Origin of the sequence: Flavobacterium sp. NLM (assembly GCF_002210235.1) — a bacterium.
Classification (GTDB): domain Bacteria; phylum Bacteroidota; class Bacteroidia; order Flavobacteriales; family Flavobacteriaceae; genus Flavobacterium; species Flavobacterium panici.
In genome coordinates, this window is sequence record NZ_LIAC01000023.1 from 1 (window position 1) to 57,671 (window position 57,671).

Annotated in this window: 42 protein-coding genes and 1 other RNA gene; 26 read left to right on the plus strand and 17 right to left on the minus strand. The window is 33.0% G+C overall.

Features of this window, described 5'->3' with window-relative positions; all coding sequences use genetic code 11:
• The first annotated feature begins 802 nt into the window (after positions 1-802).
• Positions 803-1,939 carry an N-acetyl-alpha-D-glucosaminyl L-malate synthase BshA gene (gene bshA / locus APR43_RS22265; RefSeq protein WP_053470179.1) on the plus strand — a complete coding sequence of 379 codons (1,137 nt, stop codon included), beginning with the start codon at positions 803-805 and terminating at the stop codon, positions 1,937-1,939.
• Positions 1,940-1,967: 28 nt separating this feature from the next.
• The gene (locus tag APR43_RS22270) at positions 1,968-2,390 is read left to right on the plus strand and encodes a protease complex subunit PrcB family protein (protein WP_053470178.1); all 423 of its coding nucleotides are present in this window, start codon (positions 1,968-1,970) and stop codon (positions 2,388-2,390) included.
• Between the two features lie 180 nt (positions 2,391-2,570).
• Here the strand turns inward: APR43_RS22270 and APR43_RS22275 are convergent, their stop codons facing one another.
• Together APR43_RS22275 and APR43_RS22280 are read right to left on the minus strand one after the other, a co-directional pair.
• Positions 2,571-3,068, minus strand: coding sequence for a hypothetical protein (locus APR43_RS22275; RefSeq protein ID WP_053470177.1), 498 nt, complete (start codon positions 3,066-3,068; stop codon positions 2,571-2,573).
• A gap of 157 nt (positions 3,069-3,225) precedes the next feature.
• Positions 3,226-4,050: a UDP-2,3-diacylglucosamine diphosphatase gene (locus APR43_RS22280; protein WP_053470176.1), complete on the minus strand. Its 825-nt coding sequence runs from the start codon at positions 4,048-4,050 to the stop codon at positions 3,226-3,228.
• Positions 4,051-4,238: 188 nt separating this feature from the next.
• On the opposite strand from APR43_RS22280, the gene aroC reads away from it, so the two are divergent.
• The 3 genes from aroC (at position 4,239) to APR43_RS22295 (ending at position 9,057) form a co-directional block, all read left to right on the plus strand.
• Entirely contained in the window at positions 4,239-5,297 is a 1,059-nt protein-coding gene (gene aroC / locus APR43_RS22285; RefSeq protein WP_053470175.1) for a chorismate synthase, read from the plus strand.
• Between the two features lie 51 nt (positions 5,298-5,348).
• Positions 5,349-6,635 carry a dicarboxylate/amino acid:cation symporter gene (locus APR43_RS22290; RefSeq protein WP_053470174.1) on the plus strand — a complete coding sequence of 429 codons (1,287 nt, stop codon included), beginning with the start codon at positions 5,349-5,351 and terminating at the stop codon, positions 6,633-6,635.
• A gap of 235 nt (positions 6,636-6,870) precedes the next feature.
• Positions 6,871-9,057: a response regulator gene (locus APR43_RS22295; protein WP_053470173.1), complete on the plus strand. Its 2,187-nt coding sequence runs from the start codon at positions 6,871-6,873 to the stop codon at positions 9,055-9,057.
• Here APR43_RS22295 and APR43_RS22300 read toward each other — a convergent pair.
• Both APR43_RS22300 and APR43_RS22305 read right to left on the minus strand, forming a co-directional pair.
• The gene (locus APR43_RS22300) at positions 9,054-10,301 is read right to left on the minus strand and encodes a DEAD/DEAH box helicase (protein ID WP_053470172.1); all 1,248 of its coding nucleotides are present in this window, start codon (positions 10,299-10,301) and stop codon (positions 9,054-9,056) included. The two genes, APR43_RS22295 and APR43_RS22300, sit on opposite strands and share 4 nt — an antisense overlap.
• Positions 10,302-10,425: 124 nt before the next feature.
• Positions 10,426-11,472, minus strand: a complete 1,047-nt coding sequence (locus APR43_RS22305) for a formimidoylglutamase (RefSeq protein WP_053470171.1) — start codon at positions 11,470-11,472, stop codon at positions 10,426-10,428.
• A 97-nt stretch (positions 11,473-11,569) separates the two neighbouring features.
• Here APR43_RS22305 and APR43_RS22310 point away from each other — a divergent pair, with 97 nt between their 5' ends.
• The gene (locus tag APR43_RS22310; protein WP_053470170.1) at positions 11,570-12,451 is read left to right on the plus strand and encodes a hypothetical protein; all 882 of its coding nucleotides are present in this window, start codon (positions 11,570-11,572) and stop codon (positions 12,449-12,451) included.
• A gap of 154 nt (positions 12,452-12,605) precedes the next feature.
• Here APR43_RS22310 and hutI read toward each other — a convergent pair whose 3' ends face one another.
• Both hutI and APR43_RS22320 read right to left on the minus strand, forming a co-directional pair.
• Positions 12,606-13,841 (minus strand): imidazolonepropionase, encoded by a 1,236-nt coding sequence (gene hutI / locus APR43_RS22315; RefSeq protein WP_053470169.1) that lies wholly within the window; start codon positions 13,839-13,841, stop codon positions 12,606-12,608.
• A 120-nt stretch (positions 13,842-13,961) separates the two neighbouring features.
• Positions 13,962-15,011, minus strand: coding sequence for a glutaminyl-peptide cyclotransferase (locus APR43_RS22320; RefSeq protein WP_053470168.1), 1,050 nt, complete (start codon positions 15,009-15,011; stop codon positions 13,962-13,964).
• A gap of 88 nt (positions 15,012-15,099) precedes the next feature.
• On the opposite strand from APR43_RS22320, the gene ffs reads away from it, so the two are divergent.
• The 4 genes from ffs (at position 15,100) to APR43_RS22340 (ending at position 17,569) form a co-directional block, all read left to right on the plus strand.
• Positions 15,100-15,197: signal recognition particle sRNA small type (gene ffs / locus APR43_RS22325), an RNA gene on the plus strand.
• A 151-nt stretch (positions 15,198-15,348) separates the two neighbouring features.
• Positions 15,349-16,152 carry an SDR family oxidoreductase gene (locus APR43_RS22330; RefSeq protein ID WP_053470167.1) on the plus strand — a complete coding sequence of 268 codons (804 nt, stop codon included), beginning with the start codon at positions 15,349-15,351 and terminating at the stop codon, positions 16,150-16,152.
• 172 nt (positions 16,153-16,324) lie between these two features.
• Entirely contained in the window at positions 16,325-16,981 is a 657-nt protein-coding gene (gene fsa, locus APR43_RS22335) for a fructose-6-phosphate aldolase (protein ID WP_053470166.1), read from the plus strand.
• 90 nt (positions 16,982-17,071) lie between these two features.
• On the plus strand, positions 17,072-17,569 hold the full coding sequence (locus tag APR43_RS22340) for a hypothetical protein (protein ID WP_053470297.1): 498 nt from the start codon (positions 17,072-17,074) through the stop codon (positions 17,567-17,569).
• 95 nt (positions 17,570-17,664) lie between these two features.
• Here APR43_RS22340 and APR43_RS22345 read toward each other — a convergent pair whose 3' ends face one another.
• The 3 genes from APR43_RS22345 to APR43_RS22355 form a co-directional block, all read right to left on the minus strand.
• Positions 17,665-19,101 (minus strand): MFS transporter, encoded by a 1,437-nt coding sequence (locus APR43_RS22345; RefSeq protein ID WP_053470165.1) that lies wholly within the window; start codon positions 19,099-19,101, stop codon positions 17,665-17,667.
• Positions 19,102-19,270: 169 nt separating this feature from the next.
• Entirely contained in the window at positions 19,271-19,972 is a 702-nt protein-coding gene (locus APR43_RS22350; protein WP_053470164.1) for a LytR/AlgR family response regulator transcription factor, read from the minus strand.
• On the minus strand, positions 19,962-21,014 hold the full coding sequence (locus APR43_RS22355; RefSeq protein ID WP_053470163.1) for a sensor histidine kinase: 1,053 nt from the start codon (positions 21,012-21,014) through the stop codon (positions 19,962-19,964). The genes APR43_RS22350 and APR43_RS22355 overlap by 11 nt, the downstream gene beginning before the upstream one ends.
• A 270-nt stretch (positions 21,015-21,284) precedes the next feature.
• On the opposite strand from APR43_RS22355, the gene APR43_RS22360 reads away from it, so the two are divergent.
• The 10 genes from APR43_RS22360 (at position 21,285) to APR43_RS22405 (ending at position 44,738) form a co-directional block, all read left to right on the plus strand.
• Positions 21,285-24,482: a SusC/RagA family TonB-linked outer membrane protein gene (locus APR43_RS22360; RefSeq protein ID WP_108422145.1), complete on the plus strand. Its 3,198-nt coding sequence runs from the start codon at positions 21,285-21,287 to the stop codon at positions 24,480-24,482.
• An 11-nt stretch (positions 24,483-24,493) separates the two neighbouring features.
• Positions 24,494-26,017 carry a SusD/RagB family nutrient-binding outer membrane lipoprotein gene (locus APR43_RS22365; RefSeq protein ID WP_053470161.1) on the plus strand — a complete coding sequence of 508 codons (1,524 nt, stop codon included), beginning with the start codon at positions 24,494-24,496 and terminating at the stop codon, positions 26,015-26,017.
• A gap of 70 nt (positions 26,018-26,087) precedes the next feature.
• A complete protein-coding gene (locus APR43_RS22370; RefSeq protein ID WP_053470160.1) occupies positions 26,088-27,113 on the plus strand; it encodes a glycosyl hydrolase family 18 protein in 1,026 nt (341 codons plus the stop codon).
• 329 nt (positions 27,114-27,442) lie between these two features.
• Positions 27,443-30,475 carry a SusC/RagA family TonB-linked outer membrane protein gene (locus APR43_RS22375; RefSeq protein WP_053470159.1) on the plus strand — a complete coding sequence of 1,011 codons (3,033 nt, stop codon included), beginning with the start codon at positions 27,443-27,445 and terminating at the stop codon, positions 30,473-30,475.
• Between the two features lie 10 nt (positions 30,476-30,485).
• Complete coding sequence (locus APR43_RS22380; RefSeq protein ID WP_053470158.1) at positions 30,486-32,066, plus strand: RagB/SusD family nutrient uptake outer membrane protein; 1,581 nt, start codon at positions 30,486-30,488, stop codon at positions 32,064-32,066.
• A 110-nt stretch (positions 32,067-32,176) separates the two neighbouring features.
• Positions 32,177-34,117, plus strand: coding sequence for a glucosamine-6-phosphate deaminase (gene nagB, locus APR43_RS22385; RefSeq protein WP_053470296.1), 1,941 nt, complete (start codon positions 32,177-32,179; stop codon positions 34,115-34,117).
• Between the two features lie 158 nt (positions 34,118-34,275).
• On the plus strand, positions 34,276-36,342 hold the full coding sequence (locus tag APR43_RS22390; RefSeq protein WP_053470157.1) for a beta-N-acetylhexosaminidase: 2,067 nt from the start codon (positions 34,276-34,278) through the stop codon (positions 36,340-36,342).
• Positions 36,343-36,819: 477 nt separating this feature from the next.
• Positions 36,820-41,553: a T9SS-translocated chitinase ChiA gene (gene chiA, locus APR43_RS22395; RefSeq protein ID WP_053470156.1), complete on the plus strand. Its 4,734-nt coding sequence runs from the start codon at positions 36,820-36,822 to the stop codon at positions 41,551-41,553.
• 504 nt (positions 41,554-42,057) lie between these two features.
• Complete coding sequence (locus APR43_RS22400; protein WP_053470155.1) at positions 42,058-42,831, plus strand: TlpA family protein disulfide reductase; 774 nt, start codon at positions 42,058-42,060, stop codon at positions 42,829-42,831.
• A gap of 287 nt (positions 42,832-43,118) precedes the next feature.
• Positions 43,119-44,738, plus strand: coding sequence for an ABC-F family ATP-binding cassette domain-containing protein (locus APR43_RS22405; RefSeq protein ID WP_053470154.1), 1,620 nt, complete (start codon positions 43,119-43,121; stop codon positions 44,736-44,738).
• Positions 44,739-44,903: 165 nt separating this feature from the next.
• On the opposite strand, the gene APR43_RS24550 is transcribed toward APR43_RS22405, so the two are convergent.
• The 6 genes from APR43_RS24550 to APR43_RS22435 form a co-directional block, all read right to left on the minus strand.
• Positions 44,904-45,077, minus strand: coding sequence for a hypothetical protein (locus tag APR43_RS24550; protein ID WP_165590656.1), 174 nt, complete (start codon positions 45,075-45,077; stop codon positions 44,904-44,906).
• A gap of 98 nt (positions 45,078-45,175) precedes the next feature.
• Positions 45,176-45,475, minus strand: a complete 300-nt coding sequence (locus APR43_RS22410) for a type II toxin-antitoxin system RelE/ParE family toxin (protein WP_053470153.1) — start codon at positions 45,473-45,475, stop codon at positions 45,176-45,178.
• Positions 45,465-45,719 (minus strand): type II toxin-antitoxin system ParD family antitoxin, encoded by a 255-nt coding sequence (locus APR43_RS22415; RefSeq protein ID WP_053470152.1) that lies wholly within the window; start codon positions 45,717-45,719, stop codon positions 45,465-45,467. Before APR43_RS22415 ends, APR43_RS22410 begins: the two co-directional genes overlap by 11 nt.
• Positions 45,720-46,455: 736 nt before the next feature.
• Complete coding sequence (locus tag APR43_RS22425; RefSeq protein WP_053470150.1) at positions 46,456-47,088, minus strand: class I SAM-dependent methyltransferase; 633 nt, start codon at positions 47,086-47,088, stop codon at positions 46,456-46,458.
• Entirely contained in the window at positions 47,081-47,626 is a 546-nt protein-coding gene (locus APR43_RS22430) for a hypothetical protein (RefSeq protein ID WP_053470149.1), read from the minus strand. Before APR43_RS22430 ends, APR43_RS22425 begins: the two co-directional genes overlap by 8 nt.
• A gap of 169 nt (positions 47,627-47,795) precedes the next feature.
• Complete coding sequence (locus tag APR43_RS22435; protein ID WP_053470148.1) at positions 47,796-49,742, minus strand: AAA family ATPase; 1,947 nt, start codon at positions 49,740-49,742, stop codon at positions 47,796-47,798.
• A 221-nt stretch (positions 49,743-49,963) separates the two neighbouring features.
• On the opposite strand from APR43_RS22435, the gene pyrR reads away from it, so the two are divergent.
• The 6 genes from pyrR (at position 49,964) to APR43_RS22465 (ending at position 54,602) form a co-directional block, all read left to right on the plus strand.
• A complete protein-coding gene (gene pyrR, locus APR43_RS22440; protein WP_053470147.1) occupies positions 49,964-50,503 on the plus strand; it encodes a bifunctional pyr operon transcriptional regulator/uracil phosphoribosyltransferase PyrR in 540 nt (179 codons plus the stop codon).
• Positions 50,504-50,599: 96 nt separating this feature from the next.
• Complete coding sequence (locus tag APR43_RS22445) at positions 50,600-51,526, plus strand: aspartate carbamoyltransferase catalytic subunit (protein WP_029273654.1); 927 nt, start codon at positions 50,600-50,602, stop codon at positions 51,524-51,526.
• A 229-nt stretch (positions 51,527-51,755) separates the two neighbouring features.
• Positions 51,756-52,088, plus strand: coding sequence for a hypothetical protein (locus APR43_RS22450; protein ID WP_053470146.1), 333 nt, complete (start codon positions 51,756-51,758; stop codon positions 52,086-52,088).
• Positions 52,089-52,186: 98 nt separating this feature from the next.
• On the plus strand, positions 52,187-53,092 hold the full coding sequence (locus APR43_RS22455; protein WP_053470145.1) for a ribonuclease Z: 906 nt from the start codon (positions 52,187-52,189) through the stop codon (positions 53,090-53,092).
• A gap of 191 nt (positions 53,093-53,283) precedes the next feature.
• Positions 53,284-53,928 carry a pyridoxamine 5'-phosphate oxidase gene (gene pdxH, locus APR43_RS22460; RefSeq protein ID WP_053470144.1) on the plus strand — a complete coding sequence of 215 codons (645 nt, stop codon included), beginning with the start codon at positions 53,284-53,286 and terminating at the stop codon, positions 53,926-53,928.
• Positions 53,929-54,101: 173 nt separating this feature from the next.
• Complete coding sequence (locus APR43_RS22465; protein WP_053470143.1) at positions 54,102-54,602, plus strand: CAP domain-containing protein; 501 nt, start codon at positions 54,102-54,104, stop codon at positions 54,600-54,602.
• 128 nt (positions 54,603-54,730) lie between these two features.
• Here APR43_RS22465 and APR43_RS22470 read toward each other — a convergent pair whose 3' ends face one another.
• Both APR43_RS22470 and APR43_RS22475 read right to left on the minus strand, forming a co-directional pair.
• On the minus strand, positions 54,731-56,665 hold the full coding sequence (locus APR43_RS22470) for an OmpA family protein (protein ID WP_053470142.1): 1,935 nt from the start codon (positions 56,663-56,665) through the stop codon (positions 54,731-54,733).
• Positions 56,666-56,677: 12 nt separating this feature from the next.
• The gene (locus tag APR43_RS22475) at positions 56,678-57,595 is read right to left on the minus strand and encodes a type IX secretion system membrane protein PorP/SprF (protein ID WP_053470141.1); all 918 of its coding nucleotides are present in this window, start codon (positions 57,593-57,595) and stop codon (positions 56,678-56,680) included.
• Between the last annotated feature and the right edge of the window lie 76 nt (positions 57,596-57,671).

A 57,671-nucleotide genomic window follows, 5' to 3' on the forward strand; every position in this document is an offset into this window, starting at 1 on the left:
CATTCCGAGGAACGAGGAATCGCACTAGAGAATCGACAAAGATTGACAATTATGTTTGCGAAGATGGATTAAAATCCATCCCTACAATATAATTTGTTCCTACGGAACGCTGCATATAAAATTCCGAAGGAATGATTATTTTGGAGTAATGGATTTTAATCCGTTGAAGACATAGTAAACCCAATTATCATTCCGAGTAACTAGGAATGACAAGAATATCTAATTTTAATAATTTAATATTAAACATGAGGAAAGTTTTGAGTATTTGTAGCGTTTTGTATTTTATTTGGACTTCAATAATACTAACCTTAATTTTTAATGGAAAAATAGTTTTCGGACAAGGAATTGGAGACATGTTTTATGTAATATTATTAGTCATTTTGCAAATTATATTCGGGTATATTTTTTTTCTAAACATTAAAAAGAAAGTTACTTTACCTTTAATAGTGACAATTTTATTAATCGTATGTGTCTTGCTGTTTACCTTGAAAATGACAATTTATAGAGGAATAGAGTATCCTTGGAACGGTAGTGTTTTTTTTGAATAGAAATTATTTAAATTATTTTCTTATAAAAACAAAACCATCTAATCTAGCCCCGATGGAAGCGGTATCCTTTTTCTGGCTTTTTAGACAGAAAAAGATATAGCAAACAGCGGGACTACTGGTCTTTTTTGCAGATATTGTGCTGCTTCTAAAAATATTTATCAACCAGATTTAATCTAATTTTGTCGAAAATCTAACAATTTAAAAGCCTAATTAAAGGTGATTTTTGAGTACTTTCGTAGAATTAAATTTAATACATGAAAATAGCAATAGTTTGTTATCCAACATTTGGCGGTAGTGGTGTAGTTGCTACAGAACTAGGTCTCGAATTAGCCAGACGCGGACACGAAATACATTTTATAACTTACAGTCAGCCAGTAAGATTAGCACTTTTAAATCCAAATGTTCATTATCACGAAGTAAACGTTCCTGAATATCCTTTGTTCCATTATCAGCCTTATGAGTTGGCTTTGTCAAGCAAATTGGTCGATATGGTGAAATTATATAAAATAGAAGTTTTACATGTGCATTACGCTATTCCGCACGCTTATGCGGGTTATATGGCGAAACAAATGCTTAAGAATGAAGGAATTAATCTTCCGATGATTACGACGCTTCACGGAACTGATATAACGCTTGTTGGAAACCATCCGTTTTATAAACCTGCGGTAACTTTTAGCATCAATAAGTCTGATTATGTGACTTCGGTTTCACAGAGTTTGAAAGATGATACGCTGAAATTGTTCAAAATCAAGAATAAAATTAAGGTAATCCCGAATTTTATTGAATTGGATAAAGTTAGAAAAGATCCAACTGAACCTTGCCACAGATATGTAATGGCAAAGGAAAATGAGCGAATCGTAACGCACATTAGTAACTTTAGAAAGGTAAAACGTATTCCGGATATTATCAAGATTTTTTATAATATCCAAAAAGTAATGCCGGCTAAATTAATGATGGTGGGTGATGGTCCTGAAAAAGAAAGAGCAGAGGTTTTATGTATGGAACTGGGAATCTACGATAAAGTAATTTTCTTTGGGAACAGTAATGAAATCGATAAGATTTTATGCATGACTGATTTGTTTTTACTTCCGTCAGAAACTGAAAGTTTTGGTCTAGCAGCATTAGAAGCAATGGCTTGCGGAGTTCCTGTAATTTCAAGTAATTCAGGAGGTTTACCGGAAGTTAACTTTGATGGTGTTTCAGGATATTTAAGTGATGTTGGAAATGTCGATGAAATGGCGGCAAATGCAATCAAAATCTTAAAAGACGATAAAACCTTGAATGAATTTAAAATCAATGCATTGGAAGTTGCCAGAAAATTTGATATCAAAAACATTCTGCCTAAATATGAAGCTTTGTATCAAAGAGCCATTGACGATTATAAAGAATAGAAACATTAATTTTAAAAATTTGAACGTAATGAAAAAAGTAATTTCGGTTTTAGTAATTTTTGTTTTAATTTCCTGCGGAGCTAAAAAAACGACAAGTTCAACGGCTTTATACGAAGTTTTAACTGAACAGTCTGACGGTGGGGGAAATATTAAATTTTTCGAAATTTTGACAGAACCTAACGAGATCAAAATGCTTGAAAATGATCCGCTTTTAGCTGCTAAAATGAAGCAGACTGATATTGCCAATTCTAATTATGTTATTCTCAACATGGGTGAAAAAAACACAGGAGGATATTCTATTGGAATTGAAAAGGTTGAAGAAACGGATAAGAACATTATCATTACCGTAAAAGAAAAAAATCCTGCTCCGGATGCAATGGTGACGCAGGCTATTACTTATCCTTATACTGTTGTAAAAATACATTCTAAAAAGGAGATTATTATTAAGTAAATAGTTATTAGTTACAGGTCAAATGTAAGGCTGAGCGAAGTCGCAGCCCTTTTACCTCGAAAGCCCTTCTCCCGAAGCCTCGGGATCGCTCTGGGTGACACTAAGCTTTAATCAAAACATAAAAAAAACCTGTCGCATTACAACGACAGGTTTCTTCTTACAATTATTTTTTATTTTTAATTAGAATCTGAATTTGACACCTAAACCAACGTCAAATCCAAAATTGTCATCGTCATAGTATCCAGAACCAATTTCAGGTCTTGCATCTAATGACAGTGTGATAGGCACTTCTTTAAATCTATATTCTATACCAATATCTCCGGCTGCAAAAACATAAGTTCCGCTGTCGTTATATCTGTAATTATTGTTGTAATAATCGTGATCCCAGGCAGCAATTCCTCCACCTACACCAGCGTACCAGTTAAAACCTCCATCGATGTTCCAAACCCATTGGTAAAGAGCAACCCCTTTTATAGCGTCTACATCACTGCTGTTTCTCCAGCCTAAATCAAACTCAAGTCTGTTTTTTTGGTTCAATCCCAACTGATATGATACTTCACCTCCAAATCCGTTATTGTCTCCTAAACGTAATCCTAAAGCGTGTTTTGAAATTTCTTGTGATTGAGCCGTAAATGCTAGCCCTAAGAGCATAATGGCAGATAAAATAATCTTTTTCATAAAATGGTTAATTAATTTTTTTCAAATGTATAATCGTTCTCAATTTAAGAACGTATAACATTTTTAGAAATTGTTATATAATTCACATTTTGTAAATGTAAATTACAAAAATTAAAAATAGTTAACCTTTGTAAAAGCTTGTAAATAAAGGTGTGTTTTACTTTTTTAGAATAATATTAGATAACATTTGAGAGGTTAAAATATCTTCCATTTCAAAAAGATTTTCTTCTTCTGTAAAGTTCGTATGAGTGTAAGAGTATAATTTCCAACGCTTTTTATGATACTCAAGAGCTGTTAGGTTTTCGACCCAGTCGCCGGAATTTAAGTATAAAGTAGAACCGTGTTTGTTTTCTTTAGTAAGGATTTTGGGTTCATGAATATGTCCGCAGATTACATAATCGTAATTTTTTTCGATAGCCAGATCAGTTGCTGTAGTTTCAAAATCCGAAATAAATTTTACAGCTTTTTTTACGCTGGCTTTTATTTTTTTAGAAAAAGAGTAAGGTTCGCGGCCTAATTTTGCCAGACACCAGTTAGCAAAACGATTCATCAAAATTAAATAATCATAACCTAATCCGCCTAGTTTTGCAATCCATTTAGAATGCTGTACAGAAGCATCAAATACGTCTCCGTGAAAAATCCAGGCTTTTTTGTCGTCTAATTCTAAAACTAATTTATCGACCAAAGAAAAATTTCCCATGTTCATGTCGCTGAATTTTCGAAGAATCTCGTCATGATTTCCGGTAATGTAATACACTTTTGTGCCTTTAGAAGCCATCCCGATAATGCGCTGAATGACTCTTAAATGCGCTTTAGGAAAATAAGATTTTCTAAACTGCCATGCATCAATTATATCACCATTTAAAACTAAAGTTTTAGGTTTAATGCTTGATAAATAATTGTTTAGTTCTTTAGCGTGACTTCCGTAAGTTCCCAAATGGACATCAGAAATAATGACCAGTTCGACATTTCGTTTTTTCAATTTTTCTTAATTTGAAGTTCCACAAATAAAAGAAAATCCTACTCCATTTATTTTATCAAAAGGTTACTAATTCAAAGGCAATTTTAATAAATTGTGATTTTTAAAGTGTTTAATCTTTAATTAATATTACCAATTTTTAATTTTTTAATTTAATTCATAAAACTTACATTTGCTCAAAACAATTTACAATGGCAGGAAATAGCTACGGCACCCTATATAAAGTTACAACATTTGGAGAATCTCATGGTGAAGCTTTAGGCGGAATTATAGACGGTTGCCCATCAGGAATACAACTTGATTTTGAAGCGATTGAAGTTGAAATGTCTCGCAGAAAACCGGGGCAGTCGGCTATCGTAACACAAAGAAAAGAACCAGATGCGGTTCAGTTTTTATCGGGAATATTTGAAGGAAAAACGACCGGAACCCCAATTGGTTTTATTATTCCAAATACCAATCAAAAATCAGACGATTACTCGCATATTAAAGATAATTACAGACCAAGTCATGCTGATTATGTGTATGACCAAAAATATGGTTTTCGTGATTACCGCGGCGGCGGAAGAAGTTCTGCGCGTGAAACAGCGAGCAGAGTAGTAGCAGGAGCAATTGCAAAACAAGTGTTGCCTGAAATTAAAATTAATGCTTACGTTTCTTCTGTTGGTCCAATTCATTTAGATACTCCTTATCAGGAATTAGATTTCTCTAAAATCGAAAGCAATCCTGTCCGCTGTCCAGATGAAAAATCGGCAGCTGTTATGGAAGAATATATTCGTGATATCCGCAAGCAGGGAGATACTGTCGGCGGTGTAGTTTCATGTGTAATTCAAAACGTTCCGGTTGGTTTAGGCGAACCTGTTTTTGATAAATTGCATGCTGAATTAGGAAAAGCAATGCTTTCCATCAATGCCGTAAAAGGTTTTGAGTACGGAAGTGGTTTCTCTGGTTCTGAAATGAAAGGAAGCGAACACAACGATTTATATAATCCAGACGGAACTACAAAAACAAATCTTTCTGGCGGAATCCAGGGTGGAATAAGCAACGGAATGGATATTTATTTCAGAGTAGCTTTTAAACCAGTTGCGACTATCATGCAGACTCAGGATTCTCTGGATAATAAAGGAAATATTACACCAATGACCGGAAAAGGACGTCATGATCCGTGTGTGGTGCCTCGTGCAGTGCCAATCGTTGAGGCGATGGCTGCGATTGTTTTGGCTGATTTTTATTTAATCAACAAAACATATTAATAAAAGTAAGGCAGTGAGGGTCTTATATTTTAATAATTTAAAAGTAAATTAATGCAAATTACAGAAACTAAAAAGAAATCATTTTTTTCGGGATTAACAGGGCAAATTATAATTGCAATGGTGCTTGGGGCAGCTTTGGGAATTATTATCCATAATTCAATTTCTCAGGAAGCGGCAGTATCGTTTAGCAATAAAATAAAAATGCTGGCTACGATCTTCATCAGATTAGTGCAAATGATTATTGCTCCTTTAGTTTTTACCACTTTAGTAGTAGGAATTGCAAAGCTAGGTGATATTAAAACTGTTGGAAGAATTGGAGGGAAAGCACTTGGCTGGTTTTTTACTGCTTCTTTTATATCCTTATTAATCGGATTATTTTTTGTAAATATTTTAGAACCGGGTGTAGGCTTAAAACTAGACCACGTTGATATGGCTGCTGCTAGTGAAGTTACAGCTAAAACAAAAATATTATCTGTAGAGAATTTTGTTGAGCATATTGTTCCTAAAAGTATTTTTGAAGCAATGGCAACTAATGAAATTTTGCAGATTGTAATATTTTCTATCTTTTTTGGATTAGCTGCTGCTTCTTTAGGAAGTACTGTAAAGCCAATTATAAATGCTTTTGATAAAGCTTCGCATATTGTTTTAAAAATGGTGAACTATGTAATGAACTTTGCTCCAATTGGGGTTTTTGGTGCCATTGCAGGAGTTTTTGCTATTAGAGATGCAGAAGAATTAATTATTACTTATTTTAAATTCTTCGGATCATTTTTAGTAGGTATCGGAACTTTATGGGTGGTTTTGGTTGTAGTAGGTTATATTTTCTTAAAAGGAAGAATGACCGAATTATTAAAACGTATTACAGGGCCATTAGCGATTGCTTTTGGAACTACGAGCAGTGAGGCTGTTTTTCCTAAATTAACTGAAGAATTAGAAGATTTTGGGGTTAAAAATAAAATTGTAGCCTTCATGTTACCGCTTGGTTATTCGTTTAATCTTGACGGAAGTATGATGTACATGACTTTTGCCAGTATCTTTATCGCTCAGTTTTATGGAGTTCATTTAGATTTAGGGACACAAATGGCTATGCTTTTGGTTTTAATGTTAACCAGTAAAGGTATTGCAGGTGTACCAAGAGCAAGTTTGGTAATTGTTGCAGCTACTTGCGGAATGTTTAAAATTCCGGTTGAAGGTATTGCCCTGATTTTGCCAATTGACCATTTCTGTGATATGTTTAGAAGTGCAACAAATGTACTTGGAAACGCATTGGCAACTTCTGTTGTTGGAAAATGGGAAGATGGTAAGGAACAGAATTTAGATATTACTGAAGATAATTAATTATATTCTTTCAAACATATAAAAACCGTAACAGATTTTGTTTGTTACGGTTTCTTTATTTTATAATAGTGTATCAAAAAGTATAACTTTAAGTTTCCTAAATGTTTAAATGCTTTTTTTTATATTTTATAAGTGTAAAATATTAGAATGATTATTGAATCTTTAGGTTATTAAGATAATACTTTTATTGTGTATTATGATAATAATGTATATTTGAATAAACATATCCCAAATTATGCTTCATTATAGATTTTGTTTTTTAATTTTTACTTTTTTAAACATACTTTGTCTTGAGTCGCCAGCTCAAAACCATGCTGTATCTCTTACAAAAGTTAAAGAACTAACTCAGGAAGCTTGTGATTATTTAGATGAAACTAATTACGAAAAATCCTTAAAGAAATCCGGAATTGCCCTTCAGTATGCATTTGATATAAAAAATGATACGTTGATTTCGAGGAATTACAACATAATCGGAATTAATTTTCACGATTTGGGAGAAATTAATAAAGCTGTATTTTTTTACAAGAAGGCATTATTCTATGCAGAACGATCTAATATTGTTAGTTTAAGAATGATGATAACCAGTAATTTGGGCAACTTGTATTTTTTTGAAAAAAAAATGTACAGCGACGGAATTACGTATTATAAAGAGTCATTAAAATTTGGAAGGCAACAAAAATATCTCAAAGAAGTTGCTATAACCAATCTTAATATTGTCTGGTCCTATTTTAAGATTGGAAACTATAAAGAAGGACTGCCCTATTTGCAATATATCAATGAACATCAAAATGATTTAAAAGGAAAGGCAAATGACATTGCTTTAAATTTCTTAAACGGAATGTATTGGGCCAGCGAAAATCAAAATGATAAAGCAAATAACTATTTTATAAAAGCAATCTCTTATAGCAATTCTCAAGATGAGAAACCAGATTTGGCCTATGCACATTTAGAGTATTCAAAATTTTTAAGCAAAATAGGAAAACACAAAGAAGCGTATAATAATCTGGTTATATACAATAAAATTACGGGCGAACTTTATAGCCAGGAAAAACTTAAAAAAGCTTCTATAGCCGGTTTAAACTTAGAACTGGATGAATACAAAAGACAGATTGAGAAAATTGAAAATGAAAAAACATCTCAATTACAAAGTCTTAAAAAATCCCGGATTATTGTAATCCTGTTTATTCTTATTTCGTTGATTCTTCTTTTCTTAATTGTAACCTTAATTAAGAATATCGGACTTAAGAAAAAACACAATTTAGAGCTTCTAAAAGCAAAAGAAATGGCAGAAGAAGCCTCTGTACTTAAAACGCAATTTATTTCGACTATAAGTCACGAATTGCGTACTCCGTTATATGGAGTTGTCGGGATTACCAATATGCTTTTAGAAGAACACAAAGAGTTATCTCAAAGCGAACACTTAAGCGCTTTAAAATTTTCTGCCAGATATTTGTTGTCTCTTGTAAATGACATTCTGCAAATCAATAAAATTGAAGAGAATAAAGTTGTTCTGGAAAGTTTAACTTTTAATATTTCAGATGAGATAACGGTGATTAAAAATTCACTTTCTTTTTTATCTCAAAAAAACAACAACAAAATTAATGTTGAAATTGATCACGCAATTCCCGAATACTTAATTGGAGATAAACTACGGTTGGCGCAAATTCTAATGAACCTCGTGAGTAACGCTTTAAAATTTACTAAAGATGGAGAAGTTGAAATTAGAGTTAAACTGGAAAGAATAGAAGGAAAGTTTTATTATTTAGGTTTTCTGATAAAAGATAATGGTGTTGGGATTGCTGCTGTCGATCAAAATAAAATATTCGAAAAATTTGTTCAGGTAGGAAGAAAAGAAGAAGATTATCAGGGAACAGGATTAGGTTTAAGCATTGTAAAACGCTTATTAGGGCTTTTTGGAAGCTCAATTAGTCTGGAAAGCGATCTTGGCGCAGGAACTTCATTTTCATTTTCTATTCCTTTTGAACATGACCCACTTAAAACAAAGAAAATTATTGAAAATATAGAAGTCGATTTAACTTCAAGCGATATCTACAAAATTCTTATTGTCGAAGATAACCTGATTAATCAATTAGTAACCAAGAAAATTATCGAAAAAAATAATTTTATCTGCAAAGTCGTTGATGATGGTTTTAGTGCTCTTTCTATATTAGAAAAAGAAGAATTTGATCTTATTTTAATGGATATTAATATGCCGTTAATGAATGGATTTGAAACCACAAAAAGAATTCGCCAGCTTGGTATAAAAACTCCGGTTGTAGCTTTAACCGCTTTTGATAAAGATGAAATTACAGATGAAGCAGTTTCGTCAGGAATGAATGATATTATCGTGAAACCTTTCGAGCCTGTTAAACTGTTTAAGATTTTAAATTATCTCATAAATGAATCAAAAAACGCTGGTTAATACCAGCGTTTTTTATTTTGTTTTGAAGCACTCGATTTTCTCGATTTATGAGCACCTCCGCTTCGGTTTGAATTTTTAGGTTTTTCGCCCGCTTCAGGACTTCCTGCATGCCATGGATAAGGATGATCTGTAATGATTTTCACATCTACTTTTATTAATTTCTTAATATCCTTCCAGTAAGGCTCTTCATCTTTACCGCAAAATGAAATCGCAATTCCGCCATTTCCTGCACGTCCGGTACGGCCAATTCTATGCACATATGTTTCCGGAATATTTGGTAAATCAAAGTTGATCACATACGGTAACTGGTCAATATCAATTCCTCTTGCTGCAATATCTGTAGCAACCAGAACACCAACTTCTTTGTTTTTAAAAGCATCCAAAACGCGTTGTCTTGCATTTTGCGATTTATCCCCGTGAATTGCTTCTGCCGGAATATCTTTTTTACGAAGTGCTTTTACAACATTATCCGCACCATGCTTCGTTCTTGAAAAAACCAGCACATTTGATAAATTTTCATTTTTAATCAAATGATATAATAAGTTTCTTTTTTCTGTTTTGTCAACAAAATAAATACGCTGCTCTACATTTTCAGCTGTTGATGAAACAGGAGAAACTTCCACTTTTTCAGGATCTTGTAAAAACATTTCTGCCAGTTCGCGAATCGCAAGAGGCATAGTAGCAGAAAAAAGTAAAGTTTGTCTGTTTTTAGGTGTCAGTTTTACAATCTTTTTTACATCGTTTATAAAACCCATATCCAGCATTTGATCGGCCTCATCTAAAACTAAAGTGTGTAAATGATTCAAATCAAGGAAACCTTGTTTTTGTAAATCTAATAAACGACCCGGAGTCGCAACTAGAATATCGATACCATTTTTTAAGGTATCAACCTGCGGATTTTGAGAAACGCCGCCAAAAATAGTCAACTGTGTTAAATTGGTATATTTTGCATAAGTGTCAAAACTTTGTCCAATTTGAACCGCTAATTCACGGGTTGGAGTAACTATAAGTGCACGAATTACTTTGGCTTTTTTTGTTGAACCTACAATTCTATGCAGTTGATGTATAATTGGAATAGCAAATGCGGCAGTTTTTCCCGTACCCGTTTGAGCACAGCCAATTAAATCCCTTCCGGCTAAAACAATCGGAATTGATTTTTCCTGAATTGGAGTGGGGTTTAGGTAGCCTTCTTCAAATACGGCTTTTTGTATACTTTTTGAAAGTGATAAATCTTCGAATAACATATCTTACTAATTAAGAACTTTAGTTTTAAGTACTAAATTCTTTGCAAAGATAGGTTTATTCGGTTAACCGTTGATTTGAATCTGCTATTATTTGGGAAATATGTGGCTGTAGACCGCTTGTTCTTCAGTTAATTTTATCTTTTTCGTTATTCGCTTTTATAAAATCAGTTACTAAATAACCAATTAATTTTCCAATTAAATTATTATTAGGAGAATCGGCAAGATCTGGCGCACCTTCGCAAATATGCAAATAGGTCGCATTTCTGTGCTGTGCAAAAAACGAAATAAATCGTCGTAATTCTTCTACCGAAAAACCGCTTATGGTCATAGCGCTGCTGGCGATATTAGGAATTGCGTCTAAATCAATTTCAATTCCAAATGAATCTGTTTTGATAAATTCAAGCGCCAGGGCCATTTCTCTCTCGAAATCTTTTTCTTTGCGAATATTTACGCTGTCATATGTATTATAACGAACACGATCTTCGAGTTTTTTAATAATATCTAAAACGCTTTTTGAAGTATAATTTTCGTGAAGTCCGAAAATGAAGTATTTTTTAAGAAAACCTTCTTCATACGCATAAGAAAAACCATTTCCGCTATGACGGCCTTCCAAAATTCTAAAATCAGAATGCGCATCAAAATTAATGGCATTAATAGGTTTTCCTTTGGCTAAAGCCGAACCTTTAATATTTCCGTAAGCATTATTATGACCGCCGCCAATAATAATTGGCGTTTTTCCCGCTTTAATTATAGTAAATATGATATGCGAAACTTCTTTATCGATTTTTTCTACTAACTGACTTAGTTTAGAACGATCGTCGATGTCATTAAAATCTAATTTTTCGACATCGCGCATTTCTTCAGAAACATCTAAATGTCCTAAAATTATAATCTGACTTCCTTTAGAAAATCTGTTATGCTGAATATTTGCAATACTTTTAATAGCACTTTCCCAGGCAGATGCCGCTCCGGGTCTTCCGTAATTCGCTCTTACACCAATATCTTCAGGAATTCCTAACAACACATACTTCGCCTCCGATTCTTGCAAAAACTTGATTTTATCTGCTCCTTTAGGAAGCACAATCATTTTTTCTCCGAATTTTATTTCACCACTACGATGATTTGTGACTTTTGCCAAATCATTGACAGTAAAAGGAACTAATTTCTCCATGAAAAAAATTTATTTTCCAAAAATAATATAATTGTTACAACTTACGTTATTAAGATATATTAATTCTTAAATTTGTTATTAAAGAAAATTATTCAATATGGAAAACCCAACGAACAACAACAATTCAAGTCTAAAAGCGGTTATAGCGGTTTTAGCAGTCCTACTAATTGGTAGCTTAGTGTATATCTTTAAACTTTCTTCTGATACTGAAGTGGTTAAAACAGAATTGACAACGTCAATGACAGAAAAAGAATCTGTTATGAAAGATTTACAGGAATTAAAAGCAACTTACGATGCTGCAATTGCTGAAAATACGTCAATGTCTGATGAATTAATTCAGGAAAGAGATAAAGTTGTCGCTTTAATGGCAGATTTAAATAAATCTAAAGGTGACGTTTCTAAATACAGATCTCAAGTTCAGGCAATGCAGGGCAAAATGAAAACGCTTGTTGCTGAAAATGACGAATTGAAAAAACAAAATGGTGTTTTAACAGTTCAAAGAGATAGTACAATTACAGTTTTAGGGGAGTCTAAAAAATATAACGAAGTACTTGTAGGTCAAAATGAAGAGCTTGCAAAAACAGTTGAAAGAGGTTCTAAATTATCTATTACGAACACTAAAACTGCAGCTTATAAATTAAGAAGCTCTGGAAAACAAATTGAAACAGACAAAGCAAGCCGTGCTGATGTTTTAAAAATAAGTTTTACAATTGCTGAAAACCAAATTGCAAAATCTGGAGATAAAACATATTATGTTCAGGTTATCGATGCAAAAAACAACGTTTTAGGCGAGAAAAAAACTGAAAGTTTCGGTGACAACTCTTTAACATACAGCTTTAAAACTACTGTAAAGTATGAAAACAAAACTGTAAACGTTACTGAAGATTTACCAGGAAAAGATTTTGCTAAAGGAACTTACTTTATCAATGTTTTTGATAATGATGAATTAGTTTCTAAAACTAGTTTCAGCTTGAGATAAATTCTTATCGTCGCTTAGGTAAAATACCACTAAAATATTAAAGGTCTGTGATTTTCTTCGCAGACCTTTTTTTATGTTTTCTAAATGTTTGGTTGAAAACGTATTTAATGATACGTTTCCCGTGGTTGAAACCACGGGCTATATTTGATTTTATTTATATAATTTCACCTTCAATAATAACATCTTCGATTAAATTGCTTCCAAAGGCATAAGGAATTTGGTAGTAAGATGAAATTGGTTTCGTTACAATTAAATTAGCTTTTTTGCCTTTTGTGATGCTTCCGTGCGTATCAGAAAGTCCCATTGCGTAGGCACCGTTTATTGTAGCGGCATTTATGGCTTCTTCCGGAGTCATTTTCATTTTAATGCATGCCGTTGCCACAACAAAATTCATGTTTCCGGATGGAGTAGAACCAGGGTTAAAATCTGTTGCTAATGCCAGAGGTAAACCTGCTTTTATCATTTCACGAGCTGGCGTATACGGAATGCTTAAAAAATAAGAACAAGACGGTAAAGCAACCGGCATCGTTTCTGTGCCTTTTAAAGCTTCAATATCTTCCGGATTCATTATTTCCAGATGATCGACAGAAAGTGCGTTAAATTTAACACCAGCCTGAATTCCGCCAATAGAATTAAACTGATTCACGTGAATTTTTGGCTTTAAGCCGAATTCAATTCCGGCCTGCATAATTTTTTCGGTTTCTTCAACAGAGAAATAACCGCTTTCGCAGAAAACATCCACATAATCTGCCAGTTTGTTCTGAGCAATTTCAGGAAGCATTTTAGTTATAATTTCATCAATATAACCTGCTTTGTTTTCTTTATAATGTGTTGGAAAAGCGTGTGCGCCAAGAAAAGTTGCTTTTATGGAAATAGGATAATTTTCTGCCAGTTTTTTAATCACGTGAAGCATTTTTAATTCACCTTCAATAGTTAATCCGTAACCGGATTTTATTTCTACGGCTCCAGTTCCTAAACGCATAACTTCTTCAAGACGAAGTTTAGACTGCTCATAAATTTCTTCTTCTGAAGTTTCGTTTAATTTCTTGGCAGAATTTAAAATACCGCCGCCGCGATTGGCGATTTCTTCATAAGTAAATCCGTTAATTCGGTCTACAAATTCTTGTTCGCGGTTTCCTGCATATACAATATGAGTATGGCTGTCACACCAAGACGGAAGAACAATGCGACCTTCCGCATTAATAACTTTATCAACTTTGATTTCGGGTAAATTTTCCATCAAACCAAAATCAGCAATTAGATTGTCTTTTATAATTAAGAAAGCATTTTTAATCGTAGGAAGTTCTGCCATCTCAGCTCCCGAAACTTTAGAAACAGAAGTTTCACGGACTTGAAGCAGTTCTTTTATATTTTTTATTAATGTTGTCATTGTGGATATTGTTATAAAACACAAATTTCACGAATTTTCACTAATGAATTGTGAAAACTCGTGAAATTTGTATTGTATTATTGGAATTTGGAATTTAAAAATTTGAATATTGTTTCACTATTATTCTGAAACTGTGATTTCAAACATTTTCTCCCAGTATTTACCGGTTACAAAAATGGTTTTAGTTTGAGGATTATATGCAATTCCGTTTAAAACTTCTGCTTTTGGAGCTTTAATAAATTTACGTAAATCAGAAAGGTTTAATATTCCTTCAACTGCGCCAGATGCTGGGTTTACCACTGCAATTGCATCTTTCTGCCAAACGTTTACATAAAATTTTCCATCAATTAATTCTAATTCGTTAATAGCTTTAATTTTTGAAGAACCAGAATACACATTGATATAATCAATTAATTTTTGCGTATTTGGATCCATTTTCCAGATTTTTTCAGTTCCGTCAGAGTGATAAATATATTTATCATCATGCGTCATTCCCCAGCCTTCAATATCTTTATCATAGGTGAATTTTTTTTCAAGTTTTAATGTGTTAGCATCATAAATAAAGCCTGTTTTTTCCTGCCAGCTTAATTGAAATAATTTGCCATTGATAAAAGTGATTCCTTCTCCAAAATATTCTTTTGGAAGATCAACCTGCTTGATTACTTTTCCGGTTTTATAATCGACAGATCTAAAGTATGAATCTTCTTTTTGACCTGTGCTTTCAAATAAAACACCGTCATGAAATTCTAAACCTTCAGTAAAAGCTTCTGGATCGTGTGGAAAAGTATTTACTATTTTAAATTTTAATGCTTTCGGCTGAACGTCTGAAACAACTTCAATTCTTTTTGTTGCATCAGATGAATCACTTCCAAAATAAGCAGTAGCTTTTAAGTATTGGTAACCTAATTTTTGATTTTTTAACTCAAATTTAAATTTCTCAGCTCCTTTTGTACTTCCTACTTTTTTGTCGTTAACAAAGTATACAATGCTGTCGATTTCTTTCGAATTTGGGTTTAAAATTCCGATTGAAACCGCTTCTTTTGGCAGAAAATGCGCTGGAAAAGCAGAATCATCGATAGTAAATAAAGAATTTTCACCTTTTTTTGTGCCGTTACATCCAATTAATGTAATTCCTAATAAAATGACAGTTAGGAAGTTATAATTTTTCATAGTTTAAAATTTGAATAAGCCAATATACAACGATATTTTTATAGCAGCAAAGCTCTTGCAAAAATATAAAAAGATTGTATATTTGCACCGGCAAGTCCTACACGACCAGCTCCTGCAGACTCCCCCAGGATGGGAACATAGCAAGGGTACGTGGTTGAGCGGTGCGATGTAGGTCGCTTGCCACTTTTTATTTTTTAGAATTTGTATAAAAGTAGTCTTCCTTCGGGAGGATTTTTTTATTTTTGGACCTTTCGTAATGTTAGAAGTTAAATGTTAGAAGTAAAAAGATTTCTCTGCATCAAACTCATAACTCATAATTTATAACTCATAACTCAAAATGAATAAAGTCGTTTTAATTACAGGAGGATCATCGGGAATAGGTAAATCTATTGGAGAATTTTTACATGCAAAAGGTTTTGTTGTTTACGGAACAAGCAGAAATCCTGAAAAATTTTTAAATTCAGTTTTTCCATTAGTTGCTTTAGATGTTCGAAATGCTGATTCAATTAAAACAGCTGTTGCAAAAATCATTGAAACTACCGGAAGATTAGATATTGTAATTAATAATGCCGGAGTTGGAATTACGGGACCTTTGGAAGAAATTCCGATGGAAGAAATCAAAAACAATTTCGAAACAAATTTCTTTGGACCAATTGAAGTAATGAAAGCTGTTTTGCCACAAATGCGTGAGCAAAAATCAGGTTTAATTATAAATATTACGTCAATCGCCGCTTATATGGGATTACCATACAGAAGTGTTTATTCAGCATCAAAAGGAGCTTTAGAATTAATTACCGAAGCTTTAAGAATGGAAGTAAAGCAATTTGGAATTGAAATTACCAATGTTGCTCCGGGTGATTTTGCGACAAATATTGCTTCTGGACGTTATCATGCTCCAGTTTTAAAAGGTTCTGCTTACGAAAAAGTATATGGAGATACGCTTGCAACCATGAACGAACATGTTGATGCGGGAAGTAATCCAAATGAAATGGCGGAAGCTATTTTTAAAATCTTACAAAAAGACAAACCAAAAGTGCATTACAAAGTGGGTGTTTTTATGCAAAAGTTTTCAATTGTATTGAAACGTGCGCTTCCGGATAAAGTATATGAAAAAATGCTAATGAATCATTATAAGCTCTAAAAGACAAATATTTTTTTATTTATAACATATAATTTCAAATTGGTTTTGATTTTGAAATCGTTATTGATATTGATTTTGTAATTTTGCAGCTGCATTTGCTTAAGATTCCTGATTTAAAAATTTTAAGCAGACCACGAAAAACAAATCAACACAATTTAAACTTAAATAAATTATGAAATTTTTTATTGACACAGCTAACCTAGATCAAATTAAAGAAGCACAAGCTTTAGGTGTTTTGGATGGTGTAACGACAAATCCGTCATTAATGGCGAAAGAAGGAATTACAGGAAAAAATAACATTTTAAAGCATTATGTTGACATCTGCAATCTTGTAGAAGGTGATGTAAGTGCTGAAGTAAACGCTCTTGATTATGATGGAATGATCAAAGAAGGTGAAGAGTTAGCTGAATTACATGACCAAATCGTTGTAAAACTGCCTATGACCAAAGAAGGAGTTATGGCTGCAAAATATTTTTCTGATAAAGGAATTAAAACTAACGTAACTCTTGTTTTCTCTGTTGGACAAGCTCTTTTAGCTGCTAAAGCCGGAGCTACTTATGTTTCTCCGTTTGTAGGTCGTTTAGATGATGTCTCAACTGACGGATTAAACTTAGTTCAGGAAATTAGAGAAGTTTACGATAACTACGGTTACGAAACTCAAATCTTAGCTGCATCTGTACGTCACACAATGCATATTGTAAATTGTGCTAAAATTGGTGCTGATGTTATGACTGGACCTCTTTCTGCAATTTACGGATTGTTGAAACACCCGTTAACTGATATCGGTTTAGCTCAGTTTGTTGCTGACTTCGAAAAAGGAAACAAGTAATCCTTAGATACTTATAAAAATTAAATCGTCTTTTTTCTAACGAGAAAAGGCGATTTTTTTTACTTTTATATGAAACTTAAATTATTGATTATGAAAGTGATATTGATAATCTTGTCTTTTTTTGCCACTAGTATTTCGGTAAATGCACAGACAGCAGAAATATTGAAAAGTGTAAATGATGCCGGAGATGTAGCAACATTTGAATTAGATTGTTCTGTAGCATTTCAACCTTTAGCAAAAGGGCTTCGGTATAATATTACGAGGCATGAATTTAAAGGCCCCGAAATGAAAAATTCGTATCGACTGCTTCTTGTCATGGACGGATTTTATTCTAAAACCTTAAATAAGGAAATGACAATTTCGGCTGTTTTAGGTAACGGAACTGTTATCGAAGCAAAGAAAATTATTGAAGATGATGGATTTTTTGATGGTGCTTGTACTTTAAAAATTAAAGATCCGCAAGGTCTCGCATCACAGAATATTGAAAAGGTTATTGTTCATGCAGATAAGGATGTTGTTTATCAAATATCAGAAGAAAATAGAGCCATTTTTAAGAAGAACCTGAATAATGTTATTAATGCGAAGTAGATAGGTGCAAAGGTTTTCTTTTGTGAATAAAAAAAATCCAAATTCCAATTTTATAATAGGAATTTGGATTTTTTTATATGGGCATTTCTGAAATTTTAGTGGCCTCCAGATAATTTTTTGTCGAAATTGATTCCTTGTTTTCTAAGGATTCCGCTTACGCTCCAAGCATAGAATGCAAGGTAAGCGAAACATACGATACCAACAATATAACTTGCCTGTATACCAATGAATTCAGATACAAAACCTTGTAACCAGCTGATAACTCCACCACCCATAATCATCATGATTAAGAAGCTGCTTCCCTGGCTTGTGTTTTTTCCTAATCCGCTTACAGCAAGTGTAAAGATACATGGCCATAGTGTACTACAGAATAAACCAACACTTGTGAAAGCATAAACACTTACAATTCCACTTGTAGCCATTCCGATAGCGATCGCAACAATACCTAAAGAAGAGAAGATTAATAACATTCTTGCAGGGTTTCCTTTACTTGCAATATCAGCAGCAATTAATATTAAAATGATTAATCCGTAAATATAAAATGGAGTTAAGTCGTGCTTCGCAATTGCATTTACCGCTAAGAATACACCAAAAGCTAAATAAGGAGCTACGAAACGTAAAATTTGCTGTAAGCTTGCTTTATCTGTAAAAGCTTCAATTGCACCTGTCCAACGTCCGATCATTAAACTCGCCCAGTATAAAGATATATATGGAGCAACTTCCTGAGTTAAGAATCCTAATTTGCTTTCCATGTATGCTGGTAAATTACTAGCTGTAGAAACTTCTACACCAACATAAAGGAAGATCGCAATCATACCCATTATTAATTGAGGATATTGTAAAGCTGATTTTTTTGCATTAGCACCATCAGCAGCAATTTCTTCTTCGATAAGAGCTGGTTTGTCTGGTAAAGATGAAAATTTAAGTAGTATAGCAACTAATAAGAAAGCAAGTCCTAAAATTAAATAAGGAATTTTTACACTTTCGATACTTAAAGTTGATGATCCTGTACTTGATCCGAAGATCGCAAAACTTACGATTAGTGGTCCAATTGTAGTTCCTAAGTTGTTGATTCCACCAGCTAATGTTAAACGCTGAGAACCTGTAGATATTGGTCCTAAAGCAATTGCTAACGGATTAGCAACAGTTTGCTGTAATGAAAATCCTAAAGCTACTATGAATAAACCTGAAAGCATTAAAGGAAATGAACCTGTATTTGCTGCAGGGTAAAATAATAATGTTCCGACTGCAGAAATAAGTAACCCTAATGATAGACCGTTTTTGTAGCCAATTTTGTTAACTAAATCTTCTTTGATTAAAACTGAAATTCCCATGTATATTAAGGATCCTACTGTATAAGCAATATAGAATGCTAACGAAACTAACTGACTTTCTCCTTGAGATAAATTAAAAGCTGTTTTAAATACAGGAATTAAGATATCGTTACTGGCAGCAACAAAACCCCAAAAGAAGAACACGATAACTAGTGGGATAAACTGTCCCCATTTGGTTTGAACATTTTCTGAACTCATAATTGTAATAAGGTTAATTTTTTAATAAAATTGTTTTTTGAAGACCGTAAATATATTTGTTACATGAATCAAAAAAAAATTATTGATCGAAAATAATGTTAAATTTAAACGAACAACCTTATTTATTCAACAATGTGTTAATTTATATAGAGTTAGAAATGTTAAAGTTTTATTCGAGAATCCTGTTTTTTACGTCTTTACTATAATTTCTTCCTATTGGAATGGTATAAGACTGAATTTGAATACGGTTTCCTTCAATAGATTTGACCTTATTTAACGCAATAACGTAAGATTTATGGATGCGTAAGAAGCGATCTGCCGGTAATTCTTCAGATAACGAAGTCAAAGATTTATGTGTAATATAGGTTTTATCAGGTGTTACAACCTTTATATATTCTTTCATTCCTTCGATAAAAAGAATTTCTTCAATATTAATTTTCATCATCTTTTTATCAACTTTAATAAAAATATGTGAGTCGCCTTTGGCAACATCAATTTTAATATTGTTTTTTAAATTGAATTCGGTTGTAATTTTATTAATGCATTTGATAAACCTGGGAAGCGGAATAGGTTTTACTAAATAATCTAAAACATCAAGATCATAACTTTCTGCAGCAAATTCTCTAAAAGCGGTTGTGATAATAACTTTGGTTTTGTTTTCAATTAAGCTTATAAGCTCAAAACCAGTCATCATGGGCATATTAATGTCTAAAAAAACGGCATCTACAGAAGTACTGTTTATGAAATCCAGAGCTTCTAAAGAATTATTGAATGTGCCGATAACTTCAAAATCTGTAAAATTGTTAAAATAATTTTGCAGCACTTTGATTGCTAAGGGTTCATCATCAATCAGTACACATTTAATTTTCATTATGGATAGGTATTTGCAAACGAATTATATAGTAATTCAGTTTTATTTTGTCTTTTAAACTGAAATTATTCTTGTAAATTAATTTTAGTCTTTTCTTTGTGTTAACTAAACCAATTCCACCTTTTGACTTAACATTTTGTGAAATTACAAAATTATTTAAGATTTCAAAGTCTAACATTTTATTGTCAATAACTTTACAATTGATTTTAATTTTAAAGTTATTATTATTGACTCCGCCATGTTTGAAAGCATTTTCGACCAATGAAATAAATATTAATGGAGGAACTACAATATCTTCAATGTTTGATTCTAAATTTACGGTAACTTCCACATTATCAAAACGAAGTTTTTCGATTTCAATATAATTTTGAATATAATCGATCTCTTTTATCAGCGGTACAAACTTGGTTCCTTTAACATCATACAGCACATATTCCATTAAATTAGAAAGCTTAATAATGACATCCGGAACTTTATCTGAAGATTCTAAAGATAAGGCATAAAGATTATTTAATGTATTAAAAAAGAAATGTGGCTGAATTTGATTTTCTAAATATTTCAGCTTGATTTTAAACTGATTTTCTCTCAGCGATCTGTTTCTTTCTCTTTCACGAAGCCATGTTAAAGTAAGATATACTGATGATGCCATTGCTAAAACGTACAATTCACCAATACAAACAGCTACAATATGGTTGATTTCAAAAGGATGGTATTCTCTGTTAGCTTCCGGCCAGATATTTTCGGATATAATATAATAGGTAAGCGCAGTTTTTAATAAATAGATTCCAAAAAGGCTTAGAAGCAGTGCCAGTGTATAGGTTATATATTTTTGTTTAAGGACATATTTAGGTACTAAAACAAAAAGATTGAAATATACTAATGGTATATGCAGCGAAAACTCAATTAAGTTCGATTTAAACGAATACGGATAGTCGTTAAAGTAAGCGCCCCATCGTAAAAAGTTGAGAGTGAAATAAGAACCCCAAAACCAAATATGATTTTGAAGTTTTATGTCAAATTTTAGTTTTCGAATTTCGTTCAACTTTTTTTAACGTTTTGTTATTATTTGTAAAGCTTTGTAATTACTGTGCAACTTTACACAATTACTGGCTAAATCGCAATTCTTTTGAATAAAATTTTGTAAAAAAAGCCAATTAATATTTTATTTAAATAGGATAACGTTTTCGTACAGCATAATGTTGATTGATTTATGTCGTTTGTTTAACAAATTTGACTGTTTGTATAAAATATTTTTTTTAACAGTACCTTAACAATAAATTTATCGCTTAACTAATCAAAAACCATGATAAAAATGAAACAAATTATGTTAATCTTTATGATTGTCTTTACGGCGCAATTGTCTGTTGCGCAGGTAAAAACGGTCAAAGGTTTGGTAAGCGACCAAAATGGTCTGCCGCTGCCGGGTGTAAGTATTCTTATTCAAGGTACAAAAACGGCAAGTCAAACTGATTATGACGGTGTGTATACGATTCAGGCATCTGCAGGAGATGTTCTGGTATTTTCGTATATCGGTATTAAAACTAAAACTGTAACAGTTGGGTCTTCTTCAACTGTAGATGTTGTGCTAACTCAAGACGCACAAAATTTAAATGAAGTTGTTGTTACAGCATTAGGGATTAAGAGACAGAAAAAAGAATTGGGTTATGCCGTTCAGGATGTAAAAGGAGAGCAGTTAAACAAGGCCATTACAACCAATGTAACTACAGCTTTATCTGGAAGAATTGCCGGTGTAGACGTTTCTATACCAGCTACAGGTGTTGGAGGAAGTACGAGAGTTATTATTAGAGGTATCTCAAGTATTGGTGAAAGTAACCAGCCTCTTTATATTGTAGACGGAGTTCCAATCGACAATTCAGGTTTGAATAATGATAGTGCTGCAACAAGCAAATGGTTTGACGGACGTGATAACGGAGATGGTATTTCAAGTATTAACCCAAATAATATTGAAAGTTTAACAGTACTTAAAGGAGCAGCAGCAGCAGCTTTGTATGGTTCACGAGCTTTGAATGGTGTAATTTTAATTACAACTAAAAAGGGAAGTAAAGGAAAACTTCGTGTAGAATTAACTAGTGGAGTAAATTTTGACCAAGTAAATGCGAAATATTCAGATTATCAAAGTGAATATGGAACTGGATCAAATGGTGCATTGCCTGATCCAACAAAAGCCCCAACTGAAATTTATGGATATACTACAAATGCGTGGGGACCTAAATTCTCTGAATCAGTAGGGCAGCAGGTAAAAATATTTGATGGTTCTATGAAACCTTATGCTAAAGTTGATAACAATATCCAGGATTTCTTTAAAACTGGATTTACGACAACAAACGGAATTGCTATTTCTGGAGGTAATGACAGCGGATATGTTCGTTTTGGTTTCAATAACCTAAAAAATAGCGACGTAATTCCAAATTCAGGATTAGAAAGAAATGATGCAACATTAAATGCAACTTTAAAAGCAGAAAAATTTACTTTAGATGCTAACGTAAATTATATTGCTGAAAATACTAATAACAGACCAGCTTTAGGAGATTCTCCTAATAACGTAGGATATTCATTAAGCGGATTGGCTCCAAACATTGATCAGGCCTGGCTGAAAAATTATAAAAATAATGATACAGGTCAGATTTATCCATGGAACAGCAATGTTTATTTATTGAACCCATATTTTGTAACTGAAGAAAATCATAATACATCTGTTAAAAATCGTTTTATAGGAAACGTTACAGGAACGTATCAGCTGAAAAAATGGATCGCTTTAACTTTTAGAACTGGTCTTGATACTTACGGGTTTAGTTCAAAAGATTTTATGGCTGCAGGAAGTACCTGGCCGGGAAGAGATGAAGGATATCTAGGTTTAAATAATATTAATGTATCAGAAATGAATACCGATATTATTGCGACTTTGAGCGATATTAAATTAGCTAAAGATTTAACTTTTTCTGGAATTTTAGGTACAGCAAGAAGAGATTTTAGAAGAGAACAAAACTCAAGATTTGGAACAAAAATTATTGAACCGGGTACAGAATACATCAGTAATTTTGTTAATAAAACTGAAAATGCTCCGGTTGAAACTAAAACAAGAACAAACTCAGTTTACGGTTCTGCAAAATTAGATTATAAAGGATATTTATATGCTGAGTTTACTGGAAGAAATGATTGGTTTAGCGTAATTTATAGTGGTGATGAAAGTGCTTTTTATCCTGCAGGTTCATTAGGATTTGTATTCTCAGATGCACTTAATATTCAAAATGATACTTTTTCGTATGGTAAATTTAGAGCATCATGGGCACAGGTTTCAAATTCACCGGGAGCTTATAAAAATGCATTAAACTATACTACATTTTCTTCATATGATGGTCAAAGTGTTGTAAATATCAAAAATACTGCTGCACCAAATCCTAATTTAACGTATCAGTCAAAAACTGGAGTTGAGTTCGGACTTGAAACTGCTTTCTTCAAAAACAGATTAAAAGCAGATATTACAGTATATCGTGAAGATACATCAGATCAAACACTTGATTTACCTTCATCTGCAACATCTGGATATGAGTTTATTTCAGTAAATGCAGGAAAATTACGTAACGAAGGTATCGAGGTATTTTTATCTGGTACTCCAATAAAAACAAACAATTTTGAATGGGGAATTGATTTGAACTTCTCAAAAAATAAAAACTCGATTCTTTCATTGCATCCAGACATTAGTACTTATACAATTTCAGAAGCTCGTTGGGCTGGAGCAGCTGTTGTTGCTCAGGTTGGCGGTCAATACGGAACTATTATGGGTAGAGATTTCTTAAGAAATGAAAATGGAGAAAAAGTAGTAGCTGCAAATGGTTTACCATTGTTTACAGATGAAAAAGTAGCATTAGGAAAAGGACTTCCTGACTGGGCTGCAGGTTTAACTAACAGATTTACTTATAAAGGTATTACATTACAGTTCTTGATCGATATGAAATTTGGTATGGATGTATACTCTATGACAAATTCATTAGCGGCAACAAAAGGACTTTTGGATGTAACTACAGACGGAAGAGATGCGTATAATCATGCAAGAGCAGAAGCTATTGCTAATGATCCTAACTTTAGCCAGTCTACTTGGGTTCCTACAGCAGGTTATGTTGCAGAAGGTGTTGTAAATACAGGAACAGCTGCTAACCCGGTTTATGTTAAAAATACAAAACCTGTTAATCCTCAGGATTACTGGAATACGGTTTTCAACAATACACCAGCGCCATTTGTTTACGATGCATCTTACGTGAAATTGAGAGAAATTAGTTTAGGATATACAATACCATCAAGTGTTTTTGGCGGAGCTAAAATAAGTTCAATTTATGTTTCGGCATTTGCAAGAAACTTATTGACTTTTAATAAAGATCTTCCAAATATTGACCCAGAATCAATGTATACTTCTGGAAACGGACAAGGTTTTGAATATGGCTCATTACCATTTAGACAATCGTACGGTTTTAATATTAAAGTTGGATTCTAAAAAAAGAAATTATGAAATTTAAACAAATAATTATAGCCGTACTCACATTGTTTACTGCAGTAGGCTGTACCGAAAATTTTGACGAACTGGAAAAAGATCCGGTTGCGTTGTCTGCAAATCCAGCTGGGCAGCTTACGTTTACCCAATTGTGTATGTCGGGTGACGGATTTTACCAATGGAGAACCAATTTAATTTATTCAGGAGGTTTTGTACAGCATTATGCGGGTGCATGGAACGTAACTGAGTTTGGAAGCAAATTTAAAAAAGATGATGGTTATGCAACTGCTCTTTGGAGAAATGGTTACCAAAACGAATTAAAAAATGTTGTTGATATTCTTGAAAAAACAAGTGGAGATCAATCTGCTGTAAATATGAATGCTGTAGCTAAAATTATGAGAGTAATGGTAGCACAGCGTATTACTGATATTTATGGAGATATTCCTTATTCTGAAGCTGGATTAGGTTTCTCAAAAGGAATTGTAACACCTAGATATGATACACAGGAAGAAATTTATATGTCATTCTTTCATGATTTAGAAGAAGCTCATAATCAATTAAATGCTAACGGCGGTGCTGTAAAAGGTGATTTGTTCTATGGCGGAGATATTACTAAATGGAAAAAATTAGCTAATACACTAAGATTACGTTTAGGAATGAGAATTTCTGAAATTAAACCGGCAGAAGCAGAAAAACAAGTAAAAGCTGCTTTAGCGGCAGGAGTTTTTACAAGCAATGCTGATAACTGTATTATGAAGCATTTAGATGCTACTTTTAATGATGATCCGGCATCGATTGATTTTAGAGGAAATGGATTGGCTTATGCACTTGTAGGTAATGAAAATGGAGATCACTTTAGTACTTTAGTAATTGACTTTTTAAGAGACAACGGAGATCCAAGATTACCAATGTATGCAACTCCTAAAACAACGAGCAGTCTTGCTTGGGGAGCGCCATTGCAGCCAGGTGAAACACCTTATGAAGGAGTAAAACCAGGATTGTTTCAGTGGGAAGTTCCAATGGGAGCAAGCTCAACTTCTGGAATTCAATCTTACTTTAAGCAAAAAACAACACCATTTTTACATGTAAGTTATTCAGAATCTCAATTGTTACTTGCTGAAGCGGCATTTAGAGGCTGGGTTGCAGGTTCTGCAACAGACTATTATAAAAAAGGAGTTGAAGCAGGTATTAAGCAATTAGAGGTTTATGGAGCAACGCCTGCAACGCAAGCAGCAATCGATACCTATCTAAATGCTAAACCATTAATTGCCGGACAAGAGTTAAAACAAATTTCAACGCAGCTTTGGATCACTTATATCTTTAATAGTATTGAAGCATATTCAAACTGGAGAAGAACAGGATTCCCGGTATTGATTCCAATAACAAACCCTGATTCAGAAACAAACGGAGTTACACCAAAACGTTTATATTATCCTAATGATGAGATGCAGAAAAATGAGAAAAACTATAAAGAAGCATTATCAAGAATGGGAGGAACAAATGATTGGCTGAATAAAGTTTGGTGGGATGCCAACTAAATAAAATTCTAAAAATATAAAGTTATGCCTAATGAGGTCATATTTTCATTCTAATTAAATCTAAAAAATTATGATAAAAAATAAAGCCTTATTAGGCATCCTTTTTTATATAAGTTCGTTTTTTTCAGTGTATAGCTGTACCAACGAAAAAGAGCATAATACAGAAGAAACAAAAACGAAAACAGCAAGAGTTGTTGGATATTTATCCACAGACAATTTCAGTAAAATTTCTTCCATTCAGTTTTGTAAACTAACGCATTTAAATATTGCATTTGCAAATCCTGATAAAGATGGAAACATACTATTCACAGGAGATATTGACGCTGTAATTAAATACGCAAAATCAGTAAACCCAAATATTATTGTAAGTATTTCATTGGCAGGTGGCGTTATTTCTGAAGAACAGGCTAAAAACTGGTCGTCATTAATTGATAAATCTGAAAACCGTCCGGCATTTATTCAAAATATTCTAAAATTTGTAAAAGACCATAATTTGGATGGAGTCGATGTAGATCTCGAATGGGATGCAGTGACTTCTGGTTACAGCGGTTTTGTCGTTGAATTAAAAAAGAGTTTAGCTGATGATAAAAAACTTCTAACGGCAGCTTTACCCAACAGTGTGCGATTTGTAAATATAAATTCGGCAGCCTTAAACGCTTTTGATTTTATAAATATAATGGCGTATGATAGTACAGGACCGTGGAGTCCTACTAAAGTAGAACAACACAGTTCTTATGAGTTTGCAAGAAGCGGAATTGAATTTTGGCATAAACAACAAAATGTTCCAAGTGAAAAACTTACACTTGGAGTTCCTTTTTACGGATATAATTTTACTTTTCCAGAAGTAACCAGTTCAACTTTTGGTCAAATAGTAGAGGCGGGATCTCAACTTGCTGATCAGGATGAAATAGGGAAATTATATTACAACGGCAGACCTACAATTTCAAGAAAAGTTGAATATGCCGCAGAATATACCGGAGGAATAATGATTTGGGAATTGGCGCAGGATTCTTTTACGGAATATTCCTTATTAGATGTTATTCATAAAAAATATTCTTCTTTAAAATTTAAAACTTCAGGAATGTGCGGTAATTAAATAGCTCTCTTACAGTTTTTTAAAATTAATAAGTTTTTCGCTTCTTTTTGATTGAGTAAATCAGAAAGAAGCGAAATTTTTTATATAGATGGCAGATATAAAAATATTTACAGATTTTAAATTTTTTTTAATGAATTGTAAAATTTGTGAATAAAAATGGTCGTAAATGGGATAAAATATGCTTTTAATAGAACCGAATACGTTTTCGGTTAGCGGATTATTGAATGTTTTATGTCGTTCGTTTAAAAATTATAGCTGTTTGTATAATATATTTTTTTTAACAATCCCTTAAGAATAATTTTACCTCATAACTAACAAAATAAATAAACATGAAAAAAATTTTCTTAATCTTTATGATTGTTTTTACGGCGCAGGTTTCGCTTGCACAAGTAAAAAACGTTAAAGGTGTGATTACAGATTCTGATGGGATGCCGTTACCAGGTGCATCTGTTGCTGTACAAGGAGGTCAAAAAGGTGCGACTACCGATTTTGACGGATTGTACTCAATTGACGTTCAAAAAGGACAGACATTAGTTTTTACCTATGTTGGCCTAGAGACACAAAATATAGTTGTAGGCGATGCTGCTACAATTAATGTAAAAATGCAAGTTGCGGCGTCAAATGCACTTAACGAGGTTGTAGTAACATCATTAGGTATCAAGAAAACTAGAAAATCTTTAACTTATGCTGCTCAGGAGCTTAAAGGAGAAGAGTTAACAAGAGTAAGAGATGCCAACCTTGTTAATACTATTGCTGGAAAAATTGCCGGTGTTGCCGTAACTAAAAGTTCAAGTGGTACAGGTGGTTCTACAAAAGTAGTAATTAGAGGTAACTCTTCTGTTTCAAACAATCAGCCTTTATATGTTATTGATGGTATTCCATTATACAATGGTTCTTCAGGACAGCCAAATGATAGTTTTGGTAGTACATCTACAGGAAACCGTGATGGAGGTGATGTTGTTTCACTTATTAACCCAGACGATTACGAAGGTATGACTGTATTAAAAGGTGCTGCTGCATCTGTATTATACGGTAGCCAGGGAGCAAATGGAGTTATCTTATTATCTTCTAAAAAAGCTAAAGCTGGTAAACCATTACTTACTGTTTCATCTGTAACTACTTTTGAATCAGCTGCATATTTGCCTAAATTCCAGTCTGATTACGTTGCTGCTCCAGGGGCAGATGAATCATGGGGTGCTGCAGGAAAATCAAAAGATCACGTAAAAGACTTTTTTCAAGTAGGAAATACTCAAATTACTTCAGTAGGTTATTCAACTTCATCTGAAAATTCTTCTACAGCATTTACTTACTCTAATACATCTGGAACAGGAATTATGCCAGGTAATAGTATTAAGAAAAATAACTTTGGTATTCGTCAAACAGCTAAATTCTTTGATGATAAACTTCTTTTTGCTGCAAATGCAAACTATACTTCTCAAACTATCATCAACAAACCGGTAAATGGTTTTTATTTCAACCCATTAACTGGAGTTTACCTTATGCCAAGAGGAAATGACTTTGATTACTATAAAAATAATTATGAAGTTTTTGATCCAAACAGAAACTTAATGGCTCAAAACTGGATGACAAACAGAGATATTATGCAAAACCCATATTGGGGAATTAACAGAAATAAATCTGAAGACAAAAACAACTTCTTTAACGGAGCATTATCTTTAACTTATAAAGCTAATAACTGGTTAAGTATTGCTGGTAGATACAGTTATAACAGAGTAGAAAGTGATTTTGATAAAAAAATCTACGCTACTACACAAGGAACAATTTCTCACATAAATGGTAGATATTATGTAGAAAATGCTTTAAGCACACAACGTTATGCTGATTTAATTGCTACAATCAATACAAAATTCAGTGATGATTTTAGCTTTAACGCAAACATTGGTACAAGTGTTACTAATACTTTAGGAAATCAAAAAACAATTCTTGATTCTGGAATTGGCGGAGGATTAAAATATGCTAACTGGTTTACATTACAAAACTTCAATAACAATTCAGGAAATTACCAAACTATCGATACAAGAAAAGAAGTTCAGTCTGTATTTGCAGCTACTACTTTTGGATATAAAGATATGTTATTCTTAGATGTTGCTGCTAGAAATGACTGGTCATCAACTTTAGCTAATACAGACAGTGCAGGATATTTCTATCCATCTGTAGGTTTAACAGCTCTTCTTAGTGAAATGGTTACACTTCCTGAGTTTATCAACTTTGGTAAAGTACGTGCAACTTACGCAGAGGTTGGTAATGATGTTTATCCTTTCGTAACAGTTCCAACTTACTATTACACTCCTGGAGTTACAGATCCAAAACCAAAAGTTGCTCCAAAAGAAGGTACTTCATTGAAACCTGAATTAAAATCAGAGTACGAACTTGGTACAGAATGGAGAATGTTTAACAACAGATTTGCATTTGAATTATCATACTATAATTCAGAAACTAAAAATCAATATTTACAAGTTGTAGCTCCAAAAGGAAATTCTCAAGGAGTTGATTTTTACGGAATCAATGCAGGTAGTATCGAAAACAAAGGTTTTGAAGCAGTAGTTACTGCTGGAATTTTCAGAGGAGATAAATTCTCATGGGATTCAAGCGTGAACTTTTCACAAAATAAAAATAAAGTAAAAGAAATCCCTACTGAATTAGGAGGTAGAGTTAACTTAACTGAAGCTGGAGTAAACAGCTACAGATATGCTTTAATCGAAGGAAGACCATTTGGAGTTATTGAAGGTATTAACTTTAAAAAAGATGCTCAGGGAAGAATTTTATTAAATGATGACGGAACAATCCAAAAAACTGGTTTTGAAGAAGTAGGTAATTCTAATCCTGACTATATGATCGGTTTCTCTAACTCATTTAAAATAGGTTCATTCTTTGCAAATGTGTTAATTGATGGTCGTTTTGGCGGTAATGTAATGAGTTTAACTCAAGCTCAAAATGACTCTTTTGGTGTCTCTAGAGCAACAGGTGATGCGAGAAACGCTGGCGGTGTAGCTATAAATGCAGTAAGAGCAAGCGACGGAACTCCGGTTACTTCAATGGATGCTCAACTTTACTATACTCAAGTTGGTGGTAGAGCAGGTATTACAGGAGAGTATGTATATGATGCAACAAACGTAAGCGTAAGAGAGATTTCTATAGGATATAATTTTAACGCAAAAAGATTACCATTTATTCAGACTGCAAGTGTTTCATTAATAGCAAGAAACTTATTCTTTATCTACAAAGATGCACCGTTTGATCCAAATATTGCATTAAGTACAGGCGAAGGTTTACAAGGTGTTGATATTTACGGACAACCATCTACAAGAAGTATCGGTCTTAATTTAAATGTAACTTTCTAATACTAAAAACATGAAACTAAATAAAATAACAAAAGCGGCTCTATGTATGTCATTGCTTGCAGCAATGGGTTGTACAGGTGATTTTGAAGATATTAATACCAATCCTAACGGTATTACCCCTGAATTGTTTGAACAAGATTTTAATCATATTAAAGGAGGATTTGCTCCAATGTTTAACAATATTCAGGTATTAACCCCAGAATGGGTTTATCAATTACAACAAGGATTAAACTGTGATATCTGGTCTGGGTACATGGCTACCCCAACAGGTTTTGCAGGAGGAATAAACAATACAACTTATTCATTAGTTGATGGTTGGAACGGATTTATTTGGGATTACGCATATAGTAACGTAATGTTTAATGCATACGATATTGCTCAAAAATCTAAAGGTAAATATGATCAGTTTTATGCATTGTCATTAATCTTGAAAGTAGAAGGTATGCACAGACTTACAGATACTTTTGGACCTATCATTTATTCTAAATTTGGAACTACAGATTCGACTATTGAATATGATTCTCAACAAGAAGTTTACAACCAAATGTTTAGTGAATTAGATTTTGCAGTAGCAGAATTAACTAAAAGAGAAGATGCTGGAGAAGCTTCGACATTCGCAACAACAGATATGTCTGGTTACGGCGGAAGTTATAAGGCCTGGGCAAAATTTGCAAACACACTGCGTTTAAGATTAGCAATGCGTATTGTTAAGGTAAACCCAGCATTAGCAAAAACACAAGCAGAAAAAGCAATTGCCCATAAATATGGTGTATTCACAACAAATGCTGATTTATTCAAAGTTGTATCACCGGTTTACACAAACCCAATTGCTACAATTAGTGGAGCTTGGTTAGACATTCGTATGTCTGCAGATATGGAATCAATCATGGGTGGATATAATGATCCAAGATTAGCTACTTATTTTGATACATCTACTCAATTCCCAGGACAATATAAAGGAGTTCGTACAGGTATTGATATTGCTGCAAAATCAGATCACCAGGATTTCTCTGGAATTGGAGCTGTTGTAAGATCAAAAGAAATTGTTTTATTCACGACTGCAGAAGCTTATTTCTTAAGAGCAGAAGGTGCATTAAGAGGATGGAATATGGGTGGAGACGCTAAATCTTTATATGAAGCAGGTATTGCAGCTTCATTTGAACAAAGAGGAGCTTCAGGAGCGGCAGCTTACATTGCTGATAATGTTAAAACAGCAAAAGCTTATGTTGATCCTAATTTCCCTGTAAATAATTCTCCGGCTTTAAACAATGTGACTATCGCTTGGGATGCAGCTGCAACTAACGAAGTGAAATTACAAAAAATCATCACTCAAAAATGGATTGCTGGTTTCCCTGAAGGACAAGAAGCTTGGTCTGATTACAGAAGAACAGGTTATCCAAAATTATTCCCGGTTCTTAAAAATTATAGTGGAACAACAATCACTACTGAATTTGGTGTACGAAGAATAAACTTTGTACAATCAGAAAAAGCTGGAAATGCTGGTGGTGTTGCGACAGGAGTTGCTAAACTTGGAGGTCCTGATAATGGTGGAACAAGACTTTGGTGGGATACTACCGGAGCAAACTTCTAAAAAAAATAGAGATTTAAGATTTTAAGTTTGGTTAGTAAACGGTATAAGAAATGCAAATTGCTTATACCGTTTCAAAAACCAAAATTGTACATACCAAAAAAAGAAAAAAAATGAAAAGTGCTTTAGAAACAAAACCTGATATCAGCTATAAAAGCGCCGGAAAATTTGAAGAAACACGATTTGAGAAAATTCACAACGAAATCTTCAAAAGTTCTGCTGAAGCATCGGTAATTGTAGCGCAGGAAATCGCTCAGTTAATTAGATCTAAGCAGGAAAAAAATAAATCTTGCGTGCTTGGTTTGGCAACAGGATCTTCTCCTATAAAAGTATATGAGGAATTAGTTAGAATGCACAGAGAAGAAGGACTAAGCTTTAGCAATGTAATCACTTTTAACCTGGATGAATATTATCCAATGAATAGAGAAAACAATCAGAGCTATCATTATTTCATGCACCAGCATCTTTTTAATCATATTGATATTAAACCTGAAAATGTTAATATTCCTGATGGTACAGTTTCTATTGATGAATTAAATCAATATTGTATCGACTATGAAATGAATATTAAACAAGCTGGAGGTTTAGACTTTCAGTTATTAGGAATTGGACGTACAGGTCACGTTGGTTTCAACGAGCCAGGTTCACACATCAATTCCGGAACAAGAATTATTACACTGGATCACATTACAAGAGTAGATGCTTCGTCTGACTTTAACGGAATCGACAACGTTCCAAAAAGAGCCATCACAATGGGAGTTTCTACCATTATGAGATCTAAAAGAATCGTATTAATGGCTTGGGGACAAAACAAAGCCGATATCATCAAGAGAACTGTTCAGGGTGATATTAGTTCTGAAGTTCCTGCGACATTTTTACAAAATCATCCAAATGCAACTTTCGTATTAGATCAGTCTGCAGCATCAGAGTTAACACGTTTTAAAACACCTTGGCTTGTTGGAGAATGTATTTGGACACAAGAATTAAAAAGTAAAGCGATTGTTTGGCTTTGCCAAAAAACAAACCAATCTATTTTAAAATTAACAGACCGTGATTACAACAACAACGGTATGTCTGATTTATTAGCACAAGAAGGTTCTGCTTACGATTTGAACATCAATATGTTTAACGTATTGCAGCACACCATTACTGGATGGCCGGGTGGAAAACCAAATACAGATGATTCACATCGTCCGGAGAGAGCTAATCCAGCTAAAAAAAGAGTTATCCTTTTCAGTCCGCATCCAGATGATGACGTGATTTCGATGGGGGGAACATTTTCAAAATTGATTAAACAAGGTCATGATGTACACGTAGTATATCAAACCTCTGGAAATATTGCAGTTACAGATGATGAGGCATTAAAATTTGCTGAGGTTTGTAATGATTTCACTGGTGGAAATCTTCCAAATGACATCAACTTCAAATCTGTAATTGAATTTTTAAATAACAAATCAGAAAATCAAATCGACTCTCTGGAAGTTAGAAAATTAAAAGGATTAATTAGAAGAAGAGAATCTTATGCAGCAACAAGATACATTGGCTTAAAAGATGAAAATACACACTTTTTAGACCTTCCTTTTTATGAAACAGGGCAAGTTAAAAAGAATCCGTTAGGGCCAGAAGATATTGCTATTGTAAAAGATATTATTGCAAAAATAAAACCACATCAGGTATTTGCAGCAGGTGATCTTGCCGATCCGCACGGAACGCACGAAGTTTGTCTGAATGCTATTTTTGCAGCAATGAAACAATTAAAACCAGAAAAATACATGGACGACTGCTGGCTATGGCTTTACAGAGGAGCTTGGCACGAGTGGGATATTCATGAAATAGATATGGCGGTACCACTTTCTCCGTCAGAAGTTTTATTAAAACGTCATGCCATTTTATACCATCAGTCTCAAAAAGACAGGGTAATGTTTCAAGGAAACGATTCTCGTGAATTCTGGGTAAGAGCGGAAGATCGAAATAAAAATACAGCTGTACTGTATGATGAATTGGGACTGGCAGAATACGAAGCTATTGAAGCTTTTAAACGTTTTGATTATTAAAGTTGTTTTTTTTAAGATTCGGGTGAGAGCGAATCAAATCTCAAAATTCAGATAGACCTCAAAGCGATAAGTGAGGTAAGCAGAAGTCTTTCTGAGTTTTGTTTTTTTTATAATTTAAATGGATGTTTCAGAAAAGCATCTGACCAAAAAAAATAAAAATGAAATATTTATTTGTACTACTATTAGCGGGTGTAACAGCAGGTGCTCAGGTTAAAAAAGAGCAGTTGAACCTTATGCCCTGGCCTCAGAATGTTGTTGTAAATGATGGAAATTTTACTTTAAGCAAAAATTTTAAAGTTAATATTTCCGGAAATCCAAATCCAAGAATTTTTGGTGGAGTAACTCGTTTTTTGCGCCGATTAGATGGTAGAACAGGTATATTTTTCGAACAAGGTTTTATTTCTAAACTAAACGAATTTCCAAACGCTGAATTACAGATTAACTGTGATAAAAACGGGAAAATTGGTTTATACGAAGACGAAAGTTACAGCTTAGATATAAAATCAAACAAAATAACGATCAATGCAACAAGCGATTTAGGTGCTTTGCACGGATTAGAAACGTTATTACAATTGCTGCAAAATGATAGCAAATCATTTTATTTTCCTGTATCTCAAATCTCAGATTTTCCAAGATTTACCTGGAGAGGTTTAATGATTGATGCAGCAAGACATTTTCAGCCTGTAGATGTAATCAAAAGAAATATTGATGCATTGGCAGCAATGAAAATGAATGTTTTTCACTGGCATTTGGTTGATGATCAAGGCTGGAGAATTGAAACTAAAAAGCATCCAAAATTAATCGAATTAGCTTCGGATGGATTGTATTACACACAAGAGGAAATTAGAAATATCGTAAAATATGCTGATGAGCGCGGTATTTTAATAGTTCCTGAAATAGATGTTCCGGGTCACGGATCTGCAATACTTACGGCTTACCCGGAAATAGGGAGCAAAGTGATCACATTGACAGGAGGAACTTCTGAAAAAAATATTCAAGGTACAGCAATTAGTACCTATGGAATTGAAAGAAATGCGGGAATTTTTACTCCAACATTAGATCCTTCAAATCCTAAAACGTATAAAATCTTAAGTGAACTTTTTGATGAGGTATGCCCATTATTTCCCGGAGCTTATTTTCATATTGGGGGAGATGAGAACGAAGGGAAAGATTGGGATGCCAATCCGAAAATTCAGGAATTTAAAAAGAAACATAATTTAAAAACAAATCACGAATTACAAACGTATTTCACCATGCAGTTAGCTCCGATGCTTAAAAAACACGGAAAACAATTAATGGGCTGGGAAGAAATTTTAACCAAAGATCTTTCAAAAGAAGCAATTGTACATTCATGGAGAGGTCCAAATGAAGGAGTTGCACCAGGGCAGTCACTAGTTGACGCAGTGAAAAAAGGCTATAAAACAGTTTTATCAAATGGGTATTATATTGACTTAATGTATCCGGTTGCAAGTCATTATTTAAATGACCCAATGCCAAAAGGAGCTGATTTATCTGCAGAAGAAAAAGCAAGAATTTTAGGTGGTGAAGCTACAATGTGGACAGAACTTACAACACCAGAAACGATAGATTCAAGAGTTTGGCCAAGAACAGCGGCAATTGCAGAAAGACTTTGGTCTGCTGAAACTGTTACTGATCTTGCCAGTATGCGTAAACGTCTTGAAAACGTTTCTTTTAGATTAGAAGAATTAGGATTAACACATATTAAAAACAAAGATGTTATTCTAAGAAATATCACGAATAATCAAAACCTGGAATCGATTAATGAGTTTTCTAATGTTTGTGAACCTTTAAAAGGATATACAAGAAACAAAGGAGGAACAGAATATCAAATGTATTCTCCGCTAACACTTTTTGCTGATGCATGTAATCCAGATGCTAAAGAATCTTTAGCTTTTAATGATGCAGTAACACAATATTTAGCAAATAAATCAGAAGAGAATAAAGCAAAAGTTGCATCATTTTTCAATAAATGGATTACCCTAAATAAAGGATTAATTGAGTTGAGTGCAAATGCACCTTTAGTGCAGCCAATTCTTCCTTTGTCAAAAAAATTAAGTGATGCATCGCAGGAATTACTGCTTGTTTTAGATAATAAATCTACTCTTAAAGCTGCAGATTTAAAAAGCTTAATAGAGCAATGTAATACAAAAGATCATGCTGACGTCGAGTTGTCAGTTTATGAGAGTTTAAAGAAATTAATTTAAGGTTTGGTTTGAATTAGTATTTAGTAAGTTTAAGTTACCACTAATGTTTTGAGTGTTAGTTATCTCTGCCAGAAGTAACCTCTGGTAGAGGTAATTATGTTAAACTTCGCAAATCTCATTTTAGTTTTCTAATAATATAAAGTATAAAAAAAAATAACCACTAACGGAGTATTAACATTTTAAAAAACCAAATAGAAAGAATACCTAAACATGACAACAAAAGAGTATAGATTGATGAGTAGTCCCAAATTTATCATTTGTATTTAATATTAATTTTTTTAAAAATTATAAATAAATATCAATCACTACTATTGGCTAATGATTATGAAAAATCAGTAATAGTAATATTTATCTATAGAATTTAATTTGAGTTTATTTCCAATCGACGCAGCCTTCCAACCTGTGTTGAGCGAAACCTGGCAGTAAAAACTGCTTCGGCCCAATTATTTATTTTCTATTAACCAATATTTATTAATTATGAAACATTATTACAGATTGCTCTTTTTGTTATTGTTTCCCCTACTTGCGTTGGCCCAACCCGCCCACGGAAAGAAAGTAGTGGGGTATTATGCGCAATGGTCTATTTATGCCCGGGATTTTAACGTTCCGAAAATTGATGGAAGTAAAATTACGCATTTAAATTATTCTTTTTATGGCACAACGTATGATCCGGCACATCCGGAGAATACAAAATTAAAATGTTTGGATACCTATGCTGATTTTGAGCATATGGAAGGTGGAATCCCGTGGGATGCTCCGGTAAAAGGAAACTTTTATGACTTGAAAAAGTTAAAAGAAAAATATCCTCATTTAAAAGTCTTAATTTCTGTTGGAGGCTGGACAAAAGGCCAGGATCTTTCTCCAATTGCTGCAAGTCCTGTGGCAAGAGCGGCATTGGCTGCAGATATGGCAAACTTTATTGTAACTTATCCGTTTATTGATGGTTTTGACATCGATTGGGAATATCCTCTTTCGGGTGGAACTGACGGTACAGAAATTGTAAATGGCTCGCCTGTTCCTCCGCAAAAATACAGTCCGGATGACAACAAAAATTTAGTATTATTATTGAAAGCAATGCGTCAGGCAATGCCAAATAAATTAATTACTATCGCAGCCGGAAACAATGTTAGAAAGGTTTCTCAGCAATATTTAGGACCAAATAACAGATCTCAATACGGAATGACAGAAGACATTTCAACTTATTGCGATTATATCACATATTTCGGATATGATTTTGGTGGAAACTGGTATGACAAAACATGCTACAACGCACCTTTATATGCAAGTGGAAATCCAAACGATCCTTTGTATGGCGCAACACAATCTGAATCATTGGATGAATTAACAAATCAATATCTAAACGTAATTGGTTTCCCTGCAAATAAATTAATTATGGGATTACCTTTCTATGGAAAGAAATTCGATCACGTTGCCACTAATTCAACAAACGGATTATTCGTTTCAGCTCCAAGAGATATAGTTGGAGGATGTACAAATCCGCAAAATCCTATTGGAACATGGGATGGTTCAGGAGCGTGCGAGCGTTCAGGAAGTATCGAGATTTGTGATTTAGTCGGAAATCCTGTTACAAACTCACATGCTTATTTAGATCCAAATACAATGCAGGTTACATCAAGTGCAGCTTCTGCAGGATGGGTAAGATATTTTGATAATACGACTAAAGTTCCTTATTTATATAATGCTACTAGAAAAGAGTTTATTTCTTATGAAGATAAGCAGTCGATAGATTTAAAAGTTCAGTATATAAAATCAAGAAACTTAGCTGGAGGAATGATCTGGGAATTATCTCAGGATACGAGAGGTTCAATTCCAAATTCATTATTAACTCAGGTTGATACTTCTTTTGGAAGCGTTGTTCCGGGAACAGTAAGTATTTCTGGTTCCGCAAAAAACGGATCAGCTTTAGTTACAGATGTTACAGTTGAATTGCGTAATGCAAGTAATGCAGTAATTCAAACAATAGTTTCGGCTACAGGGAATTTTACATTCAACAGCCTAACTTCTGGACAAAATTATACCGTTACGGCATTAAAAGCGACTTATACTTTTACTCCGGTAACTTTAACAAATGTTGTTGTGAATCAAACAGGAGTTATCATTAACGGAACACAGCCAACTTACACAGTAAGTGGAACAGTTCTTAACGGAAGCACTGGAGTTTCTGGTGTAACAGTTTCTGCAGTTTCTGGAAGCTCAACATTAACAGCAGTTTCAAATGCAAGCGGAGTTTACAGCGTTGCAGGTTTAACAGCTGGATTAAATTATACAGTTACTGCTGCCAAAACTGGATTTTCATACACGCCAGCTTCTACAGTTTACAACGCAATTGATTCAAACAAAACGTTGAATTTTACCCAGGGAGCAGCAGTTGTAACTTATACAGTAAGCGGAACAGTTCTTAACGGAAGTACTGGAGTTTCTGGTGTAACAGTTACAGCAGCTTCTACAGCAGGAAATGTTACAGCAACAACTAATTCAAGCGGAGCTTATTCACTTACATTGGCTTCTGGCGGAAATTATACAGTAACAGCTGCATTAACAGGACAAACTTTTACTCCAGCTTCAACAGTTTATACTAATTTAACAGCGAACAAAACATTAAACTTCTCACAAGATGTTATTGTAGTTCCTTCAAGCAAAATCAGCGGAACAGTTAAAAACGGAACAACTCCGGTTGCTGGTGCAAAAGTAGAAATTGTTTTACCTTGGACAGACAGCACTCACAACTGGAAAAGCGTTTTAGCAACAACAGATTCACAAGGAAAATACAGTTTTGATAATTCAGTTGTAGCAGGTTATACAACCGTTACAAGTTTGAAATTAAACTCTTGGGAAAACGGAGAAACAGCTTATTTTCCAAATAATTTGGCAAATTTCCCAGTTCCTGCAAACCCAACAGTTTATAACTTTAATACTAGTTCTACAGCAAAAGCAGCACAAGTTCAGGCAAACTTAATTAGCGGAACAGTTAAAAACGGAACAACTCCGGTTACTGGTGCAAAAGTAGAAATTGTTTTACCTTGGACAGATAATACACATAACTGGAAAAGTGTTTTAGCAACAACAGATGCATCAGGAAATTATACTTTCGATAATTCAGTTGTAGCGGGTTATTCACAAATTTTAAGTTTGAAATTAAATACATGGGAAAATGGGGAACAAACTTATTACCCAAATAACTTAGCAAACTTTGCAGTTCCAACAACTCCAACGGTTTATAATTTTAATAGACAAGCGGTAGTTGCGACTAAGCCAGTAGTTACTATTACAGCGCCAACAGCTTCGACGATTGCTATAAATTTAGGATCATCAATTAATTTTGTTGCAACTGTTGGATTAAGTGCTGCAGATGCTACTACAATCTCATCTGTTGTATTTAGTTTAGATGGACAAACTATAAGTGCTAGCAATTCTTCAGGAACTTATACATCGACTTGGACGCCAGCAGCAAATCAGTTTGGGGTTTCTCATACGTTAACTGTTACGGCTACTGCATCAAACGGAACAACAGAGGCAAAAACATATAGTTTTACATTAACTTGTTCAGGTTCAAATTGTCCTAATTCATTACCAGTAATTACTTGGAATTCACCATCTGCTACTGTATACCAAAATTCTTTCCAGGCTGTGCCAATTTCAGTTACAGCTGTAGATAGTAACGGATCAGTTTCAGGTGTTACGATTACAATAAACGGAGGTACATTTAACATGACAGCAGGTACAAATAATACCTATACGTATAATTTTACACCATCTGCTTATCAGGATTATCCAGTTGTTATCAAAGCAACCGATAATCAATCTGGTGTAACTACATTAAACAATACCATTAAAATTGCCCAAGTAGGTACAAATAGATTCATTCCGCTTCCATCTAAAATTATTTTAGGATATGCACATTCTTGGGAAAATGCGGGTGCTCCATTTTTATATTTTTCTCAAATGGTGGGAAGTAAATTTAACGTAGTTGACTATTCTTTCGTAGAAACAGTTAATCGTGATGGTTACACACCAGTATTAACTACAAATGACAATAGATATTTGACCAATGGTGTTTTCAATAAGCAATTGTTGAAAAATGATATAAAATCATTAAGAGATAGCGGCGTTCCTGTTATTGTTTCTATTGGAGGTCAAAATGGTCATGTTGTTTTAGAGAATGTTACTCAAAAAAATATTTTTGTTAATGGTCTAAAAGCAATTATCGACGAGTATCAATTTGATGGAGTTGATATTGATTTTGAAGGTGGATCGATGAATTTTAGTGCAGGAAATCTAAGAGATATTTCTTATGCGGGAATTTCTGCTTATCCAAGATTGAAAAACGTAGTAGATGCTTTCAAAGAATTAAAAGCTTACTATGGCCCAGGATTCTTATTAACTGCAGCTCCGGAAACACAATACGTACAAGGAGGATATTCTACTTATACTGATACATTTGGTTCTTTCCTTCCAATCATTCAAAACTTACGTAACGAATTAGATTTGTTAGCGGTACAATTGTATAATACAGGAGGAGAAAACGGATTAGATGGTCAATATTACGGTTCAGCTAAGAAATCAAATATGGTTACAGCCTTAACTGATATGGTGATAAAAGGGTATAACATTGCTTCAACAGGAATGCGTTTTGATGGTTTACCAGCTTCAAAAGTTCTTATTGCATTACCGGCTTGTCCGAGTGCAGCAGGAAGCGGTTATTTAACACCGCAAGAAGGAATAAATGCTATGCATTATTTAAGAACCGGAACTACTTTTTCTGGAAGAACATACACGATGCAGCCAGGCGGACCATATCCTTCTTTAAGAGGTTTAATGACTTGGTCTGTAAACTGGGATGCCTCTTCTTGTGGAAATTCATCTGAATTATCTAAAGCGTATGCCGCTTATTTCGCATCACAAGGTGCAGCAAAAACATTAGCTCTTGATGATATTTCTTCAAAAAGCAATGCAACGATAGCGTATTTCAAAAACAATGCATTATCAGTTTCAAATGAAAACGAAGATATCGCCCAAGTTGATGTATTCAACATTATTGGACAAAATTTAGTAAGTCACAGAAATGTTCAAAACAATAAAGAAGTATTGCTTCAAAGTCATAGTTTCTCAACTAAACAATTGTTTTTAGTTGTAGTAACAGACAAATCTGGAAACAAGAAATCATTTAAAGTAATGAACTTTTTAAACTAGAATAAAAGGATTTAAAATTTAGAAATAAAAGTATTGGGACGGTTAAAATTGAGTTTGGTTATTTATTTTTTAATCTAATTTTTATTTCGAATAAATGCCGTGAATTAAGGAGATTTGTTATTTGGTTTTCTCCTTGAGGATCGCATTATGAACCTGGCAATTATATTGCCAGGTTTTTTTATGGTTTATAATGAAATAAAGTGATGATGATTTTTTAGGAGCTATTTCCTGCTATCCGCTCCAATCTTTTGTGTCTCGTTAAAGAAACGAGACACAAAAGGATTTCCACTACTATCAGGGCTAGAACATTCAGTTTCATCAAACATTTTGTTCCTCAGGATGACAAGATTATAGTGCATTATAAAAAGCGAATAAAATCCGTATAAATCCGAGTTTTCGCGATAGCGAATCCGTATCATCTGCGTGCCATTTCTTCACGATTAAAACCCAAATTGCAAACTATTTTAAGTACTTTTGACTCCAGAATTATTGCATAAAATCTTTATGAAAAACTTCATCGCCATTACAATCGCATTTTTATTTTTCACTTTTTCTTTCGCTCAAAATAAATTTGGAAATCCGGAAGTAAATCCCATTCAAATTCAAAAAACTTTTGGAGATTGGTCTGCCTATCAAAGTAAAAAAATAATGCTTTCCAGAGATTTTATTGCACTTGATTCTTCTACAAAAGAAATTTCAAAAGAAGCTTTTTTAGATCAGTTAGCAAATGGAAATTTCATTCCAATTAGATTAAAATCAGAAGATGCGGTTTACTATTATAAGTTATTCAAAATTCAGCCAAAAACAGATACCAGTATAAAAGCCACCATCAACCAAATTGGTTTTGACGCTCTTAAAAACTATAAGATGGAAGGAACTGCTTTTCCTCCATTTTTATTTAAAGATTTAAATGGAAATGAAGTTTCTAACGAAACAATGAAAGGAAAAATAATCGTTATAAAATGCTGGTATATTCACTGTACACCATGTATAAGAGAATTTCCGCAGGTAAATAAACTAACAGAAGAATATAAAGACCGAAAAGATATTCTATTTATAAGTTTAGCCGAAGATTCGCCGGAACAATTAAAAACATTCTTAGCCAGAAAACCGCTTTCATATGCTGTAATCCCAAATATGAAAGAATACATGAATGAATCTTTACAGCTAAATTCATTCCCTACACATTTTATTCTAAACAAAGAAGGATTAATTTCTAAAGTCCTGCCAAATTTCGAAAGCTTAGAAGTTGCTTTAGCGAAAGAAAGTAAGCTATAATTGAATTAATCTCGCAAAGTTACCTCATTTTTGTCATTTCGAGGAACGAGAAATCTTCGTAAGCAGCTCCGCAACGATAAGCTAATCTTTGTCGAGTTTCTTGCGAAGATTTCTCGTTCCTCGAAATGAGAAGATTGCGTAATAATCATCTGCGTAAAACAAAACTCTGCGTCTTTGCGCCTTTGCGAGAAAATCCTCGTTCGTATAAAAAAACTTAGTCCCTTTGCACCTTTGCAACTCTGAACCTTTTTCACTACTTTTGCACCAAATTAATTAAAAAGACATTCATGTTAACAGTCAATAATTTATCAGTTCAATTTGGCAAACGAATTTTGTTTGACGAAGTAAATACCACATTCACTCACGGAAATATTTACGGCGTTATTGGAGCCAATGGTGCTGGAAAATCTACATTTCTAAAAATCATTTCAGGCGATATGGACCCAACTTCGGGACATATTCATTTAGAGCCGGGAAAACGTATGTCGGTTTTAAACCAAAATCACAATATGTTCGACGAACATACCGTTTTGGAAACCGTTTTAATGGGAAATAAAGTTTTGTATGCTGTTAAAAAAGAAATGGATGAACTTTATTTAGACTACAACGATAAAAATGCCGACAGAATAGGGGAGCTTCAGGTTCAGTTTGAAGAAATGAACGGATGGAATGCCGACTCTGATGCTGCAGCAATGTTGTCGAACTTAGGCATCAACGAAGAGCATCATTATACTTTGATGGGCGATATGGAAGGAAAAATGAAAGTTCGTGTGCTTTTGGCGCAGGCACTTTTTGGAAATCCGGATTTGCTTATTATGGATGAGCCTACCAACGATTTGGATTTCGAGACAATCGCTTGGTTAGAAAATTTCTTAGCAAACTATGAAAATACTGTAATTGTAGTATCTCACGACCGTCACTTTTTAGATGCCGTTTGTACACATATTTCTGATATTGATTTCGGAAAAATCAATCACTATTCAGGAAATTATACTTTCTGGTACGAGTCTAGCCAATTAGCGGCAAAGCAACGTGCACAGCAAAACAAAAAAGCAGAAGAGAAGAAACAAGAACTTGAAGAATTTATTCGTCGTTTTAGTGCAAACGTTGCGAAATCGAAACAAGCGACTTCTCGTAAAAAAATGATTTCTAAATTGAATATTTCTGAAATCAAACCTTCAAGCCGTCGTTACCCTGCGATTATTTTCGATCAGGATCGTGAAGCTGGAGATCAGATTTTAAATGTAGAACACCTGTCAGCTTCTGTAGATGGTGAACTTTTGTTTAAAGATGTTCATTTGAATATGGCAAAAGGAGATAAAATCGTTCTTTTCTCTAAAGATTCACGTGCTACAACTGCTTTCTATGAAATTTTAAACGGAAACCAAAAAGCAGATTCTGGAACTTTTGATTGGGGAATTACAACAAACCAAGCGTATCTTCCTGCTGAAAACCATTCTTTCTTCGAAAATGATTTGACTTTAGTAGATTGGTTACGTCAATACGCTAAAACAGAAGAAGAGCGTGATGAGGTATTTATTAGAGGTTTCTTAGGGAAAATGATTTTCTCTGGAGAAGAAGCTTTAAAAACAAGCCGAGTTTTATCTGGAGGAGAAAAAGTACGTTGTATGCTTTCGAGAATGATGATGGAGCGCGCTAACGTTTTAATGCTAGATGAACCAACAAATCACTTAGATTTAGAGTCTATTACAGCTTTCAATAACTCATTAAAAAACTTTAAAGGTTCTGTAATTTTTACAACACATGACCACGAGTTTGCACAAACTGTGGGTAACAGAATTGTAGAATTGACGCCAAACGGAGTTATCGACCGTTACATGACATTTGACGAATATCTTGATGATGAAAAGATTCAGGAACAAAGAAAGAAGATGTATAATCTTTAATTTTTAAATTACAATATTATAAATTCCAAATTACAATTTAGAATTTACAATCTTTGACCTTACAACTTTGTCAAAGTTTTAAACTTTGACAAAGTTCTACATCCATAAAAAAATCCCAAATTCCAGATTAAACTTGGAGTTTGGGATTTTTTAATTTTTTATGTCTTATTTGCTTCCGAAAACCTTAGCTAAAATCCAGATAACAATTGCAATTATAAAAATCACAATAAATATCCCGAATCCCATTCCGGCTTTAAAAATGTCTCCTATAACTTCGCAGCTTGTAAATGAAAATAGTATTACGAATACCATTAACAATCTTGTAATTTTATTTTGCATGATTCTGAGTTTTTAAATTTCTATATTAAAATTACTTCACGAATCTTGAAAATGTGTTATAGAATTTTTGAGAAATGTTTTAGGATTTGGATTCTTGATTATTTACTTAGATGATTCTCAATATCCATCATCTGATGTAAAATTCGAATAATCTCTAATTGATTCTCTTTTATATTTATCTTGTAAAATATTAAATGTGATTTTACTTTACTTCTAAAATATCCTTTTCTGATATGATTTACATCATTTCCAGATTTAGGATTTAAACATAAATATTCGATTTCATCTATAATTAAATCTATGTATCTATGTGCTTGTTCACGTGACCAATTTTCAAAAGTATATAACCAAATTTTTTCTAAATCATAAGATGCTTCGTTGCTAATCTTATAATTCATTGTTAGGATATTTTTTGTCAAGATTATTTAAAAAAGATGCACGATCGAAATCTTTTACAAATCCAGATTTTTCGCCTTTTTTTAGTTCTTTAATTAATTCGCTTTTCTTTGTTTCTTCTTCTTCAAACATTCTTAATGCTGCACGTATAACTTCGCTGGCAGATGAGAATCGTCCAGTTTTTACTTGACTATTTATAAAATTATCAAAATAATCGCCTAATAATATTGATGTGTTTTTTGGCATGATTTAAAAATTTATCAAATATACCAATTATTGGTATGTTTTGCAAAAGAAAATATAAAGCCAGTGGCTCAATTCATATTTTAAGGCTGAATTTCAATCCTGTTTATGAATGAAAAATAAAAAAATATTCGTTCTCTAACGGATTGAAATCCGTCTCTACAATATCAATATGAATCATTCCTTTGGAATTTTAAAAAGAGAATGTTGAAACCGTTGGATTGGATTTATTTTCTAATCGTTCTTATTTCCAAAAATACAATCCCGGCTATAATAGAGATTTCGCCTAAAAGTAAATGATACCAAATATAGAAATGCTTTTATAAGAATATAGTAAAATGCCAAATGTCAAAATACAATAGAGTATGTTGGCTGTACAGATTATTTTTAAATATAATTTCCAGTTATTTTTTGCTAGAAAAAAGCACATAAAAGAATAAATTGAAAAGATGAGTGCCAGTAAAGAAAGATATTCTAAAGTGATTTTTGATAAACCAAAAAAGATGTTGAAAGTTCTAAGGATAAAAAAGAGCAGTACAGCAGTAAGTAAAGCACCAAGGCTGTCTATTAGAAAAATGTTTTTAGATTTTACTGTAAAATGTAAGACTTTTTTTTTATTTATACATTTTTAATTCGTCCATATTTTTTTTGTAAATCTTTTAAATGCTCAATTATGTTGATCATTTAAAATTATATAGATTATAGTATTATTAATATGAATCATCACTTTCTGAATTGATTATCCAATCTTCTTAGCAATTATTATGGTATGAATTTCTACATTATCAGCTTTTGGATAATTTACTTCGAAGATTTTAAGGATTTCAAAATTACTTTCAAAAAGCTGATTCCTTACATCTTCTAAAGTATGATAATAAAAGTAAGTGCGATCGCCAGTGCTTCCAGAAATAAAACCAGATTCGGAAGATTTTCCCTGAACAAAACTTAAATATAAAATTCCATTGTTAGAAAGTATTTTCTCTGAATCGATTATTAATTGAGAGCAATCCTTTTCAGATAAATAAGGTAAACAAAAGCCACACATAATGGCATCAAATTTTTGATTTAAGGAACTAAGTTCTCTTGTATCCATTACTTCAAAGTTGGCAGAAGGATTATTTGCTTTTGCTAATTCGATCATTTTTGGAGCAATGTCAATACCAGTAATTTTTAGATTGGGATTTTTGGATAATAAATATTTTGTAATGTTTCCTGGCCCGCAACCAATTTCAAATATGTTTATTTGCTCCTGTTTTAGAATGTTACAAAAGAAATCGTAAGTCTCGTCGTATAAGCTTAAATTCATAAACTTATCTTGATAGAGATTGGCAATTTTATTCCACGTTTCAAAAGTTTCCTGGTATTTATCCATTGATTTTTATTTGTGGTTTTTCATTTTGACTTATCCATTGATCGTAACCTTTTTTCTGAATCCAATGCCCATTTTTTTTCTCATAAAGATATTTACCTCCTTGTCCGCCTAATAAGCAATTACAGTCTTCTTGAAACTCAATTATAACTTTTTTTCTATCAGCAGATATTATAGGAAATGAAATATGATATAATAATCCTTGGTCGCAAATTGTATCAACTATGGCGTATTGAAATACTTTTTTAGATTTTCTGAACCACTTAATTTTGTTTGGTTTTATTTTTAAATCTTTGAAATGTTCATTTTGCTCATTAATGAAATCAATATCTTCTTCTGTAAATTCTTTTTTGTATTCTTCTTTTACCGGAATAGTTCTAAATTTCCAACAAACGTGATCAAGAAATAAGCTATCATCAACTACAATTTCATTTATGATTCCGTAAACTTCATCTTCTGTTAAATCTGGAGTTGATTTGCATGAACTTGTTAGAATAATCAAAAGTAAAAAAATCGGAATTCCTATAATTTTTAATTTCATTTTGGGTATAATTTTAATTGACAAATTGAGAGTAAACTTCTAATGATCTATAGGAATTTTCTTGACTTCTCACCTGTTTTAATGTTTTTTTCTTTATATCCGATTATAGTAGCTACGAAGTCGGGAGACTTCGCAGAGCTGGATTTTAAATGTTTTTCATAAAAAAAAATTAATTATATAGTAGCTTTATTTTTTGAATTAACAAATTAAAATCATGTGATTTTGATTCTTGTGCGGAATTAATTAGTTCATTAATTACTCTTGGAGCAGTAAGACCTAGTTCTTTAGCAAGATGAGTTTTTAGTTGATTTAGAACAATTTTTCCATCACATAAGTCTTTCCAGTCTTTTTCCCAATTGTTATTTATTTCGTCAATTCTGCTAAAATTATTTTTTAAAATTTCAATTGTTTCGGTTATTGATTTTGAATCAAAAACACTTTCAATGTATTTATTATATGCAGTTTTATTTAGTACTTCAATTGATTTTGTGCTAACTGCTAACTTTATTTTATGTAAACTATTTTGATTTAAATTTTGAATTGATTTTCTGAAAACATGTTCTTTATTAGAATCAGCTATTTCTTTTATTTTTTTTTCTATTTCATTCTCTAAAGGTACTTTAATGTCTTTGTTAAGATTATTGTGAATTTTGAATAGATTATGTATTAATTTGCTGTCTAATAAATAATTTTCTATTTCATGCTTATTCATTATGATGAAATGTTCATCAAAAAATAATGAATCATTTTTTCTCATATCTTCTATTTCATATTCAGTACGTGTGTCTTTGTCAATTAAGAAACAAAATTGGACATCTCTAATGTGATTGTGAAATGAGTAATATTTTCTATATGTTTCAATAACTTCAGATGAGCCATTTAAATTCTTTATTTTAATATTTAAAGGAGAGAAAATTTTTTCTAAAATTTCATTTTCTGTTTTGCCCTCGACAAAAAGTACTTTGTTGATAATTTTACTTAAACCGATGTTTCTCAATAACTTTTCATGGTTCTCATAATCGATTAAAGAAATTCCATCCTCAATTATAAAGTTTTTACCAATCGTAAAATTATTATATATCAAATTCTTAGAATGGGTAAGTAAAAATGTTTGTGATAGAGTATGATCTTTGTAAAAATTAGTAATTTGCTTATTTATATTTTCACTAATTGGCTGTTTTATTATTTTAGCTTTTTTTAAAATCAAATTTGAAAATTTTTCTTCATGTGTTATTTCATAAAGGAGATTAACGAATTTTGAAAGCATTTCTTCATGTAAATTGTTTTCTGGCTCATCAATTATAAGCATTCCAATACTTTTTACATAACAAATAAAATGAAAAATGTAAAAAAGAGTCTTTTCACCAGAACTTAAATTACGAACATCATATGTGTGTTTTTTTTTAACATTTCCTCTTTTAACTTGAAGTATAAATTGATTTTTTCTTTCTAGTGAAGTGAAATTTGAAAATTCTAAATAGTCTAATATGTTGTGTATTAGTATTTTTGAAGTGAAATGTGGTAAATCAGTTCTTGGAGTGCTAGGAATAATTCTTTCACGAATATAATCTCTTATTAATCTTTCGTAAGTGTTAAAGAATAATTTATCAGGTTGAATAATATAGTCTATTATTAATGAGTTTGTGTCATTATTAGTAAGCTTAATATCTTCATTAGAAAAGTCTTCTTCGGATATATTTCGATTTGAATCTATATAAATTATTAAATTTTTAGGATTGTCAAAATTCCAAAAGCCATTAATTTTTTCTTTATCATTTTCATTTATTACTAAATTAATTTTGACTTTTTCCTTGTTTCGAAGAGCACAATTTAACGTGAATGAACTAGTCGAATTATCTGCGAATTCAAATTCAATTATTATATATGAGCCTACCTCGTTAAAAAAGTTAAGTAATTCTTCATTATTATTTAATGTTATTACATAAGTTTTTGAAAAATATAGTTTCTGAGCTAAAATCATAGATTTAAAAACGGTGGTTTTTCCTGAGCCATTTATACCACTTATTGTATTTATTTTGTCAGATTCAGAAAAATCAAAAGTAGTTTTCTTTTCAAATGATTTTATTTTATTTAGAGTTATTGATTTTATTCTCATTAAAATTATTGATACATTGGTTTTTAATATAGTTTGGATGATTGCATTAGCTAAAATATAATTTTAAATTATAGGATATGTGAAAAGTAAGATTTATTTTAAATTAAACAAAAAGAACTTTTTCGGTTATTAATAAATTTTATTAGTCAAAAACATTTCTCTCTCCCCAACAAATAAATTCTGATTTTGTATATTTGCCCAACCAAACATTACAATTACTTATGAGCCAAAAAGTATTACTTAATTCAAAAGAAGTTACTATCATACTCCATCGTTTGGCTTGTCAGTTAATCGAAAAACATCTGGATTTCTCTGATACAATTTTAATCGGGATTCAGCCGAGAGGTGTTTATTTGGCTGAGCGTTTAAAACAGATTTTAGAGAACGAATACCAAACTCCTGAAATTTCTTTGGGATATCTTGATATTACTTTTTTTAGAGATGATTTCCGCAGAACCGATAAACCGCTTGAAGCCAATAAAACTCAGATAAATTTTATAGTCGAAGACAAAAAAGTCATTTTTATAGATGACGTTTTGTTTACCGGACGAAGCATTCGTTCTGCGTTAACCGCAATTCAATCTTTTGGAAGACCTTCTGAAATTGAATTGTTAGTGTTAATCGACAGACGTTTCAGCCGTAATTTACCAATTCAACCCGATTATAGAGGCCGTCAGGTGGATGCAATTAATGGCGAAAAAGTAAAAGTAAGCTGGAAAGAAAATGATGGTGAAGATGTGGTTCACCTAGTGACAAATTAAGTTTAATCGGTTAACCGGTTAATTGTTTAATCGGAAGGAACGATTAAACGGTTTAACAAATAAAACGATTAAACAATAAATATATAAACAAACACAATGAAAGAATTAAGCGTAAATCATTTATTAGGAATTAAATACATCAATGAGAATGATATTAACCTGATTTTTGAAACGGCAGATCATTTTAAAGAAGTCATTAACCGACCAATTAAAAAAGTTCCTTCATTACGAGATATTACCATTGCCAATATTTTCTTCGAAAACAGTACAAGAACCAAACTTTCCTTTGAATTAGCACAGAAACGTTTATCTGCAGATGTTATTAGTTTTTCTGCAGCACAGTCGTCGGTTAAAAAAGGAGAAACCCTGATTGATACTGTAAATAATATCCTTTCAATGAAAGTTGATATGGTTGTAATGCGCCACTCTAATCCCGGAGCGGCTTATTTTTTATCTAAAAATGTCAAAGCCAGTATCGTAAACGCCGGAGACGGAGCGCACGAACACCCAACTCAGGCTTTGTTAGACAGTTATTCTATCAGAGAAAAACTGGGCGATGTTGCCGGAAAAAAAGTAGTTATTGTAGGCGATATTCTGCATTCGAGAGTTGCCTTATCTAATATATATGCTTTGCAGATGCAAGGTGCTGAAGTAAAAGTCTGCGGACCAAAAACTCTGATTCCGAGATATATTGAATCGCTTGGTGTTACGGTTGAACCAAATTTACGCAAAGCTTTAGAATGGTGTGATGTTGCGAACATGCTTCGTGTACAAAACGAACGTATGGATGTAAACTTCTTTCCATCTACACGTGAATATGCACAACAATACGGAGTTGATAAACCACTTTTAGATTCTCTTGGAAAAGAAATTGTAATCATGCACCCGGGACCAATCAATAGAGGAGTTGAGATTACCTCTGAAGTTGCTGATTCTGATCATTCTGTAATCTTAAATCAGGTGGAGAATGGTGTTGCAATTAGAATGGCGGTTATTTATCTTTTGGCATCTAAAATACAGTAGTTTTGTTTCAAGTTTTAGGTTTCAGGTTTCAAGTTGTTGGAACTTGAATATCTGGATGTCACCCTGAGCGAAGTCGAAGGGCTTTTACGTGACGAGGGCTTCGACTTCGCTCAGCCTGACAATCTGTAAACTTGAAACCTGAAACCTAAAACTTGAAACAACAAACAAAAAACTTCGTACCTTAGCGCTCTGAAAAATCAATTTTTATATTAGCCCCACAAATTATAAAATGAAAGTAGATCAAAAAGGACATACCGTTACCATAAAAGATACGCAAGGCGATTTTAATGGCTTTGTAGAGAAAGTAACGCAGCAGTTTAAAACCTTTGAAAAACAAAATATTATAATCGATTTGTCGTCAGATTCTGAATTGACAGAAAATGATTTAAAAGCTTTTTTACCGCTGGTTAAGCTTCAGAAAAAAGCAAAAAAATCGTTTGTAATTGTAGCCTGTGATCTTGATTTTAATGCTATTTCAGATAAGTTGGTTGTTGTTCCTTCTCTTTTAGAAGCACACGATATTATCGAAATGGAAGAAATTGAAAGAGACTTAGGGTTTTAATTTTAGATTTCTGATTTTAGATTTTAGATTTTTTTTAATGCTAAATCTAAAATGTTTTTATCTATCTAGAATCTAAAATCAACAATCTAAAATCTAAAATGAAATTAACTATACTTGGCTGTTATGCCGCAACTCCCAGAACACTTACTAATCCGACTTCACAGGTTTTAGAAATTAAAAATCGTTTGTTTTTAATTGATTGTGGAGAAGGAACTCAGGTTCAGCTTCGAAAGAATAAGATTAAATTTTCAAAAATTAATCACATTTTTATTTCGCATCTTCATGGCGATCATCTTTATGGATTAATTGGAACCATTTCGACTTTTTCTCTTTTGGGAAGAACGACAGATTTGCATATTTATGGACCAAAAGGAATTAAAGAACTTATTCTGCTTCAATTAAAATTGACAGAATCCTGGACAACGTATAATTTGTTTTTCCACGAATTAGAGTCGAAGGAAAGTGAGGTTATTTTTGAAGATAATCGTGTTATTGTAAAAACGATTCCGCTGAAACATCGTGTTTATACCAATGGTTATTTATTTCAGGAAAAACCGGGAGAGCGAAAGTTAAATGTCGAAGCTGCCCAGCATTATAATATTCATACGGCTTATTATCAAAAAATAAAAAACGGAGGAAATGTTACGCTGGACGATGGAACTGTAATTGAGAATGAAAAATTATCTTTTGACCCAATTCCGGCAATGAGTTATGCTTTTTGTTCGGATACGGTTTATAATGAAGATGTGATTCCGATTATTGAAAATGCCGACATTTTGTATCACGAATCTACTTTTTTAGAATCTGAAGCTCCTTTGGCACAAAAAACACTGCATTCAACTGCGAAAGAAGCGGCGAGAATCGCTTTAAAAGCAAATGTAAAGCATTTGGTTTTAGGTCATTATTCAACCCGCTACGACGGAATTGAGCGTTTTAAAGAAGAAGCCGAAGAAATTTTTCCAAATGTTATTTTGGGAGATGATGGACTTAGCTTTGAATTTTAATTTAAGGTTCTAAGGGACTGAGGTACTAAGGTGCTAAGTTTAGGAATGTGAACAACAGATGTCACCCTGAGCGATCCCGAGGCTTCGGGAGAAGGGCTTTTGTAGCACGAGAGGCTTCGACTTCGCTCAGCCTGACAAACCTGAAACAAAAAAATCTAAAATCTACAATCTAATATCTAAAATCAACAATCATGAGTGATTTAAGCAATTATAGAAAATCTTACGAAAAAAGTGAATTATTAGAAACTAATATTCCCGAAGATCCCATTAATCTTTTTAACCGCTGGTTTCATGAAGTGGAGGATTTTGGCGGAAGCGGTGAGGTAAATGCCATGACGGTTTCGACAATTGGCTTGGACGGATTCCCAAAGTCTCGTGTGGTTTTATTAAAGAAATTTTCTGAAGAAGGATTTATATTTTATACGAATTATGAATCTGAAAAGGGAAAAGCTATTACGGCGAACCCAAACGTTTGTTTGTCCTTTTTTTGGCAGGAAATGGAACGTCAGGTTATTGTAAAAGGGATTGCGCAGAAAACTTCTGAAATTATTTCGGATAACTATTTTGATTCCCGACCAGATGGAAGTAAGCTTGGTGCAATTGTTTCGCATCAAAGTGAAGTTATTCCGTCGAGAACTTTTTTAGAAGAGAATTTAAAGAAACTGGAAGCTGAATTTGAAGGAAAACCAATTCCAAGACCTGATAATTGGGGCGGATTTATTGTAACGCCGCTGCAAGTAGAATTTTGGCAGGGAAGACCTAACAGATTACATGATAGGATTCGCTATACAAGCCAGTCTGATTTTTCATGGAAGATTGATCGTCTATCATCTTAATTGTAAGATTTTTATATTATTTTAAAAAATTTTAGTGTATTTCGTCGATTATTTTTGTAGTTTACCGACAAATTGAATACGTTTGGACAATAAAACAGAGAAAAATTGTCACATAATAATTTTTAAAGAATTTGCCCCAACATTTACTTTAAAGCATTAAACTACTACAGATTATGAAAAAGATTATGTGCGCCATGGTGTTCATTGTGATATCTATCACAATGAACTCATGCTCTGCCGATGGCGCCGAAGGGAATGAAAGTAGTACTTCAACAGAACAAGTAATTACTGACTATAATTATAATGCATCTGAATTGGAAACAATGCAGTTAATAAACGATTACAGAGTAAGTATCGGTTTAAAGGCATTAGAAAAAATCAATCATATTTCTTATAAGTGCGAAGAGCACAACAAATACATGATCGACAATAATGTTGTTAATCATAATGATTTTGTGTCTCGTTCTAATAATATTATGAGCGTTCTTGGTGCTAAAAAAGTGGGCGAGAATGTTGCTTACAACTACAAAACATCTGCAGCAGCAGTAAAATCATGGCTGGAAAGCCAGGGTCATAAAGAAAATATTGAAGGAGATTATACTCATTTTGGTATTTCAATTACGACAGATGCTGCTGGAAGAAAATATTACACAAATATATTTGCTAAAATTTAAAAGAGAACATTTGAACTGGTTGGTTAGTTTTCGTTGCATTTCTTGAGTGTGCAGCGTTGTTTTTTTAAAAAAGCTGTCTATGAATAATAGACAGCTTTTTAATTATAGATTGGTTTGGTTTTTATAATTTATAGTCCGGTAATGATAAACTCGCTTCGTCTGTTCATTTGGTGTTCTTCTTCTGTACATTGCACTCCATCAGAACATAAGTTTACCAGTTGCGTTTCTCCATAACCTCTTCCGGTTAAGCGATTTGTAGGAACTCCGTTGTTTATAAGCCATTCTATGGTTGATTTTGCTCTTCGGTTAGATAATGCTTCGTTATATTGATGAGAAGCTCTGCTGTCTGTATGCGAGCGAATATCTAATTTCATTGTTGGATTTTGTTTTAAAACATCCAGAATTTTTTCTAAATCTAAAGCGGCTTCGGTTCGAATGTTAGATTTATCTAAATCAAAATAAATCCTTTTAATACCAAAACATTTTCCTAAATCGTCTCCAACAACAACTTTACAGACCGATTTTTCTAAAGCGATAGGAAGATCTGTTTTTCCGCTTTCTTTAGGAATCGTTATGCTGACTTCTTTTGTGGCATATTCAGGTTTTTCTGCGCGTACATAATAGGTTTTTCCGCATTCAACTCCAAAACTGTAAAGTCCGGAAGCATCTGCAACAGCAGAATTTTTTATTCGCTGCATGCCGTCATACAAAGTAACTTTAGTTCCGGGAAGTATAATTCCGGTAGCTGCATCAGTAATTACCCCGCCTAATTCCTGAACGCATTTTAAGCGTTTGGTTTCTAAAAATTTGTAAATATCATCAGAACCAAGTCCGCCATCTTTATTAGACGAAAAATAGCCTTTTCTTGAAACCGGATCGATAATGTAAGCGAAATCATCTTTAGGAGAATTAATATCGGCACCTATGTTTTGAATATCATCAATAGATCCATCTGTTTCAATTTGACCTACAAAAACGTCAAGTCCGCCAAGTCCGGGATGCCCGTCTGAAGCAAAATAAATTTCGTTTTCACTGGTTACATACGGGAATGTTTCTTTTCCTTCGGTATTAATTCCCTTTCCTAAATTTTCGGGCGAACTAAAACCGCCGCTGACGTTAATGTTTACTTTATAAATATCAGACTGTCCTATTGTGCCTGGCATATCTGAAGCAAAATATAATGTTTTTTCGTCAGGACTTAATGCCGGATGTGCTGTGCAGTAATTATCGCTTGTAAACGGAAGCGCTGTTACGTTTGTCCATTTTCCGTTTTCGAGACTGGCTTTATAAATTTTTAATAAAGTAACTTTATTGGCATCTTTTCCTTTTTTACCATCAAGAAAGTTATTTCTTGTAAAGTAAACCGTATTTCCATCTTTAGTAAAAACTAGTGAAGATTCATGAAATCTTGAATTTACGGTAGATCTGATTTTATTTACCTTAGATGTTGAATCGTTTTGAGAACTTACGTCGGCATCATAAATATTAGTAAAATATTCGCCTGTCCATTTGTGTTTTCGCTGACTGAAATTTCCGGTGTCTCTTGCCGATGCAAAGTATATTTTATTATTATAAACAAAACTTCCATAATCTGAATATTTAGAATTAATTCCGGCATTTTCGATTTTATAACGGCCTGAATTTGCTTTAATTTTATCAAGATAATTTACGTTTTCTCTGTAAAGCTTTGCTCTCGAATCATTTTTGAATTTTGCATTAAACTCTTCAAGAATTCTATTGGCTTTGGCTGTTTGTCCTGTTGCTTTTAGGGACTGTGCATATCTGTAATAATATTCAGCTTCGGGAGAAGTGTTTATACCAAATAATTCATCATACCACTTGACAGCTCCTTCAAAATTAGAATTGAAGTAATAGGAATCGCCGAGTTTTCTGTATAAAACTTCAGACTTGTATCCTTTTGCGGCTACTCGTTCGTAGGTTTTAATAACGTCAACATAGGCGTAGTTGTCGTATTTTTTGGCACCAGCGTTTAATTTTGACTGCTGGGAATAGCTGGAAAAAACATTTAGAGTTATTAAAATAAGAAGAGTAAAATTTTTCATAACTATTATTTTTTAAAAGAAACGTGGAGTTACCATTTTGCTGGTGTTTTTAAAGAATTCGTATCGCAGGTATATTTCGTGCGATCCTGTGTTGTAGTTATTTAGCTTTGTGGTTTCCCGGTCGTAACCATATCCTAAATAAAGTCCGTCTGTGATTTGAAATCCAACAATGCCGCTTACAGATGCGCTCCATCTATAAGAAAGTCCTGCGACAAATTTTTCAAAAAACATAAAATTGGCAGAAATATCGACCTGCAGCGGTGCACCCTCGACCATTTTCACTAATGTGGCAGGTTTGAATTTTATGTATTGTAATTTGTCAAGGTCAAATACGTAACCGCCCATTAAATAATAATTGATTTTACTTTTATAAATGGCATAATCGTTATCGTCAAATTTTTTGGTTTCGATAAAATTTGGAACAGATAAACCGATATAGGCTTTATCTGAATGCCAGTAAATACCTGCTCCAACATTTGGTGAAAATTTATTATCTAAATCCTGAAATTGCGGATCTCCCTGAGTTTCCGGATTTAGTTTGCTAATGTCTAAATTGAATAAATTGGCACTTCCTTTTATTCCAAATGAAAGCTTGAAATCTGGAGATGTTTGAAGTGTATATGATAAATCTGCAGAAATAGTAGTTTCATTTGTTGGTCCAATTTTATCATTTACGAGCGATAAACCCACTCCTAAATTACTGTTGTTTATTGGCGAATTTGCAGAGAAACTGGCTGTTTGCGGAGCTCCTTCTAAACCTACCCATTGTGTTCTGTAGAGACCAAAGATGCTCAAAACTCCTCTGGATCCTGCATAAGCCGGATTTACATTTATAGCATTGTACATATACTGAGTATACTGTGAATCTTGTTGTGCATAACCAGAAATCGTTACAAACATAATGACGAAGAAAAATAATTTTGTTCTCATAGTAGATGTGTATTATTGATTATTACTCATTGATTTCTTAATTATATTCAATCAAAAAGTCAATATTTTGCGAACT

Excerpts from the sequence above, each read along its gene's own strand:
- APR43_RS22430 (WP_053470149.1), bottom strand. The coding sequence starts at position 47,626 with ATGAAATTAAAAATTATAGGAATTCCGATTTTTTTACTTTTGATTATT.
- APR43_RS22375 (WP_053470159.1), top strand. The coding sequence starts at position 27,443 with ATGAAAAAAATTTTCTTAATCTTTATGATTGTTTTTACGGCGCAGGTT.
- APR43_RS24550 (WP_165590656.1), bottom strand. The coding sequence starts at position 45,077 with ATGCAAAATAAAATTACAAGATTGTTAATGGTATTCGTAATACTATTT.
- APR43_RS22450 (WP_053470146.1), top strand. The coding sequence starts at position 51,756 with ATGAAAGTAGATCAAAAAGGACATACCGTTACCATAAAAGATACGCAA.
- APR43_RS22390 (WP_053470157.1), top strand. The coding sequence starts at position 34,276 with ATGAAATATTTATTTGTACTACTATTAGCGGGTGTAACAGCAGGTGCT.
- APR43_RS22340 (WP_053470297.1), top strand. The coding sequence starts at position 17,072 with ATGAAAGTGATATTGATAATCTTGTCTTTTTTTGCCACTAGTATTTCG.
- fsa (WP_053470166.1), top strand. The coding sequence starts at position 16,325 with ATGAAATTTTTTATTGACACAGCTAACCTAGATCAAATTAAAGAAGCA.
- APR43_RS22470 (WP_053470142.1), bottom strand. The coding sequence starts at position 56,665 with ATGAAAAATTTTACTCTTCTTATTTTAATAACTCTAAATGTTTTTTCC.
- bshA (WP_053470179.1), top strand. The coding sequence starts at position 803 with ATGAAAATAGCAATAGTTTGTTATCCAACATTTGGCGGTAGTGGTGTA.
- APR43_RS22410 (WP_053470153.1), bottom strand. The coding sequence starts at position 45,475 with ATGAATTATAAGATTAGCAACGAAGCATCTTATGATTTAGAAAAAATT.
- APR43_RS22275 (WP_053470177.1), bottom strand. The coding sequence starts at position 3,068 with ATGAAAAAGATTATTTTATCTGCCATTATGCTCTTAGGGCTAGCATTT.
- APR43_RS22365 (WP_053470161.1), top strand. The coding sequence starts at position 24,494 with ATGAAATTTAAACAAATAATTATAGCCGTACTCACATTGTTTACTGCA.
- APR43_RS22415 (WP_053470152.1), bottom strand. The coding sequence starts at position 45,719 with ATGCCAAAAAACACATCAATATTATTAGGCGATTATTTTGATAATTTT.
- APR43_RS22305 (WP_053470171.1), bottom strand. The coding sequence starts at position 11,472 with ATGGAGAAATTAGTTCCTTTTACTGTCAATGATTTGGCAAAAGTCACA.
- APR43_RS22435 (WP_053470148.1), bottom strand. The coding sequence starts at position 49,742 with ATGAGAATAAAATCAATAACTCTAAATAAAATAAAATCATTTGAAAAG.
- APR43_RS22370 (WP_053470160.1), top strand. The coding sequence starts at position 26,088 with ATGATAAAAAATAAAGCCTTATTAGGCATCCTTTTTTATATAAGTTCG.
- aroC (WP_053470175.1), top strand. The coding sequence starts at position 4,239 with ATGGCAGGAAATAGCTACGGCACCCTATATAAAGTTACAACATTTGGA.
- APR43_RS22330 (WP_053470167.1), top strand. The coding sequence starts at position 15,349 with ATGAATAAAGTCGTTTTAATTACAGGAGGATCATCGGGAATAGGTAAA.
- APR43_RS22345 (WP_053470165.1), bottom strand. The coding sequence starts at position 19,101 with ATGAGTTCAGAAAATGTTCAAACCAAATGGGGACAGTTTATCCCACTA.
- nagB (WP_053470296.1), top strand. The coding sequence starts at position 32,177 with ATGAAAAGTGCTTTAGAAACAAAACCTGATATCAGCTATAAAAGCGCC.
- APR43_RS22425 (WP_053470150.1), bottom strand. The coding sequence starts at position 47,088 with ATGGATAAATACCAGGAAACTTTTGAAACGTGGAATAAAATTGCCAAT.
- pyrR (WP_053470147.1), top strand. The coding sequence starts at position 49,964 with ATGAGCCAAAAAGTATTACTTAATTCAAAAGAAGTTACTATCATACTC.
- APR43_RS22400 (WP_053470155.1), top strand. The coding sequence starts at position 42,058 with ATGAAAAACTTCATCGCCATTACAATCGCATTTTTATTTTTCACTTTT.
- APR43_RS22290 (WP_053470174.1), top strand. The coding sequence starts at position 5,349 with ATGCAAATTACAGAAACTAAAAAGAAATCATTTTTTTCGGGATTAACA.
- APR43_RS22300 (WP_053470172.1), bottom strand. The coding sequence starts at position 10,301 with ATGTTATTCGAAGATTTATCACTTTCAAAAAGTATACAAAAAGCCGTA.
- APR43_RS22320 (WP_053470168.1), bottom strand. The coding sequence starts at position 15,011 with ATGAAAAATTATAACTTCCTAACTGTCATTTTATTAGGAATTACATTA.
- APR43_RS22405 (WP_053470154.1), top strand. The coding sequence starts at position 43,119 with ATGTTAACAGTCAATAATTTATCAGTTCAATTTGGCAAACGAATTTTG.
- hutI (WP_053470169.1), bottom strand. The coding sequence starts at position 13,841 with ATGACAACATTAATAAAAAATATAAAAGAACTGCTTCAAGTCCGTGAA.
- pdxH (WP_053470144.1), top strand. The coding sequence starts at position 53,284 with ATGAGTGATTTAAGCAATTATAGAAAATCTTACGAAAAAAGTGAATTA.
- APR43_RS22360 (WP_108422145.1), top strand. The coding sequence starts at position 21,285 with ATGAAACAAATTATGTTAATCTTTATGATTGTCTTTACGGCGCAATTG.
- APR43_RS22270 (WP_053470178.1), top strand. The coding sequence starts at position 1,968 with ATGAAAAAAGTAATTTCGGTTTTAGTAATTTTTGTTTTAATTTCCTGC.
- APR43_RS22455 (WP_053470145.1), top strand. The coding sequence starts at position 52,187 with ATGAAATTAACTATACTTGGCTGTTATGCCGCAACTCCCAGAACACTT.
- APR43_RS22380 (WP_053470158.1), top strand. The coding sequence starts at position 30,486 with ATGAAACTAAATAAAATAACAAAAGCGGCTCTATGTATGTCATTGCTT.
- APR43_RS22295 (WP_053470173.1), top strand. The coding sequence starts at position 6,871 with ATGCTTCATTATAGATTTTGTTTTTTAATTTTTACTTTTTTAAACATA.
- APR43_RS22445 (WP_029273654.1), top strand. The coding sequence starts at position 50,600 with ATGAAAGAATTAAGCGTAAATCATTTATTAGGAATTAAATACATCAAT.
- APR43_RS22475 (WP_053470141.1), bottom strand. The coding sequence starts at position 57,595 with ATGAGAACAAAATTATTTTTCTTCGTCATTATGTTTGTAACGATTTCT.
- chiA (WP_053470156.1), top strand. The coding sequence starts at position 36,820 with ATGAAACATTATTACAGATTGCTCTTTTTGTTATTGTTTCCCCTACTT.
- APR43_RS22310 (WP_053470170.1), top strand. The coding sequence starts at position 11,570 with ATGGAAAACCCAACGAACAACAACAATTCAAGTCTAAAAGCGGTTATA.
- APR43_RS22350 (WP_053470164.1), bottom strand. The coding sequence starts at position 19,972 with ATGAAAATTAAATGTGTACTGATTGATGATGAACCCTTAGCAATCAAA.
- APR43_RS22465 (WP_053470143.1), top strand. The coding sequence starts at position 54,102 with ATGAAAAAGATTATGTGCGCCATGGTGTTCATTGTGATATCTATCACA.